The following is a 43,699-nucleotide window of genomic DNA, read 5'->3' as shown; positions in this document are numbered from 1 at the left end:
GCGCGGGGAGGGCGAGTGGAGAGTTGCTCCGGTGGCGGCGAGCTCGCCCCTCCCCCCCCCGCCCCCCTCCGCATGTTCCACAGAGAGGTGAAATGACCGCAGGCGACATGCTTGGCCGTCTCGATGACGATGATTTCCCCGCCTACACGATGGGCCGGGCTGCCGACATGCTCGGCACCACCCAGAATTTCCTTCGCGCGATCGGCGAGCACCGCCTGATCACCCCGCTGCGCTCCACCGGCGGTCACCGGCGTTACTCCCGCTACCAGCTGCGCATCGCGGCCCGCGCCCGTGAGCTCGTCGACCAGGGCATGCCGGTCGAGGCCGCGTGCCGGATCGTCATCCTCGAAGACCAACTCGTAGAAGCGCAGCGCATCAACGCCGAGTACCGGCGCGTCTCCGGACTGGCGAACCCACCGGCCGCGGCCTGAGGAGGCAGAGCCGATGCACCGTCCGGACAGAGCGGGCCGCGGGAGCCGGGCGTGATCCCGCTCCCTCGCCAGTCCCTCCTCACCGTTGTCGCCGGTCACGGCCTGGTCCGCCTCGCCGGGGAACTCGACGTGGCGACCGCGCCGGCCGTACGCGACGCGGTCCGCCAATCCCTCGACAGCCACCCGGCCCTGCTGCGCATCGACATCAGCGGCGTGTCCTTCTGCGACTGCTCCGGCCTGAGGGCCCTGTTGTGGGCGAAGGCCGAAGCGGCCCGAGCGGAAGCCGGCTTCCACCTCAGCGGCCCGCTCCAGCCTGTCGTCGCCCGGGTCCTGGACGCCACCGCCACCACCGCGCACCTCGGCCTCACACCGCGACCGGCCGAGCGGAGCCCCAGGCGGCGGGAGCAACGCCGGCGGGCCGCGGCCTCCGGGACCGCACGCCATTTCGGAAACGGGGTGGCCGCACAGGTGGTTGCGCGTTGAACGGAGTATGGCCAGGCCGCTGGGACCCCCGGCCCTCGACGGTCAGCGGGAATGCGGGAATGCGGGAAGGAAGTTCCTTCGCGGGGCGCACCCCCGGGGGCGGTGTGGTGTCCGGCCGCAGCGCGGAGCGGCGAACGGGCCGTTCTGGTAGCCGGGCGGTCAGCCTGCCGCGGCTTCACTTGTCGCGGTCCGCGGGCCGCGACGACGTTGTCGGCTGATGCGTGCGGGCTTCCACCAGTTGGCGGGACCGAGAAGTGCCATGACTGCGGGGACGAGGATTCCGCGGACGAGGATCGCGTCGACGATCGCCGCGGAGGCGATGCCCGCGCCCATGAGCTTGAGGATGGTGACGTGGGAGGTCGTGATGGCTGCGGTGGAGATGGCAAGGGCCGCCGCGGCCGAGGTCATCAGCCGGCCGGTGCGGGAGATGCCCGTGACGATGGCCGCCCGGTTGTCCAGGCTGCGGTCGAACTCCTCCCTGATCCTGCCGAGGAGGAAGATCTCGTAGTCGATGGAAAGGCCGAACGCCACGGCCAGTGTGAACAGCAGCAGACTCGCGTCGAGGGAACCGGCGAGCGTGAACCCGCCCAGCGTGTCCGCCCCGTGTCCGTACTGAAAGATCCACACAATTGATCCGAGAACGGCAGCCAAGCTGACGACGGCCACTACGAGCGCCTTCAGGGGGGCCATTGCACTGCGGGTGAACACGGTGAGCGCGGCCAGCAGGAACAGGCACATCGCCACCACCACCCAGGGCAGCGCGCCGCGCACCGCGTCTGTGGTGTCGGTGATCTGCGCAGCCCGACCTCCTACCAGGACCGGGCCCGGAGCGGGAGTCTTCCGCAACTCATCGACCAAGCGCGCCGCCTGGGGCGTGTCGGGTCCCACCGTTGCTGCCACCAGCACCACCGCCGGGCGCTGTTTCGGCGCCGCCTGCCCAGGGCCCGCCGCAGAGGTGGGCACAACGCGCACCGCACCCACATGCGGCAGCCGGGTCACGGCGGCCGTGTAATTCCCGAGGCCCGCGTCCGGACGTTCCAGCACCACCACCTGGACTTGCTCCGGGGGTACCTCGAAGCGCCCGCGCACGGCCTCGGCGGCAGCGGCGGCCGAGGCCGTCGAGGGCAGCGTCCGTTCGTCGATCGCGCCCAAGCGCAGACCCATGGCCGGCCACGTCATCATGATCAGCACCGCCAGCGCCCCTGCGCCCGCCACAACGGGCCGGGCGGTGACACGGCGGGCGAGGTCGCGCCAGAACCGGCTGGCCCCCTCAATGGGAGCCCGGCGCAGCCGGCGCAGCGGGTCGGCGCCGTCGACGCGATCACCCAACAGGGTCAACGCGGCCGGCAGGACCGTCAACGCGGCCAGCGCCGCCAGTAGCGTCACCGCCACACCCGCAAGGGCCAGTGCGCGCAGCAGCGGAACGGGGATGGCGGCCACCGCCACCAGGCATGAAGAGATCACTACAGCCGAACAGAACACGCAGCGCCCGGAGGTGTCGAGTGCCACTTCCAGTGCCCGGGTGCGCGGCATGCCTTTCGAGTGTTCTTCGCGGTAGCGGGCGAGAACGAACAAGGTGAAGTCGATCGACAGACCGAAGCCGATAGCCGCGGCCGCGTTGACCGCGAATGCGGAGACATCCGTCACGTGGGCCAGCAGACCCAGCAGCGGCGCACTGCAGACGACGGCCAGGACTGCGACTGCGAGGGGCAGCGCGGCCGCAGCCCATGAACCGTAGGTCAGCAAGAGGAGGAGCAGGATGAGGGGCGCGGCCCAGAGTTCTGCCTTCAGCAGATCGGCCCCGCCCTGCTGGTCGATCTCGGCCGTCGCCCATGAGGCTCCGCTCGCGTCCACCCGCATCCCCGGCGCCGCCGCTCGCGCCTTGGGCACCAGGCGCAATGCGGCTTCCTTGCGGTCCGCGTCGCTGCCCGACAGCGAGACCGTCACCAATCCGGAGCGTCCGTCACGTGAAAGCAGCCATGGATCTCCCGAGGCAGCCGAGTGCACCGTGCGCACAGCCGGATCGTCCGCCAGCGCGCGGGCGACGACCCCGGATGCAACCGCCGGGCGAGTGCCACCGTCGCGCATCGTCAGAGCGAGCACCAGATCCGGGGTGCCGACACCCAGCAGCTCAACCTGCGTCTGAGCCCTGGCCGACTCGGTGCCTGTGGCGATGGTTCCTCCAGCACCGAAAGCACCGGACACCGCTGGAAGGCTCAGGATCGCCGCGACCAGCGCAACCGCCGCGCACGCCACCACCCACCACGACCGGGACGCCCACCACGCCACCCTTCCTGTCCCGTTCGTCCCGTTCCCGCTGCGTACCGGCATGCCCTCCCTAACGACCGACCCGCACAACGGTGATGTTGTTCCTGGCCGAAAGGCTCGCCAGGAGCCGAACCGAGCCGTCTTCCCCTGCGCGCTCCGGGCGTGTCAAGGATGGGCTCAGTGGTGAAGGGTGAGATTTTCGTCCCCGGTGTCGGGCAGTCGGGTCGGCCTTGCAGCGGGTGCGGCGTCCAGAGTCGAGCGGCGCCGCTGGCACAGGCGGTCCAGGACGTGCACCCCCGGTTCCGCGCCACGGAGCAGGGAGGGTCCGGAGCCGACGAAGCGCGAGCAGACGCCCATGTGGGCGTGGTGAACGTCCGTCAGGACCTCGACCAGTCGACGGTGGGCGGGCCGCAAGGTGGAGGGCCTCGTCGGTGCGGCCAGGCCCCACTCGCGCAGGCTCTGCACCAGGACGCGGTGATCCGCCGACCATAGTCCGGAGAACCCCTGGGGAGCCTGTGGCGGGGCCATCGAGGGCCGGACGGTGTCGTGGTAGTCCTGTGCGCCGAAGGACGCGGTGATGCGCAGGGCGGACGCACTGGCGCGCAGGAAGTGAGCGGCGCTTTCCAGGCCGTGGGCGGAATCTGCTGGTGAGGGGGCGCGAAGCGCATGCCGCAGGGCGACGACGGTGGCCTGGGTGAGGGCGAAGAAGAGCTGGTGTCCCTGGATCCATCGTTGGCGTACGGTGGCCTGCCTCCCGGGTCCGGAGCGGTCCGTTCGCGGGATCAGTCCGGCCGCGTGCGCGGCGAGATCGAGGTCGGGCTCCGTTACGGATCCGTCTGGGTGCAGGGAGAGGGCCCGTACGGTGGCGAGGGCGTCGTCGAGGGCGTTGACCAAGAGGGGCGCAGGGGCGCAGGGGCAACGCGCGACCGCGAAGTATTCGTCGAACGCGGCTTCGCGTCGGTCGCGTTGGGGGAGCCGGCGGTGCCCGGGGGTGTGGTGACGGTCGGCTCGGGTCGCGGCCTCGCGCAGGGTCTCCAGGCCGTGGGGCAGGTGCTGAGGCGGGGCGAGCCACACCACGGATTCGCTTGTCATCTGGGCCATTTCACTAGTTTTTATGCGATACGTTACCGGGCATGTCAGTGACTCATGGTGATGATTCGTTTCGCAGCGCGATCGGCGAGGTCGCCGCGATCCTGGAGGACTACTGGGAAGATCTGCGTGAGGAACGCCTGCCGGTGACGCCGGACCTTCACCCAGGGGACGTGCGCGCGATGCTGCCCGACTGCGTTCCGGTGCACGGCGAGCCGATCCGGGATGTCCTGGCCGATGTACAGCGTGTGGTGATGCCCGGGCTCGTGCACTGGCAGCACCCTTCCTTCCTCGGCTACTACCCGACCCAGACGAGCCCCGCGTCTGTGGTCGGCGAGCTGTTGGCCTCAGGCCTGGCGGTTCAGCACATGATGTGGTCGACGGGGCCGGCCGCCACCGAACTTGAGGAAGCCGTCCTGGACCATCTGGCGGTCGCGTTGGGCCTTCCGGAGCGGTTCCTCAGCACCAGCGAGGGCGGCGGAGTCCTGCAGGACTCCGCGTCCTCGGCGGTGCTCGTGGCTGTTGTGGCCGCTCTGTACCGGGCCTCCGGCGGGCGTTGGCGCGAGCACGGCACCGAGGGGCGCTACCGCCTGTACTGCACCGACCAGGCGAACTCCTGCGTCCCCAAGGCCTCGCGCATCGCCGGCCTGGGGGAACCGACCCTGATCGCCACCACGGCGGGTACCTGCGAGATGGACCCGAGCGCCCTGCGCGAGCAATTGGCAGCCGATCGCGCCGCAGGCACCGTTCCCGCGGTCGTGATCGCCTCGGTCGGCACCACGGGCACCTGCGCCATCGACCCGGTCGGCGCGATCGCCGCGGTGTGCCGCGAGTTCGGGGTCTGGCTGCACGTGGACGCCGCGTACGCCGGGTCGGCCGCCGTCTGCCCGGAGAACCGCTGGATCAACGAGGGCGTCGAGCACGCCGACTCCTACGCTGTGAACTGTCACAAGTGGCTGCTCACGGGACCGCCCTGCGACGCCATGTGGGTGGCCGACCGGCACAGCCTCACCGCCGCCATGGACATCCGCCCCGACTTCCTGCGCAACCAGGCCAGCGACGCAGGCGGCGTCACCGACTTCCGGGACTGGCAGGTGCCGCTCATGCACCCCTTCCGCGCCCTGAAACTGTGGTTCGTTCTGCGCACCCACGGCGTCGAGGGCCTGCGCGCGCACATCCGCGAACAGCTCTCCCACGCCGCGCTGTTCGCCGACCTGGTCCGCGACAGCCCTGACTTCGAACTGGTCTCGCATTCCCTCGGGCTGGTGTGCTTCCGCCTCGTCGGCGACAACGCCCGCACACAGCGCCTGCGCACCGATCTCGACGCCACCCACCAGATCCTGGTGACGCCCACGACCGTCAACGGACGCTACGTCCTGCGCGCGGCCCTGGGCTCGCGCCTGGTGTCCCAGACGTCCGTGCGCAACGCCTGGGCACTGGTGCAAGAGATCGCCGCCGCGATCCCCGGCGAACAGCCCGCACCATCCCCCACACCGCCGACGGCCTCAGTAGGCGCCCCCGACGTCCTGGATCGGTGACTTCCGGCTGCACCGGAGCCCCGCCGGAACTCGCCCGCTGGGCATGCGCGCCCTGCGCGTACCCCGTACATCATCGCCATGCGAAACGACCCTCAGCGGAGAACACCGTGCACGACCATGACGACGCGACCACGGCGGGCGAGCGTTGGTTCGCCTACGGTGCGGCGCACCCGCACACGAGTATGGAGATCGGCGGAGTGGCCGTGATCACCGGCCGCACGCCATCCACCGTCGAACTGCACGCGCTGATCGAATTGGTGCGCGCGGCCCATCCGCCGTTGAGCGCGCGGGCCCGCCCGCCAGGCGCGAACACGGGCGGTCCCACTGCACCCGCCGAACACCTTCGGGAGCTGACGCTGCCCGAGCACGGCGGTGACACCGCGCTGCACGCGGCGATCGAGCGCCTGTGCGCCCGGCCGCTCACGGACGTCACCTGGGGCATGACCCTGCTTCACGGGCACCGTGACAACGAGTACGCCCTACTCCTTCGCGCTCACCACGGCCTCCTGGACGGCATGTCGCTGATCGGAATCACACTCGCCGCGCTGGGCGAACCGGGCATGTCCCCCCGCCCCACAGCCCCCAGGCCCTCGCCCTCTTGGACGGCTGGCCGCGTGCGTGCCCTGATGCGAGCGGCCGCCGACCTCATGTTGTCCGCGCACGCCATCGGCCTCGGCCCCGCAGGGGTCCAGGCCCCGACCGGACCACCTCGACGCCTGTGGGCCCACACCCCCCTGCCTCGCATGAAGGCCATTGCCCGGGAAGGCGGTGTCAGTCTCAACGACGTCTACCTGGCAGCCCTCGCCGGCGCCCTGCGGCCCTGGCTGCCTGACCGGACCACAGGCACCGTACGGGTGACGGTCCCCCTCAACACCCGGCGCGGCGACATGAACGCCGCGCTGGGCAACTTCCACCGCGGTGTTCCCGTCATCCTGCCCTGCCACCTGCCCACCGCCGCCGAGCGCCTGACCGCCACGCGCCTGGCCACGAGGAACATCCGGATCAGCCACCGCGATCCCGACGCCGATGTTCTGTTCGACTTCCTGCCCACGCGCTGGCACGGCAGAGCCCTGGCACGAATCCTGCACCCGCGGCGCACCACCATGGTGGTCACCCATGTCCCCGGCCCCGCCCGGCCCCTTCGACTCGGCGATCGCAGCACCCGCGCCTTGTTGCCGCTGATGTTCCTGCCCGCAGGACACCACCTGTCGGTGTGCCTGGGTGAATACGCCGGAGCCGCGCATCTGGCCGTCGTCGCCGACCCCAGCCTGCCCGACATCGACGAACTCCCCGCCCGCTGGCTCGCCGAGCTCGAAGCGCTTGAAGGTGCTTTCAGACAGCCCCGCCCTGCCACAGCCTCCATGCCCAGCACCGTCTCGGATCCGGCAACGGACACAGCGGAACGCGTCGTGACAAGCAGTGCCGAACGAGACGCGTAACGGGAGCAGTACGGGTACCCGGGCGCGCTCGGCACCCGGCCTGCATCCGAGTCGCATCAGACCGGGCACCTCACGCTCGGCCGGCAGATCGTGTTCCTCAACAGCGAAGCCGCCCCGGTGTCGGTCGCGGATCGGGACAAGGGGGAGGAGACGTTCTGAGCCCGCACCATCGGCGGCCTGAACGAGACGGGTGACGGGTGCTCGACCTGATGCGGGCCTGCACCGCATGCGGCCGCGCCGGAGTCGTCGAGCTCTCCCACACCTGCGGACGGGCCAACTGGACCACGCCGGAGGTGTGCGACCCGCCGCCCGTGGTGCGACGTCGATGCGGTGGCCCGCTTGGCGATTCGCGACTTACGTCTCTGCCGAAAGCGTCGCGGATCTGCAGCCCTGTTCAGTGAACCGGGCCTGGCTGGACGGGGCTGAGGATTCGAAGATGCGGGCGAACCGTGCGGCCTGGGCAGCGGAGTGCTCCAGTACGGCCGCGAGGTCCTCCCGTGCCTGTTCACCGTCCGGGCGCAGGCCACTGGCGTCGAAGATGCCCAGGAAGCGCACGAGGGGCTGCAAGACCTCTTCGTAGTGGGTGACAGGACTGTAGATACCGGATCGGGCCATCGACTGGGCCAGCCGTGCGTAGCCGGGGGCGCTGTGGCCGGGCGCACGGAGGGAGGCGGCGACATCTGCCACAGCCCGTACGGTGCGGTCCGGATGCAGGTCCATGGCTGCCGACAGCACCCTGCGGTAGAAGAGCATGTGCCGGTTCTCGTCCTTGGCGATGCGGTTGAGCATTGCCTCGCAGGCCGCGTCGCCGCATTGCAGCTTGATGTTGCGGTAGGAGACGCGGGTGCCGAGTTCCTGGAGGGTCACATAGACCAGGGAAGCGACGACGTCGTCGCCGTAATCCATGCCCCAGCCGTTCTGGACGTGGGCGGTTCGGTCGTTCTCCAGGGCGACGGGATCAACCGCGCGAGTGACCATGAGGTAGTCGCGAATGGCGATACTGTGGCGGCCTTCTTCGACTGTCCAACGATTGACCCAGGTTCCCCAGGCGCCGTCCCGGGTGAAGAGCTCGGCGATCACCCGGTGGTAACTCGGCAGGTTGTCCTCGCTGAGGAGGTTGTGCACCAGACCATCCCGCGCTGCCTTGTGGAGAGTGCCCTGTTCCGGATCCCACGGTGTCCCGCCCAACACACCGTCGAAATCGGTGCCCCGACTCCAGGGGGTGTACTCATGGGGATACCAGTCGTCCGCGCTCTCCAAGTGGGCGTCCACCGCCTTCGCCACCACCGGCTCGAGCTCACGCAGCAGGCTGATGTCACGACGAGGTGCCTGACAGCGGTCCATGGCTACTCCAAAGGGATTCGGCCTGCGGAGCGCCTCTTGTCCGGCCTCCGACAGGGGTGTCACGCGATGCCCGTCCTCCCCGCGCAGCGGCACCTGCGGGTGCTGCTCCTGGACCTTCACCCGTTCGATGCCGGCAACCTCCGGTGTCTCGGGGCCCAATGCCAGGACCGTCACCGCCGGGTCGGGTCCAGCTCGACGGCGAACCCCGGCTCCACGCCGGCGATGAGGCGGGGGCCGCCGTGGACGGCCTGGGGAAGCACGGCCGGACGAGAGCAGCCCGGCGGTGTGGCCCGGATGGCCGAGAAAGCTACGTTCTGCTGAGCACCAGGACCGCGTTCTGCCCGCCGAAACCGAAGGCGCAGCTGACGGCCGTGTTGGTGGTGACCGGACGAGGCGCCCCGGTCACGATGTCCAGCATGTGCTCGCCGTCCTGCTGCTGGAAGTTCGCGATGGGCGGGACCGTTCCGTGGCGTAACGCGAGAACCGTGTACGCCGCCTGGATGGCGCCCGCCGCCCCCAGGGAGTGTCCGATCACCCCCTTGGACGCCGTGACTGGAGGCGTGGCGTCGCCGAAGACGCGCGCCAGGGCTGCGGCTTCCGCCCTGTCGCCAAGCCGGGTGGAAGTGCCGTGCGCCTGTACGTGTCCCACCTCGTGAGGGCTGCACCCCGCGTCCTTGAGGGCGGCCACGATGGCGCGGACGGCGCCGTCACCCCGTGGATGCGGGGCGACGGGATGATAGGCATCGGAACCCGCACCGTACCCGCGCAGCAGGGCCAGTACCTCGGCCTGCCGGGCGCGGGCGTCGGCGGCCCGTTCCAATACGAGGACGGCCGCGCCCTCACCGAGGACGAACCCGTCCCGAGCCACGTCGAACGGCCTGCTGACCAGCTCGGGTTCGTCGCGGCGCGGCGACAGCGCGCGCATCCGGGTGAAGCAGGTGGCCGTCATACGGGAACGGCCCGATTCACTGCCGCCCGCCAGCACAATGTCGCAGGTTCCCGACCGCAGCAGATCGCGTGCCACCCCGATCGCGGTCGCCCCCGACGCGCAGGCGCTCGCGGTGGTGAAGTTGGGGCCCTGGGCGCCGAGGTCCATGGCGACCTCACCGGCGGCCATGCTCGGCACGCTGCGCGGCAGCGCGAGCGGCGAGACGCGCACCGGCCGGTCCGCGCCGAGATGGCCGAACTCGGTGATGTATGTGCTCAGGCAGTTCGATCCGACGCCGAGCACGACCCCGACCCGTTCGCCGAGTCCGACGTCCGTGGGCAGACCGGCGTCGATGACTGCCCGGCGGGCGGCGAGGAGAGCGAACTGGATGAACCGTCCCACCCGCCGGGCCAGCGGCGGGCCGAGCCCCGGCGCGGCGTCGAGTCCGGTCACCTGGCAGGAGAAGTCAACAGGTAGACCGGCGAGTTCGGGGTCCCGGGCGGCCAGCGACCGGCCCCGGCACAGAGCCGCCCAGTTCTCCTCAGGCGTGTGCCCAGCCGGGGTGACGAGCCCGAGTCCGGTGATGGCGACGTCAGCGGACATCGGCGAAGGCACGGGCGGCGTCGGCGAGAGTGGCGGACGGGGCCAGGTCCATAGCCTCTTCGGAGGGCACGATCCCAAATCGCTCCTCCGCCGCCACGACCAGTTCCATCAGGGCCAGGGAGTCCATGCCGAGACTCTCGAAGGTGAGGTCCGGCGTGAGGTGCCGGGCCTGTGCCTCGCCGCCCAACTGCTCGTTGACGAGGGCTGCAAGTTGCTCGGGAAGGGCGTTGGATGCGGCGTGGGTCATGTCTGGTTCCTCCTGCGAAAGTTTTCTACTGTGCGAGGTCCGCTGCACTCACCTCCGGTCTTCGTTCCGATGAACGACTCGTGGCCTCCAAGCGCTCGAACAGTTCCCGAGCTCGGGCCGCCCGTACGGTGAGCTGCTCCACATGCGCACCCAAGCGTTCCTGCGCCTGCTCGCCGACCGTGTCGAGGCCGGCTAGAGAGGTGACCTTCAGCGCCCGTACAAGGGGGGCCACCACGTGATCGAGGTGGACGTCCAGGTTGTAGATGCCGGATGCCGCGATGCGCGCCGCGCGTCTCCGGAAGCCAGGGATCGTCGCACCGGGCATCTCGAAGTGTTCGAGGACATCGGCCAAGGCGGCGAGTGCTGCGCCGGGGTACAGGGCGAGCGCGTCGGCGAACAGGTCCCGGTAGAAGAGCATGTGCAGGTTCTCATCAGCCGCGATCCGCGCCATCAGCTGCTCCCCGGCCCGGTCCCCACAGGCTGCCCCGGCGTTCCGGTGGGCCTGCCGAGTCGCCAGTTCCTGGACGGTGACGTAGGCCAGCGCGTGCAGAGGCGTGGTCGCACCGGAGCGGTAACCGGTGCCGACGTGCCGCATCCGTAGATTTTCAAGGGCGACGGGGTCCACGACGCGGCGGGCGTGGACGTACGCGCGCAGGACCGAGGCGTGCCGGTCCTCCTCGGCCGTCCACCGGTGTACCCAGGTGCCCCAGGCACCGTCCCGTCCGAACCGGGTGGCGATCTCGAAGTGGTAGCTGGGCAGGTTGTCCTCGGTCAGCAGATTGACCACCAGCACGTCCCGTACGGCCTGAGGCAGTGCTGTCTGCTCCGGTGACCAGGCCGTGCCGTCCAGTGGGCCGTCGTAGTCGTGTGCCGCACTCCACGGCACGTACTGGTGAGGGAACCAGTCACGGGCGGCGGCCAGGTGCCGTTCGAGGAGTCGCTCCACCACCGGCTCCAACTCCCGCAGGACGCGCTCCGCCTCGGCATCAGCCTCGGTCATCCACCCGTGCCCTTCTTCCTCTGCGGGGACATGCCTGTCCGCAGACTGCAAACGCATACGGCGCTCACCAGAAACGATCACTCACCCGTTTGGTGTACTGGCGCCGACACCCTCCGCGCGACGTGCCACGAGACACGCCCCGAGAAGCAGTAGTCGAGAACGAGGACGACCGATGCAGCCCGGCTGACTTCGAGGGCCTGCCGCAGCGCTGTGAACGACAGCGCCTGATGCCCCGCCATGCCGGGCGTCAGCCGATCGGTCCCACTGGCCGCCAGATGGAGCTCCCCGCCCGGGCCCAGCAGACGATGCCCGACGAAATGACCAGCAGGACGGTGTCCGCCCGCTGTCCCTCCTCCGCGACTGCCTCTGCCATGGACCGCGCGTCGGGTGGATCGAGCAGCAGGCGCAACCGGTCCAGGTGGACCCCGCACCGTTCGGTGAACACCGTCCGCAGGTCCTCGAACGTGCGCGCCACCGAGGGCACGGAGGGCAGGTGCGGAGTGGACGTGGCGATGAGCAGGACGCGTACACCGGGTCCGGACAGGCTGGTCACCGGAGATCACGCCGACCGGTTCCGCCTGCCTCGCCACCGTTCCCGCCCTCGGCGGTCTCCGTGATCGCCTCGACCTCGCCCTCCGCGCCTTCCTTGGTCAAAGCGTCCGCCATGTCGGCAACCTGCCGGCGCAGCGTTTCGGCGTCCAGCCCGGAGACGTGCCGGGCAGTCAGCTCCAGCGAGCGACGCCCCGGAAGCGTCAGTTTGACCCGCACGTCGCCACGTCGCGTCCGCAGCCAGGCGAGGACCGCCACGGAGAACGCGGTCACGGCGCCGCCAGGGACCAAGGCCACGACCAGCGTCTCAAGCACCGGCCCCAGCTTGCCGGGCGGCGGAGGCGCCTACTCGGCCGTAACCCGGCCCCGCAGTCGATCACAGACAGCGGTTAAGTTACCGACGGAACAGAGGAACTGGTAAGCTATTCACTGCTGTTCGCGTTCGCATTACGGTGTTCGCCGGGCGGGCGGCGACGTCGCCGCAAGCGCCCGCCCGACGGGATGTGCCGTGAAGGTCTGGTGGACTGTCCTGCTCCACGAGATCGGGGGCCTTCGTTTGCCGACACGTCCATGTGCCGCAGCTGGATGCCTTGGGTCACGTTTGCTTGCAGGCAGAAGGTCCGGTGATGTCCCGGAGGAACCGCTGAAGGGCTTCTCGCAGGGCGTCGGGCTGTTCCAAGTGGAGGTCGTGCCCCGTTCCCCGGACGCTCAGGGCCACGGTCCCCGGGCGCTGCTGAAGCATCTTTGCGGATTCCTCCGGCGTGATGATGCCGGATTGGCCGAGTACGACCAGAGTCGGGCAGGTGACGTCGGCCCACTCGCCCCAGTAGGTCCGTTGGGCGTTCTCGGACAGAGAGTCGACCATCACGTGACGGTCGAAGCGGGGGTACCATCCGCTGTCGCGTTGCTCCAGTCCGGCGGCCCAGCCCTCGCCGACCGGGCCGCCGCCGAGGAACTCCACGGCCGCCTCTCTCGACGGGAAGGGCGTCGGCCACGAGTCGAACCATGAGCCGATCTCGGCGACGGCCTCCGGGCTCGATCCGCCGGGACCGGCTTCGACCAGAACGAGCGCACGGACGAGATCGGGGTGCGCGGCGGCGGTGAGCATGGCCGTGTGGCCGCCGAGGGACTGGCCCACGAGTACGGGCCGCCGGAGTTCCAGCTGATCAAGGACGGCGACGACGTCTGCGACGTATGCGGCGCGTGAGCGGTCATGGGGGTAACGCTCGCTGGTCCCGTGGCCGCGCTGGTCGACGGCGATGACCCGGTACCGATCACTCAGGTTCCGGGCCGTGGCGTCCCATTCGCCCGCGTGGCCGGCGAGTCCGTGGAGCATGACCACCGCTGGCCCTTTGCCGCCCCAGTCACGGCAGGAGAGCCGGACCCGGTCGCGCAGTACGGTGCGCTCTGTCCATTCCATCAGTTGGCCCTTCGGGTGATCAGCAGGTCGGGTGCCTTGGCGTGCCCCTGGTACAGGCGCGGCGCATCGAGGCGGCTCAGAAGCGGAACATCTCGGCGAACCGGCGGAGCAGTGCCGGATCGCCTTCCACGCGCACGCTGCCGTCGGCGAGCACCTCGTCCGCTGATCTGCCTCCGCTCATCAGGTCACGGATCGCATGGCCGGTGAGCCGCTCCATGACCAGGTCGGGGGCTGGATGCTGCCCGATGCCGACGGCCAGTGCCCCATCCGTGATCTGCAGCTGGAGAGTGAAATCGCCCATGCGGATCTCATAGCCGATGGTGGCTCCTTCGGCGGCATCCGGCCGGTATGTGGTGCGCAAGGACATGGCCAACGACTCGGCGGTGATGACCTCGCCGGGGCGGGGCTGGCTCATCGTCCGTGCGCCCCAGCGCCCCAGCGCGATGAGGGCCGGTTCGAGGTCACGTCCGTAGTCGGTGAGCTCGTAGACGACTGCGCGATGGGGGTGCGGCAGCGCGCGACGGGTGGCCAAGCCGCCCTCCTCAAGCTGTTTGAGGCGGCTCGACAGGATGTTGGTGGGGATGGCCGGAAGGCCGTTGCGCAGGTCGGTGTAGCGGAGAGGTCCGGTCAGCAGGTTGCGGACGATCAGCATGGTCCACCGCTCGCCGACCATCTCCAAGGCGCGAGCAAGCCCGCAGAACTGGCCGTACTCACGAGTCACCATGATGCAGATCCTAACTCAAAACCCCATTGGAAGAGTGTACTTGCAAAAGACAAGTCTACTTCTTGTCCAACCAAGGCCGCGCGGACGCCGACCGCAGCCACATCTCCCCGCGCGGACTCGTCCGGACGCTTCTGACCGGGCCCGAAAACCTCGAGACCGAACACATCGCGACCCTCTGGACCGGCTGACCGCCGCCTGCCCCGAGATGACCCACCTGGCCACCACCATCCGGGCTTTCGCCCCCCTCCTGAAGCCCCGGACCGAGAACGCCGACGCAGTTGCTCACTGGATCAGCCAGGTTCGCACCACCGACCTGCCACACCTGCACGCCTTCTCCCGCGGCCTCGAGCGAGACCGTGACGACGCCGTGCTCGCCGCGGTCACGGCGCCGAGGTGAAGTCCGGCCCCGCGCCGTAGGGCGGGTGCGGTGAGCCGGTCGGGGGTGAGCCGTCGCGGCGGGCGGTGTGAATGGAGGTGTGGCGGGGGTGAAGTGCGGGTGTGTGCTTGGTCGTGGCGGAGGAGCGGGTGGGCGCGCCAGCCGGCTGGCAGGGCTTCGGGAGGACTGGCTGCGAGCCTGTCGCTGGCCAGTTCTGCTTCCCAGCTGGCGGCCACTTGGCGGGGAGCTATCTGGCCGCGATTGTCGCAGTGGGTGATCGGCATGGCGGAGCCCCGGTGGCAATGCACGCCGAGCGTCAAGGGCAGGGTGAGCCACCCACAGGGCAGTGGCGGCGTGAGTGATGCCTCCTGCTTGCTATTCCTAGGGCCTCTAGTTTAAAACTAGGGTTACTAGGGCAATGGGGAGGGTGCATGGCGCGGGCAGGGCTGACGGCGGAGCGGGTGACGATCGCGGGCGCCGAGTTGGCGGACGAGGTCGGACTCGACCAGGTGACGATGTCGCAGTTGGCGCGGCGGCTTGGCGTGAAGGACGCAAGCCTCTACACGCACGTCCGCGGTCTTGAAGATCTGCGCGGACGAATCGCACTGCTGGCAGCGGACGAGAAGACCATCCGTATCGCGGAGGCGACCTCCGGGCGGGCGGGCAAGGACGCGCTGGTCGCGTTCGCCAACGCCTGGCGGGAATACGCCCGCGAGCATCCCGGCCGCTACACGGCGACGCAGACCCCGATCCAGATCGACCCTGAGCTGGCGGCAAAGGCTCCCGGACCGCGGCGCGCAGTCGAGCTGACCTACGCCATGTTGCGCGGCTACGGGCTGGCCGAACCCGACCTGACCGACGCGGTCCGGTTGCTGCGCAGCACGTTCCACGGATTCGTCGCCTTGGAGGCCACGGGAGGGTTCGCACACGAGCGTTCACCGCAGCGCTCCTGGATCCGCGCCCTCGACGCCCTGCACGCCCTCCTGGAGCACTGGCCCCCGTCCCGAGAAGGAGACTCCTCATGAACGCCCCGACCATCGGCAGCCTGCGCGTGAACGGTGCGAACCTGCACTACGAAGTGCGTGGCCAGGGCCCGCTCCTGCTGCTGATCCCCGGAGGGGCTGGCGGCGCAGCATCATTTGACGGCATCGCCGACGACCTGGCCGCCGAATACACCGTCGCGGCCTACGACCCGCGCGGCATGTCCCGAAGCAAGCTGGACGACCCCGAGGCCGAGCAGCACGTGGCCGAGCACGCCGACGACGCGTTGCGGATCATGGACCTGCTGTCGCCCGGCGAGCCAGCCCGTGTGTTCGGCTCCAGCTCGGGCGCCATCACCGCCCTGCACCTGCTTACCGCCCACCCCGAACGCATCGAGCGTCTCGTGGCGCACGAACCGCCGCTGGTGGAGGTCCTGCCGGACGCCCTCGAACATCGCGCGCTCATCGCGCGCGTGCAGGAGACCTTCCGCTCCGAGGGGCTCCTGCCGGCGATGGCCGTGTTCGCCGCCGGTATGAAGACGGACGGCGACACCACTCAGCCGATGGACGAACTCAAGCTGCCACCGCAGGCAGCGGCCCGGGCCGAGCGGACGATGGCCAACCTGCCCTACTTCGTCGGGCGCATCGTGCCAAGCTTCATGTCCTACGCTCCGGACATCCACCGGCTGGAGGCACTGGCCGACCGATTCGTGCTCGCCTGCGGCCAGGACTCACGCGGCGAGCTGCCCTACCGTCCGGCCGCCTTCCTGGCCGAGCGCCTCGACAGGGAACTCCTGCACTTCCCTGGCGGGCACACCGGTCTGACGACGCACCCTGCCGAGTTCGGCGAGCTCCTCCTCCGGAAGGCATTCCGAGCCCAACCCCGAACCAGCGCCGGTTGACGCCCCCCGAAGGTGGTACGGAAGTCACATTCGCAACTGGCCGTACGCGGGGAGATCCTCTCGGGCGCCGTCAAAGCCGGGGTGACCTGTCTGGGTCTGGTTGGGCACTGCTGACGACCGCCCCTGACGACGGGGCAGCTAGCGCAGGGAGGGTGGGAGACCCCGCACCCCTTTGAGCGTGGCGCCGCCGAGCTCGGCGCCTGTGAGGTCGGCGCCCGTGAGGTTCGCACCTGTCAGGTCGGTCTTGGAGAGGTTGGCCTTGGTGAGGTGGGCTCTTGTGAGGTCGGCGTTGGTGAGGTCCGCCTCGGTCAGGTCCGCCCCGGCCAGGTCTAATCCCGAGAGGTTGGCCCTGCCGAGTTTGATGCCGCGCAGGGTGGCACACGTGGGCGTGGCCTTCGGTTCCTGGGTGCTGTCGACGGGACTCACGAAGAATTCGCCGCAGAACGTCGCCTTCCTGAGATCCGCCCCCTCACTGTTAACGCGGGTCAGATCCGCACTCATGAAGTCTGTCCCCGTCAGGTCCGCGCACCCGGTGCGCACGGCACAGAGGACGGCGCCGGTGAGGTCCGCGTCCCAGAATCCTGTGTCGCGCAGTTGTGCCTCGTCGAGAGCCGCCCCGGTGAGGCTCGCGAAGGAAAGATCTGCTCGGCTGAGGTTCACCTTGTCCAGGCTGGCTTCGGAGAGATCTGCGCCGGTCAGGTTGACATCGCTCAGATCCGCCCCTGTGAGAACCGTTCCCTGCAGGTGGATGGTTGCCTCCTTGTAGGGAAGTGAGGGTTTCCAGCTCCGCAGATCGGTGTGGCTCAGGTCCAGTTCCACCACCCCTTTGTCGCCTTCCGGGCGGCGCCGCACCAGCACGTTCATGGCCGCGCTGATATCGGCCATCGGTGCGGGCGTAGGCACGGGAGCGTGTCGGCGGACGTAGGCGGAGAGCACCGACACGACGGTGGCCTGGTCGCGCGGCGAGTCGTTCATGATCCGTTGCAGCGCGTAGATGCCGCCCAGCCGCACATCCACGGAGCTCGATCCCAGGTTGCCGATGGCCACGTTGAAGCGGTTGGTGATCTGTCCCTCCTCGGCGATCCGCAGCTCCTTTCCGCTCTGGCTTACCTGGAGCCAGGTGAAGAGCAGCGCGGCCACGGCAGCCAGCCCCGGCAGGCTCAGGATCAGCAGGGAAAGGCGGGAGGACGGGCCGCCGCCGGATCCCGGACCTGCGGCGTGACGGCGCCGGTTCCGCAGGCGGCGCCGCGCGGCACGCCGATGGGCGTGTCGGCGGAGTCGGGCGAAGACAGAGGTCCCGGTCATCTGATCATTGGCACACGCCGAGGCGGAATGGCCACGCCCGCCACACCGCGCCTCCCCCCACCTGGGCGAGAGGCTGAGGGCGTCTTGGCTGCGTAGGTGAGATCGGGGTTCTGGAACACATTCCGTGAGAGCGGGGGAACGAGTCTCTTCTGATCGGCAGACTGGAGCAATGCGGATAGAGAACGTCGTCGGGATCCAGGCAGTCCGGTTCGCCGTGACGGCCGGTGCAATCGTCGTCGCTCCGGTTCTGTTGGTCGCTGGGACTCCGTTGCGGCGCCGCCTGTTGCGCCGCTACTACCGCGGGGACGGTCCGGGGCTCGTGAGTAAGGAAGACGGCTGGGCGAGCCCGGGGTACTTCGTCGTGACCAATGCGGTTGTTCGAGCGCTCTGCCGGCCGTCGGAATACGTACACCGACGGCTTTGTCCTGCCTGAGAAGGAGGGTCATCGTGAACCGTTCCGGGTTGGGCAGCAATGCCGCTTAGATAGCTGGTTTCCCGAGTTGAGGAGGGGTGGTCTGGGATGTCGGTTGTTGGCGTCGTCGGGGTATTTGATGCGGTGCGGCAGCCCACCCCGACAAGGCTTTCCCAAGATCCGCTGAGCACGGGCGTTCCGTATCCTTAGTGAGGCGGCCGAACGCGCCGACCCGCTCCGACCGCCATGCGCTACATCAGCACTGCCTGCCGGAGCGCACTTCGAAACTGCCCAGGTAGCGGGCCCGCTCCGAGCCCAACCCCGCAGCCGAAAGCCCGTGGCGACGAAGCAGCGGGTCCGGCATCATCCCCATCCCCCTGATCTTCGCTGGGGATCCAGGCCTTCAGGCCGGGCGGGAATGCGGTCCTTGGCTCGGAGGCGCGATGCGCCAGAGTGCTCTGCGCCTGCGTGGTGACGGTCAGGTCGGCCGTTTCTGGTTCTCGATGTACTCCCTGACGGTGGCGAGTGGTGCGCCGCCGCAGGACCCTGCGAAGTAGGAGGGTGCCCAGAAAACCGACCCCGTTCCGATGAGGTTGATTCGGTCGGTGTATTCCGCGCGCAGGTAGCGGGAGCTGACGCCCTTCAAGCTGTTGACCAGCTTGGAGACAGCGATCTTCGGCGGGTAGTGCACCAGAAGGTGGACGTGGTCGCCTTCCCCGTTGAACTCCCGTAGCTCTGCTCCGAAGCTGACGCACACGTCCCGCATGATCTCTTCGCAACGCGTCAGCATGGCGTCATCGAAGATGCCGCGTCGCAACTTGGTGACGAACACCAAGTGGACGTGCAGGTTGTGGACGACGTGGTTTCCCCTGCGGATGTCGGGATCTGGTGCCCAGCGTGGTGACATACGCCAAGCGTAGTATGATCGCGTTGACTCGTCGAAGGGGGGGTGGGCCGGATGATCCGTGCGTACAAGTTCCTCATGCGACCCACCACGGGTCAGGCGATCGCACTCGGCGAGATGCTGCGCGATCACTGCTCGCTCTACAACGGCGCATTGCAAGAACGCCGCGACGCCTACCGTCACGCCTCGAGAACGAGCATCAAGTACGGGACGCAGTCCGCGCAGCTCAAGGACATCCGGGCCTTCGACCTCGAGCGTCACGGCCGGTGGTCGTTCTCCAGCCAGCAGGCCACCTTGCGCCGTCTCGACAAGGCGTTCGCCGCGTTCTTCCGCCGCGTCAAGTCCGGCCACACGCCGGGATACCCGCGCTTTCGCGGGGTGAACTGGTTCGACACCGTCGACTTCCCCAAGGACGGAGACGGCTGCCGGTGGGACTCCCTCCCACACCGCGCGACCCGCGTCCGCTTCCAGGGCGTGGGACATGTCAAGGTCCACCAGCACCGGCCGGTGGCCGGCAAGGTCAAGACCGTGTCGCTCAAGCGCGAGGGCAAGCGCTGGTACGTGGTTTTGACCACCGACCAGCCCCAGCCCGAGCCACTGCCCGCGACGGGCTCCGCCGTCGGGATCGACGTCGGGATCGCCAACTTCCTGGCCGACTCCAACGGCGAGTTCGTCCCCAACCCGCGCCACGGCCAGGTCAACGCCCAAGCTCTGGCGAAGGCGCAGCGGGCACTCGCCGTCTTCCCCCGCGTCCGCCGCGACAAGCGGAGCAAGAAGCATCGCGCCGCCGTCGGGAAAGTCGCCGAGCTGCACGCAAAGGTACGGCGCCAGCGGCTCGACCACGCGCACAAGACCGCACTCCAGCTCGTCCGCGTCCACGACGCGATAGCGCACGAGAAGCTGTCGATCGCCAACATGGTGCGGGCCCCCAAGCCGAAGCCCGACCCCGACAACGCGGACAGCTTCCTGTCCAACGGGGCCACCGCCAAGGCCGGACTGAACAAGTCGATCCACGATGCGGGTTGGGGGGTGTTCCTCGCGATCCTCACCAGCAAGGCTGAAAGCGCCGGCCGGAAAATCGTCGCGGTAGACCCCCGCAACACCTCCCGCGCATGTCCCCCATGCGGGCACACCGCGAAGGCAAACCGTCCCACACAGGAGAAGTTCCACTGCGTCTCATGCGGCCACACCGCGCACGCAGACACCGTGGGCGCGATCAACGTCTTGAACCGGGCCGGGCTGGCCCGCTGCAACGCCAACACGGCGTAACAGGAAACCCCGTCATCTATGGCGGGGAGGAGTCACCTCCCAGCCATTCGGGCTCGGCTTGCCGGTGAAGATCTTGTCCTGCTCCTCCTTGAGCCGCCGCAGCGTCTTCTGATTGTCGTCCCGTTCCGGAACTTTGGGGGACGGGTCGGCGTACGCGGGTGTGACGAGCAGAGCGGATCCGGGCATCGCTCCGAGACCCGCGACGGCGAGGAGACCGCCTGCCCGCCCCAGGGCCGCACGACGTGACACGTCCAGCTGGTTCAACGCTCATTTCCCTTCATCGGGGGCTTCTTCTTGAACTGAGTACGTTTGGCCGCGGCAAGGGCGCCCGTGGCCACGGCACCGATCATCGTGACGGCGACGACCGGATTGACGTAGCCCGGTACGCCCGCGGAGTAGCTTCCGCCTTTGTCGATGTGGCACAGGAGGCGCAGGGGGACAAAATCCCCCTCGAACGCGTCCACGCGCGCCGCCTTCTGCGATCCGCCCGCTTCCAGACAGGCCGCGAACTGGCGGGTCTCGTCCAGGAACAGGAGGTGCAGGCACCCCCATAGGTAGAAAGTGAGGGTTCCGCACGCGCAGAGCAGGGCCACGTCCCGCCACGGGCCCCAGACCGTGGCCGCCAGGCCGCCCCGCCGGGTGGTCGCGGCGATGAGGTACACACCGCAGGCGGCCAGGGCGACGAAGCAGAACAGGATGACGAAGAGCAGGGCGACGGGGTCATGCCCCGAGGTCGAGCCCGAGGCCGCCTTGAGCATCATTGAGCCTCACAGTCCGCGCATGAAGAGGTCGTACTTCTCGAACAGCTGGTAGAGGGGCATCCGCGTCTGGGCATGCGCCTCGGCCATGTCTCCCCACCCCTGGTACCGGCGCAAGATCTCGAAAGTCTCCTCCTGGGTGTAGTTGAGCTGCGGGGTCCGAAGCACCTTTTCCCCGCCCGGAAGGTTGCTACCGCCGGGCTTGCCGCCGGCTCCCCAGATGTGGATGAGGGGGACGGTGGTGTGACTGTGCGGGTTCTCCTGGTTCAGCTTGTGCCACATCTTCCATATGCCCGCGGCGACGGAGGAATTGAGTACCTCTTCTGTCGTGTAGCCCGCGTCGATGCAATAGTTCCAGGCCCTGATGCCGACTTCACCGCTGATCTGGGCGATGCCGGTACTGGAGTCCCGCACAGGCACGACGCCGCTCGCATCGGTACCGCCCAGCTGCGAACCCTTCTCCAGCACCAGCACATCGCCGAACCCCGCCCGGCGCAGCCGGATGGTGGCGCCGAGACCCGAAAACCCCGCCCCGACCACCACCACACGCACATCCCGCCCGTCCCCGCCGGCCGGTGTCGGAATCACCACACGCCTACCGTCATGCCGGTCGGAGCCTGCCGATGATCACCGCTCGTGAACACGCACCGCGGCCACCCAAAACTTTTCCACTGATGCCATGGCCCCCACGATCCCCGACCCGCTCCCGTCGGGGGTGCACGCGGGAGGCGAGAGGGCCGGGTGAAGACACGTCCCAGCCTGGGCATCTGACATCGTTGTGAGGCGACCTCGGGTTCCCTCGAACGGAGCGGGATCCGGTTGCCTGGCTCCCCACTCGTCGCCGCCCCCAAAGATCCCGATCACCACAACCGGCCTGCGGAACCTGCCCGAGCACGGCCCTGCGGACCGGTGTTCCTGTGACCAGTACGACGAGGCTCGACCCGTGTACGCCGCCTCCGTCTCTGACGGTATCCAGCACCGGAGCGCGACCGATCACGGCAATCCGGTACCCGCCCGACAGTCGGGCGCAGAGGCCTTGTCGCGCTCAAAGCGTGGACAGCGGAGCGCCTTCCCGGACCGGCTCCGCGACGATGCGGAGTTGCCCATCCGGGCAGCGGTTCCCTCACTCTTCCGGATGCACGGCCCGCACCCGCGGAAGCCCCCGGCCAAGAACCCCCGGCCTTCGCGCCCCGGTGCCCTGGTCCGACTTCTGCTACGGCTGCAGCCCCGACCACCTGGCAGGTTTCTCTCCCCAGGTGGCTGCGGGCACGATCCACCACCCCGTCGCCGTACTCAGCGAGGTCACCGCCACCAGCACCACCGACAGCAACATCTCAGTCCGTATCGCGACACGCATCCCCACCAGGCTGACGGCCGGGAACGGCGGGGCACGGTCCCGCGGGGGCAGAATGCCGCAACACCTCCAGGACCTCCGAGGCGATGGCGCTCTCGTTCTGCTCGAACGCGGCGCCGGTCAGCTGGTTCGGCTCGGCGGGCAGCCCCGTGAGCACGGGCGTGTGCAGGTGGCCGCCGGGCAGGCGGGGGCTCAGTTCCGTCCGGAGCCGGTTGGAGCGGTAGGCGACCTCGTTGGAGAGGTAGCCGCCGCCTCCGCCCGCAACGGCGCGGGAGCCGGAGGTCGGCCCGTCGGCGCGGTCCACGGGGCTGTCTTGACCCGCGGGGATCTCACTGACCTCGGTGTTCAGCAGCACCGGGTACGGGCTCTGGACGGCGGTCATGGCGTCGGTGGGGAGGGTGGTCCGCAGGAACTCCGCTCCCGGGCCGAGGCCCGGCGCCGTGACGGGGTGTGCGTACGTGCCCCCCGAGAGCGCGTCGGCGTTGTCCGGGTACGGGTCGGCCGAGCGGGCGCGTCCGGCCCAAGCCTCCAGTGTGAAGATTCCAGGGTAGCCCTGGCTGATGCTGGTGATCATGTCGGCGGCACGCGGACCCGCCGCGAGACGGGGACCGTACGCGCGCTCCACGATCCCGGCGTCGAAGTCGGCGTAGCGCACGGGGAGGACCACGGCCCGGATCTCCACGGGGGTGCCGTCGGCGAGCGTGAGGCGGCGTCCGTTGAGCTGGAGTACCGCTGAGCCGGAGGGATTGGCCCGGCGCAGTTCGGTGTCCAGGCCGAAGGGGTCGAATCCGCTGACGAACAGGCGCCGCACGCCTGGGGTGCCGCGGAATTCGTTGGTGATCAGACCCCGCGACGCGTCCTCGAAACGGGTGCGCAGGGCAGAGCGGTCGACCGGGAACCCCGGCTTCCAGTCGGCCAGTTGGACAGTCATCCGCAGTCGGGTCCAGTACAGCGGGCGGTCGTCTCCGGCCGCCAGGTCCCCGCCGGGGCGGCGCCCTTGCGCCCGGTTCACGGCGGCCTGCCACAGCGCCTCACCCCAGGCGTCGAGGAGCCGGCCCGCCTCGGCGGCGTCGCGCGCGGAGCAGAGCGCGACCGGGAAGCGGCGTACGAACTCGCCGAACGCGGCACGCTCCGCGAATGCGGCGGTCCGCGGATCGGCGAGGCGCGCCTGCTCGGGGTCACGGGCGGCGGAGGGGTTAGCCGAAGGCTCGGCGGCGGGACCGGTGGCGGGCGAGGCAGCCTCGGCTCCGCAGGGGGGTGGGGCGGCGGCGTGGGCGCCCGCGGGAGGCAGGACCGTGGTGACGCCGAGCAGGGCGGCGATGAGGGCCGCACGGCGGAAGGTCAGCATGCCATGTGACATTACGCAGAGGGAGAGAGGAGGGGCAGGTGATTTCGAGGCAAGCACGGAACACGACAAGTCAAAGCTCGGTACGGAGCTGCGCCCGGCCGGACGGGCACGGCCCCGCCCGGTCCTGGCCGACCTGGACGAGGACGGTGCTACCTGCCGGACTCGATCCGCAGGCCCAGGCCCCCCGGGTCTCCGCAGGAAGACGAAGGACGACAGGCGGCAAGGCGCGCCCGAGGGGACACATCTGCTGGACGGCGCCGCTCATTAGAACTCAGGCGTTCGGGCTTCCTTGGCGAGCGAACCTCGTGTGTGAGGTGACCGTCGATCGCACGGCCGGGGGGACGCGGTGTCACCGGCTCCGGAGGCAGGTGCTTGCCCGCAGTGAGGTGGAGAAGGCTTCGGCGGTTGATGCGGGGGCTGCGGGTCGCAGCCCCGAGCGACCGCGATCGCGGCCGCTGCCCTGCCTGCCACCACCGCGCACGCGGCCGAGGAACGCGCGACCGTGCCGCAGGTGTTGCCGATCGGGGACGCGGTCTCCGCGCTCCCGCTCGCGGTCGAGGACCGGACCGGCAACCGACTGGACCGCATACCTTGAAGCCCGCACAACCGAACCGTGACGAGGTCGATTGGGCTACAGATCGTACTGCGACGAGCTTGTGCTCGCACAGTTGCTGGTGCTGAAGTCGTACCAGTGCATGGGGGGTTTCCCGAAGCTGGACGAGATCCCGCACACGGTGGTCGATTTCGCGCGCCGCGCGATGAACCCGCCGGAGGGCACCGTACTACCTGGTCACCCTGTCACTTCCGCGGCAACGCCCTGCTGCTGCCGGGTCCGCATGCCCCAGCGGGCAAGAGAGGGGCCAGCAGCGCCCAGTGCCGCGAAGAACAACGCCAGCAGCAGCCAGCCCGTCGTGCCGAGGCCGAGCACCACGGTGGTGAGAATCGCGGGGGCAAGAGCCTGGCCCGCGTTGAAGCCGAGGCCGAGGACACCTTGGTACTGGCCCTGGGCATGGTCGGGGGCCAGACCGAAGCCCAGGGCGAAGCCCGCCGAGGACTCCCATACCTCTCCCAGGCTGTGGACGAAGATCGCGGCCAGGACCAGCCCCGCTGCCGCCCAGACCGGGGTGTACGCCGCGAACGCAATCATCGGGCAGCTGACGAGGAAGAGCAGCCCCGCGGTGCGAAACGCCCGGCCGCCGTCGTGCATGGTCTCGATACGCGAGCCGATCCTGGTCTGCATCAGCACACAGAAGAGGGAGTTGACGGCGAACAGCGCGGCCACCGTCCAGCGCGGCGCTTCGGTGTGTGCGGAGATCCAGATCGGCAGGAGCAGCGAGACCACCGGGTACTGCAGTCCCATGGCCCCGTAGAGGGCGGTGAACGCCAGGAAGGGACGATCCGTGAAGGCGAGCCAGCGCCGCTGCTGCGGCGGCGCTGGCAGTACCGGATAGCGGGGCAGCAGGAGCAGCAGCACCGCGCACAAGGCGAAGCTCGCCGCGTTGCCGAGGATCAGCGTGACATAGGCGCCGCGGGTGTCCGCGGCCAGCGCCAGTCCCGCACCCACCGTTCCCAGGACGACGCCCAGGTTGACGAAGGTGCGCAGCTTGGCACGGAACAGGGCCGGGCGATCGCCCCCGACCCGGACCACCAGAGCGCCCCAGGCCGCTCCACCCGCCGCCGCGGCGATCTGGTCGACCGTCGCGATGATCGTGAGTGCGGCCCAGCTATCGACGAGGACGAGGGCCGCCATCGACATCGCCTGGATCGTAAGGGCCAGCATCATGATCGTGCGCGCCCCGCGCCGGTCGGCGAGATGCCCTCCGGGTATCCCCGCGCACAGGCCGATCACTCCGGCGATGGTGAGCGCGGCGCCGACCTGCACCGCGGGCAGGCCTACGACCAAGGTGAAATAGAGCGCCGACGCCGCGTTGAACAGACCGTTGCCGACCCGGTTGGTGAAACTGGCGGCGATCAGCACGCGCTCCGGCGTGCTGTCCCCTGCCATGCGGCGTATTCGGCCTGCCAGGCCACCCTTGATCATGGACGGCAGGCTAGCAGCGGTCACAACCCCGCCCCAGTTGCACCAAGATCCCGTGCCCTCCTTGCGACACGGGATCCGCCGTAACGCGGCGATGGGAGGCATCAGGCGCAGCGGGGCTCTCTCAGTGCGTTCCGCGAGCCCCTCAAATGGAATACAGCACGGTATGAATGACGCTCCCCACCAGCAGGGTCCTCGAGCTGATTGCGGCGTGACGTGAGGTCTCCGCGAACGACCTCGGCCAGGAGGCCAGCCTGGTTGCGGTGACGGCCCGTTCAAAACGTCAGAAGGCCGATCAGGATCCGGCGGAATGGCTGCCGCCGTCCGCGGTCGCCGCTGTGCCGGTACGGCGCCGAGCGGACCGCGACCAAGCTCCGCTGGGGCCTCGCGGTCGACGAGCCGGAGCGCGACCGCCTGCTGGAGATCGCGGCCGGCTGCGGCGGCACTGACGTGGAGTTCACCCCGGCACCGTAAAGCTGCCCGGGCCGGGCTCGGGGTGGGGGAGTTCGAGCTGGCTGGCCCCGTGACCGCAGGAGTCAGGAGGCCAATAGTGCTTGGGCGATTGCTTTGTGCTCGGGCTGGAGTGTGACCGCGCCGTCCTCGATGTCCCAGAGGCAGTTCTGCAGGACGCGGCCGAGTGTCCATCCGGTGGCCCGCTCCCGGTCCAGACCGACGACTTCTGTCATGAGGTGGAAGCGATGCCGTATGGCCCCGGGCATGTTGGCGGTGCCGATGATGTCGTCCCACCGGTTTCGCAAGGCGGGCAGCAGCTCGAAGCCGGGGTCGCCAGCAAGGGGTTTAGGGTCGATGGCGAGCCAGGGAGCACGACCCGAGACATGCGAGGACGGAAGAGGGGCGAGAACGTTGTCATAGTGCAGATCCCAGTGCAGCAGCCGGTCGCCGGGCTCGTCGAGTATTTCCCTCATCGCAGCCGCGCACGTAGCCAGCAGTCGTCGCTCAGAGGGGTCCGCAAGAGAGCGGGAGTATGTGGGGACCCGGTCGAGCATGGCTCGGGCGATGTCGGACAGGAGCCGCAAGCCGGCGGGGGCCGGAACGGCGGCCAGTTGCTTCAGCAGCTCCGAAAGGTGTTGGAGAGCCGCAGTGCCGTCGGGCACCGTCGCGAGGGATCGGGCGGCATCGAGACGTTCCAGAAGCATGGCCCCGGAGTCGGGGTCGGTGTTCAGTAGTCCGACCGCGTGGTGGGCGCCCCAGACGCGCAGGGCGAGCGGCTCGGCTCGCGTTTCCTCGTCAACGGGCTGGAGCTTGAGTACCGCGGGCGAGCTGTCTGCCTGGAGTACCGGCAGTACGAGTGCGACAGCCCCGTGCACGGGCGGCCCATCCAGTCGCAGACTCCAGCGGTCCAAGAACTCCTCGGCCAGGGTCGGCAGGGCAGCGGTCCATGCCCGCCAGGCATCACTGTTCTGCGAGACGGCCAGGGCCGCTGGAACTTCGACCTGGGACTGAGACCGGCTGGAGGCCACGACGCTCCCGAATAGCAACGGTGCTGGGGTGCCGGCGTGCCTGACCGTCTTCGTCATCGAGTCCTTCGGGCCGCCGTCATACGATCGTATGGTGTCCTCCGTTGATGGGCGTCGTGGGAGTTCCAGTGGACGGCATCAGTCGTCTGCACTGGGTGTGTGAGGCGTTTGTGCTGGTGATGGGGTTGGCGGAGTTGTGGGAGCTGTCGTTTTGGTCGTGAAGGCCGCTGTCGTTTCCCGGTGAAGGTTTGTCGTTGTGCGTGTAGCCGCGGGGCGTGGGGGAGGAGGGCGCTGTGGTGGGGTCTTCTTGAGGTGGGTACAGCAAGTCGCCTGTCCTCCGGGCGCCGTGCGGTCGCCGTGCACGGCGGAGGCGCCCGCTGGGCGATCGGGGGTTCCTTCGCCATGCTGCTCGTTGGCCTTGTCGTGATTCTCCCCGTTCGACGATGGCTTCCAGGGTCGCGATCTGCTGGTCGATCCGGTAGGCGCGGAACGGGTCGGATGGCCTGAGCCGGTCGAGGCGGCGGACGGCTTCGGCGATCCGGGTGGGGGTGGGCATCGTCGCCCATGCCGAGACCGGTTGCTCGGCGAGGTCCGTGGCTGTGGAGCGTTTCGTCTGTGTCGATGCGGGTCACCGTGCCCCAGTGCTCGGCTGTGATGGGCTGGTGGGTGAGGTACCAGGCTGCCGGGTCGCCGCCGGCCTGGTCCACGGCGGTGCGGTTGTCGCACAGCTCGCGCCACAGCGGCCGGTAGAGGAGGGACGGGACCGGGGCGACGGATATCCGGACGAGGGTTCGGTCCGGGTCGCGTGGGCCGCTGTCGTGTCCGTGGCTGTCCGTGAGCCACACACGGCTGGCCTGCCCGTCCAGGTGGCGTGCCGCCTGGGACGTGGTGTCGATGCAGCCGGACGTGCGGATCTCCTCCCAGAACTCGGCGCTGGTGTAGTGGAAGGGGCTCCGTCAGCGGCAGTCGAGGGCGGTGCGCAGAGCGGCGAGGTTGTCGCGCATGAGACTGAGGTAGTCCTCGCCGCTGCCCGGCACAAGACCTTCCACCGGGTCGAGGACCGCCGTCTTGAGGCCGAGGTCCGTCGCCAGGGTCTCGGCCATCTTCGGGGTGGCGAGGGTTTCGAAGAAGACCGTGGTGATCTCCTTGTCCTTGATGGCCTGCTGGATCTGCCGGATGCGGGCGGGGGATGGCTCGGCCTGCGGGCTGACACCACTGATCGCGATCTGGTTGAGCTCGTACCTCGAGGCGAGATAGCCGAAGGCCGCGTGCGAGGTGACGACATCCTTGCGCGCGCAGGAAGCCAGCCCGGCCCGGAACTCTTCGTCCAGTGTGGTGAGTTGCTCGCAGAGGCGCCGGGCACGTTCGCGGTGCTCTTCGGCGTGCTCGGGCTGGGCCCTGGCCAGTTCCTCGCCTATGGCCTCGGTGACCTTGGCGACCCGGAGCGGGTCCAGCCAGAAGTGCGGGTCGGGGACCTTGCCGTAGTCCTTGCTGTCGGTATGCCGCAGGCCTGCCACGGCTCCGGCTTCCAGGGTTCGCTTCGGTTCGGTGGTCGCCACCGCCTTGTCCACGACGGGGGCCATCGTCTCGGCGTAGACGACCAAGTCGGCCGAGCCGAGCATGCTCGTCTGCTGCGGAGACAGGTCGAGGTCGTGGGCCTCGACGCCCGGTGAGGTCAGGTCGGTGACCCGAACGGCGTCCCCGCCGACCCGCTCGGTGATGAACGTCAACGGGTAGAAACCGGTGACCACATTCAGCCTGGGGGACTGGGCGCTGCCGCCTGCGCCGCAGGCGGTCAGCGAAGCCGCCGACGCGAGCACGGCCACCAGGGCTCCGAGCACGTATCTCATCCGGGTCCTCTTCATGATCCGTTCCTCAGTTCCCGTCAGCCTTCGTCGAGTTCGCTGTCCAGACCGCCCACCACGATGCTGCCAGGGGTGAAGTCGAGGGTCATGGTGCGCTTCTTGGCGAGGGGACCGCTCTCTCCGAGGTCCACTTCCACCAACTGATTGCTCCCCGGGTCGGTGACGTAGGCGCGGTTCTCACCGATCGCGATCGCGGGCTTGGGTGCCTTCTTGCCCTCGGGCCGGGGCTGCTTGTCGAGGACGTTCAGGCTGTGCAACTCCTTGGGATTCCTCGGGTCGAGGGTGTGCACCTGACCGTCGTCGGTGACGATCACGCCGCGGTTCCAGAATGGGTCCCACGCCATGGCCGACAGGCTGGCCGGCAACTTCACCTCCGTGGTGCCACCGGCGGCGGGGTCGATCACCAGCAGTGCCCGCTTGCCCCAGTCGCCGATGACCGCCGAGCCGTCCTCGGCGCCGATGAAGGTCCCGGCCCGCTGCGCCTCGTCGTCCTTCGCCGGGTACGGCAGCTTGGTGTCCTTCCAGACGCCGCTCTCCCGCGACAGTTTGACCAGCCCGTCCGAGCAGCCGAACAACGCGGCGTCCTTGCCGAGCGGGATCTCGCCGTGCAGCTTCGGGCACCCGGTGAACGTCTGCTTCCTGGCGCCGTCGGAGCCCAGTACCTGGAGGCCGCCCGGCAGACTCTGGGTCGTGTCCTCGTCGGCAAAGGTGAGCAGGGTGTCTTCGCCCATGGGGACGGCCACGCCGTGGTGGGGTGCGCCCGACGCGAGGGTGCGCTCCACCGCGAGCGGCTTGCCGACGGCCTTCTTGCCGACCGGGATCAGGTCCACCTCACCCGTGCCGTCGTAGAACACGGCCAGTGTGCCGTCCTTGGCGACCGCATGGGAGGGCTTCTTGCCCTCGCCCTTGCCTTCCAGCACGCGCGGGGCCTCGTGGGCCGTGTCGTCGTGGTCGCCGTGCGATATCCAGCGCACGCCGTTGTCGATCAGCTGGACCGTGCCGGCCTCGCCCTGCGTGGCCACCAGCAGTGGATCGCCGCCCGCGGAGGCGAGCTTGGCCTTGCCCGCCAGGTCGAAGGCGCCGACCTGCTTGCCGCTGTTGATGTCGACAACGACCGTCTTGCCGGAGTCGGCGTCCGAGATCGTCGCGCGCGGGCGTGACTGACCGCAGCCCGACTTCGACTCCGCGGGCCAGCCGGCGGCAGCCGGCGCAGCCGGGGTGGGGGAAGCAGCCGCGTCGCCGGTTGCGGTACTGCTGCCGCCGGCGCACGCAGTGCAGACGATGGCGGTGCAAACGGCGGTGGCCGCGAGAGGTCGGGTGCGCATGGTGAAACCGTCCGGAGTAGTCAGAAATGAAAATCATTGCCAACAGTACGGGACTCCGAGGCGTTCGGCCCCGTGTCGGGACGTCGGGAGACCCTCGGGCAGGTCGAACCGCAGTCTGCTGCGCGGAAGATGAGCAGGGTGAAATCGTCTCGGTGCGCCTCCCTCGATGGGGGGCGGGTCGACAGGGACGGCTCGCTCGAGTGAGGGCTCGCCTCCTGGGGGGCGGGTACACGCGACCAGCTCCGCCGTAAAGCTCGGAGGGCTGTCCGACCTCCGGATGATCGAATCGGGAGCAAAGTATGACATTGCGAGCATTCGGGGGCGGGCAGACTGGCTTCAGTGGAGGTGCCCGCCGGGCGAACTCCGAAGATCCCCACCACGAGGAAATGCGATGAACCCGCAGCTTGCACACGAGATGACACTTGCCGCTACGAGCGAGAGGGCGATCAGCGTGGCAGCCGTGGGTGTGCTCGCGGTCGTTGCCATCGCCTACGTGGCGTTCTTCGTAGCGGCTGTGGTCAGCATCGCCAGGTCCGGCCTCGCTGGAGGGCTGAAGCTGGGCTGGGTCGTTTTCGCTGTCGTGGCCCCCTTCCTCGGAAGCCTGCTCTGGTTCCTCGTCGGCCGCCGCGACGCCCAGCGTCAGCATCAGTCGGGCGTCGCCTGATCCCGAGGGCGCCCACGCGGCGCACGGGCCCTTCATTGCAGCGAATGACGCCTCAGGGTGAGCCGGGCAGTCGCCCCGTGGCGGAAAGCGCATCAGCGGCGAGTTTCAACGGCCCGATCCGATGCTCAACCCGGTTCCCGTAGGGGCCGGCAGGGCGGTGAACGCGGAGATCTCGTTGGTTTTGTCCGGCACTCGTAGTTGGCTGACGACACGGCCGGCGGCCGTGACGGCGGACAGCAGGTGGGCGGCGGGCGTGGCATCGGTGCGCGAGCCGCGCGCGCTCTTGCCGTCCATCGCGACCGTCTGCGTGCCGGCCGGGTCGCAGACGAGAAGGTCGGCGAGCCCGCCGGGGCACATCAGGACCAGCACCTTACGCAGGGTGGAGGGCGGGGCCGGCGGGCGCACATGCCGAGCGGCCCCTTCGCATGGAACCCCAGGCGGGCGAGGGTGCCTTGGGGTGCGTGGCGGGCCCACTGCCCGATGGTCAGTTGGGAGCGGGCGCCGGCCAGGACCGCGCAGGCAGCGGTCAGCAGCACCGAGGCAAGAGTATGCCGCCCACCGCGCCGGTGACGCGGATCGGGCAGAGCACTCAACCGGGCGGCACTGTCCGAAGCCTCACGCTGCTGACGCGAGGGCGGCTTGATCAGGCAGGCGACGGCAGACTGGCGGCACATCGAAACTCCGGTGGTCGGGCGACTTGGTAGGTCCCCTTGATTACCGGAGCTTCGTTGCGTGAGGGGGCAGGGCGCTGCTGCCATGGTGAAGGGTCGTCACATCACCCTGACTGGGCAGTCCTTGGGCCGCCAGGACCATGAATCAGCCCTGCCCCTTCGGGTAATCCCACGCCCGGCCCCCAAGTCGAATAAGTCGGAAGCCCGTCCGTAGGGGGACTTTCGTCCCTTGCTGCCTTACGCCCCGTCAGTAACGTTTGATTCGAGAGATCATTAATGCTGTGAACAGGTCCTGCGGGTGCATCTCAGCGCCTGCTGGCGGCCCTGGGGAGTGATAGGTAGAAGTGGCAATTTTGCCCAGTCCGAGGGGGCGGGGGCGGTAGAGGCGCAAATCGAGGACCAGATGATCCCAGCGCAACGGCCTCCGGGTGCTGCCCGATAAGGCCCCATGGGCTGCCGGGGATTGCGACATGGCGCAGCACCTTTCCCCTTGTGCGAATCGCCCTGGGCCGAGCGCGCACCAGGCGAGGACTGCCGAGAGTCGGGTCCGTGACCCTGCACCTGTTCCGGGACATGGAGTCATCAACGGGCGGCTGTGACCCTCGCCATTCGAAATCACTCTTGTAAACGACAGGAGAAGTTATATGCGTACTATTCCCCGTGCTAGCGGGACGGCCGACCGTAAGAGCACCCGGCTCCACCACGGAACGGGTGTTGCGAAGTGACGACCTCCGCACCCGTTTTCGACGAGATCCACGCCCCCGCACAGTGTCATTGCGCGGGGTGCGTACATGAGGCCCGCGCCGCCCGCCGGTCAGGTCTTCATGGCCTCAACGCCGCCAAATCTGCCGTCGTGGTCACTCTGGTGGGCGGCGCCACACTCGTGAGTGGGGCCGGCACATCGTTCGCGGCACAGTGGGCACAGTCGGCACCGGGCGACGCCGCACCACAGCGGTCTGCCCCCTCCTTTACGGCCGATACCGTTGCGGCAACGGGAAGCGGGCAGGGCGCGCCAGGGCCGCTGTTCGGAGCGCCGTCCCGTCGGGCCTCGCAGGACATGCGGCTGTCCCGGGAACAGATCATCGCCCGGGCCCAGGCCTGGGTGAACGCCAAGGTGCCGTACGACATGAACCGCTATTGGTCAGACGGTTACCGCATGGACTGTTCAGGGTTCGTTTCCAGTGCGTGGGGCCTGCGTGACAATCAATGGACCGGCAGTCTGGCCTCATACGGCACGCGCATATCCAAGGGGGAACTCCGGCCCGGTGACATGCTGCTGTTCCACAACTCGGCCAATCCGGTGGCCGGTTCGCACGTGGTCATCTTCGGCGGCTGGGCCAACTCGGCGAAGACCCAGTACATCGCCTACGACCAGACCCGACCGCACACACTCAAGCGTACGACGCCTTACGCCTACTGGAACAACTCCTCGCGCTACGTGGCGTACCGGTACAAGAACCTGAGCTCAGAGGGTGGTGAGAGCGGCGCCGCCTTCCCCGGCGCCGGCTATTTCGGTCCGGGAGCCAACAACAAGCATGTAGCGGAACTGGGCCGGATGCTGGTCAAGCGTGGCGGCGGCTCATTCTACACCTCTGGTCCCGGTCCTCGCTGGTCGGAAGCGGACCGCAAAGCCACCCAGGCGTTCCAACGGGCTCAGGGCTGGACCGGCAGTGACGCGGACGGCATCCCCGGCAAGGCGACCTGGGACTATCTCGTCAACGGCAAGGGCAAGAACATCGGCACTGGTGGCGGCGAGAGCGGCACCGCCTTCCCCGGCGCGGGCCACTTCCGTCCGGGCGCCGTCAACGCCCACGTCAAGAAACTAGGCGTGCAGTTGGTGAAGAAGGGCTTCGCAAAGCACTACACCCAGGGTCCCGGGGAACGGTGGACCGAGAGCGACCGGCGCAACGTCGAAGCATTCCAACGCGCCCAAGGCTGGACAGGATCCTCAGCGGACGGCTACCCGGGGCCGGAGACCTGGCGCCGACTCTTCGCATAGCCCCGTCTTCGGCAGAGGAGGAGATGGGCGCGAGCCGGGACCCCGCACCGGGGCCCGGCTCTCGCCCATCTCCTCCCACGGTCACGTCCGCAGAATCCGCCTCGGCCCTGTCCCGGCGCACCGAGGGGGGGAGCAAGGAGGAGATCGCGCAGGGTACGACTCAGCTTGATGCGCCGTCGCCCCGTGGCACCACAGCTACAGGACAACCGGCTTTCATGACGACCGCCTTGGCGACCGAGTTCGATGGCCAGGCGGCGGTGCGAAACCATCGCCGAGGCCGCCCGACCACGACCAGGCCCGCGGCGTTCGACCTCGTAGCCAGCCGGGTACCCGCGGCGCCCGCGACCACTACCGGTTCAACGTCCACATCCCGGTAGTCATTGCGGCTGAAGGCGTCGAGTCGATGGCCTTGGGCCTCCTCTGCAGCAGCGGCCCGCCGTGACGTGGACACCGAAAGCACCTCCAGCGCCGTACCGCGTCCGCGCGCCTCCAGGAAAGCGAATTCGATCGCCGCGTGGGGGGTGAGCTCGGGGTGGAGCCCCAGGACCACCCGTTCCTGACCATGGCGGTCCGGACGCAGAGCGGTGCGCGGGCCAGGAGGCACCACGACCACCGGGCAGGCCGCCTCCGCCACACACGCGAGGCTGGTCGAGCCGAGCAGTAGGCTCGCGAGTCCTCCACGCCGACGCGAGCCGAGCACCAATACCTGGGCGTGCTTCCCGAGCGCTACCAGCGTGTGCGCCACAGCGCCGGCCGGGGACGCGTACCGCACGTGGGGCAGTCCCTCACGCTCCCTGAGAATGTCCTGCACCTCGGCCAGGACGGTGTCCTGGTGGCCCGGGGCCCCAACGGGAAGCGGGCGCAGGGTATTGAGGGGCGCGTAGTCGGGCCGGACATGGACCACGAGCAGGTCGGTGCCCCGTCGCTGGGCTGTCGCCGCCGCCCAATCCAACGCGGGGATGCTGTGTGGGGCGCTGTCCACGGCGACGACGACGGGCCGCGGCGGCGCGGGCTTCGCGTTGTCCGCGGACTTCACGGCCGCGACGGGTTCGTGCGCTGTATCAACGTCATGCTCTTCATCCTGAGCGATCCCCGAACGGTGCGGGCAGGGACGAAAGCCCCGGGCTCCTGGGAGGAAGGACTCTTTCCTGGGCTGTCACGCCGATGGACGTCCGTCCGCGTCCCGGCCGCCGAGCACGGCGTCACCCGCCACGCCCCATGCCGTCGGCCGCCGCAGCCCATGCGAACACCCGGTACGAGCACGACGCCCTGGTGGCGGCCATCCGGGAGCCTCATACCGACCCACGGGTGCGCTCCCGCGCCCGGGCGATGAGTCACATCAACAACTGCTACTACGCCTGGACCCTCACCTGTCCGCGTGACAGCGTCCTCAACGGCAGCACCGAACGCTGCCCGGGTCACCTCTGTCCTGCGCTCGATCTCGATCCCACCGGGGCATGTGTCCGCTGGGGCCACCCTCCCATCGCGCCGCGCTGGGCACGGCCGCTCGACTCATCGGATCGGTCGGCAAGATCGTCAACCGCATCCAGAAGTTGAGCCAGAACCACGTCGCACCTACGCAGCCCGGTCCGGGGGTGTCGGTGAGGGCCGGGGAAGGACGGTAAGTGGCTACTCTTCGAGATGGAAGAAGGGTCTGAGCCGATGACGGGAATGCCATCCACCGTGCAGATGGTCACCTTCGCGGCCTGGTGGGACGGCACACTTCACTCGGGCCGCTCGGCTGGTCGCCGGACTGGAAAAGGAACGGCCCTGTCTCACATCCGGTGGTGACGGAGGGTGGTGAAGCTCGTTGAGGTCAGTGCAATGAATGTCAACGAGTCTGCGCGGACGGCCGCGGTTTCGTGAAGCTGGTTCGCCCTGCGCGCCCGCCCTTGGCTGCAGGGGATGCCGTCTTGGATCATCGGTGCGCCTATCCGAGTGCCTTCCGGATCTCCCGCGAGCCAGCGGCGCACGGTGGGGGTAGGTCGTTTCGTACAAGGCGATTTTGGGATCCGTGAGGAGAGCAGCCATGTACGCAGTGGTTCGACGGTATGAAGGGGTGACTGATCCTGCCGAGGCAGGGCGCCGAGTGGAAGAGGGGTTCGTACCTCTCCTTCGCAAAGTGCCTGGATTCGTGGCCTACTACTGGGTTGACGCGGGGGGTGGAGTGATGCTCTCTACCAGCGTCTTTGAAGACCAGGCCGGGGCCGAAGAGTCGGTCCAGAGGGCCGCTGACTTCGTACGGGACAACCTCGCGCCGCTGCTACCTGAACCTCCCCAAGTCACGGCCGGCCAGGTTGTGGCTGCTGGGTAACGGCCACCGGAGCGGTGCTGTATCCACGCCCCCTCACTCGAACTGCATATCACCAGTTCAGATGGCTGCTGCGCAGATTTCATGGCTCCCGACAACAACCCGGTGCTGCGCTCGGACGGCTCGGAGGCCTTGGACAACAACGGCGTCGATTTCAAGGCCGACCGTCGCTATGGCGCCTGCCAGCATCCTCGGGCGGCCGAAGAGCCTTGGAGCCAACTGGATATCCCGCTGATCAACGCTATGGCGGAGAGGGGAAAGGCGCCGGTCCACGCCTGCTCAGACGCTGCCGACTCGCAGACAGGGGGGCAGGCATCGCATGCCCCGGCACGCCTCCCAACGTCGTCAGCGAGAATCCCCAGGACTGACCAACGCTCCTGGAGGCGGAGTGATGCCCCTCCCTCGTCACCCGCGTCGCGCGGCCGTCACTCACCCGCGTGCCGGAGGTTTCCTGCTCTGCTGTGACAGCGCAGCAGCCGTGCAGTCCTGCGATGGCTGCGTGGCGAGGGTCCTGGCTGCTGAGCCGGGGACCTCACCATGCGGCCCCCAGGGGCGTTTCAAAGTCCCCGCAAGCGCTTGAGTCCGCAGGTCGCGGCTGTGCAAGGGGTCGGGACTGGCCCGTCACGAACGCAACGAAGCTCCGGTTGAACGGGGTGACCTCCAAGTCGCCTCGAACCACCGGAGCTTCGATGTGCCGCAAGTCTGCCACCGTCTGCCTGATCAAGTCGCCGGTCCTGGACAACGTGGCGGGACTGTCGCTGGTGGAGCGGCTGCGGCTGCTGCCCGATCCGCGTCGGCGCCGAGGAGTACGTCACCCGTTCGTGGCCGTGCTGCTGGTTGCCGCCTCCGCCGTCGTCGGCGGCGCGCAGTCGTTCGCGGCCATCGGCCAGTGGGCCGCGAACGCCCCGCAGCACGCCCTGGCCCGGCTGGGCGCCCGCGTCGTTGGGGCACTCGGCGTACGGGTCACGCCGAGTGTCGCGACAATCCGCCGGGTCGTCGGCATGGCCTGCCCCGGCGGCCTGGCCGATCTGACCGGCGCTGATCCCGCCGGCTCGGAATCACTGGCCATCGACGGCAAGGCCGCCCGCGGCTCCCGGCACGGCACCTCGCCCGCCGCCCACCTCCTGGCCGCGATGACCGACGACGGCCGGACCGTCACTCAACTGCGCGTCCCCGACAAGACGAATGAGATCACCTGCTTCGCGGCACTGCTGAAGCCCTTCGACCTGACCGGGGTCACCATCACCGCGGACGCGCTCCACACCCAGCGCGGCCACGTCCGCTTCCTCGTCGAGGAGAAGAAGGCCCACTACCTGTTCGTGGTCAAGGCCAACCAGCCCGAACTGCACCGTCGGCTGAAGTCGTTGCCATGGAAGGACGTCACGTCGCGCCGTTACGACCGCGAGAGGGGCCACGGGCGCCGGGAGACCCGGGCGACCAGGGCACTCACCGTCACCGGCCTCGGTCTGGACTTTCCCTACGCCGCCCAGGCCGTGCGCATCCTGCGCCACCGAACCGACCTGACGACCGGCAAGGTCAGCCGCGAGACCGTTTACGCGGTCACGGACCTGACCTCACATCAGGCATCGCCGCAGCGGCTCGGCCAGCTCGCCCGCTCGCAGTGGACCATCGAGAACCGGCTTCACTTCGTCCGCGACACCACCTTCCGCGAGGACGCCTCGAAGATCCGAACCGGCCACGGCCCCGAGAACATGGCAACCCTGCGCAACCTGGCGATCAACACCGTCCGCACAGCCGGTCACCAGAACGTCGCCGCCGGCCTCCGACACGCCTCCTACGAACCGTTCACCCGCCCACTCGACCTCCCGGGCATCACCTGACCAGCACACTCACAAGATCATCAGACTTTGCAATGCCCCTGATGCGGCCCCCTGGCGCCCCCGTACCCGGTGATCGTCGAATAGGGGCATGTCTTAGTTGTTCCTTTTCTTCCGGCCTCGGACGGCGCCCCGAACTTGATCGCTCAGGAGGGGGTTCGGCGGACGTAGGGCCGGCCTTGGCGTGATCCTTCGTGCTGACCAGAGCGCGAGTTTCACCACGTCGCGAGACGTTCCAAGGCCGCCAGGGGAGAGTCTGCTGCATCACGATGTCAGGCAGGAGCCGTTCGCGGAAGCGTCACGCTTCCGGGGAGAATTCTACGAGTGCCTGACCGCCCGGCGCGATGAGTGGCCCGGCGTCAGCGGGCGCCGCTGGAATGCGAGCCGCCGGAGCACGCCCCACCAGACCGCGAAACCGAGACCACCTACAGCCGCCCACGCCAGCACGCTCACGGCATGGTGCTCGACGAAGCCCCGCACCGCCAGTGGGGCGCCCTCGCCGAGAAGGGCTCACCGGCAAGGGCGCGCCTGATCAGGAAGTGGGGCGCAGCGAGCGCAGCCGGTCGGCGACGTCGTAGACGTTCAGGCGCAGGGCGCGGATGTCGTTGATGAGGTCGCGCCAGGGTTCGAAGGTGTCGTCCACGGTCTTGACGGAGGCCCTGATGTAGGCGACGGCGACGCCGTAACCGAGTCGCACCTGTCGTCCGATCCTCTCCCCGAGGGCCGCAGCGTGAGCTACTCAAAGCTCCTTGGTGGCGTTCAGGCGGGTGATGTCGGCGGCGTACGCGGCAGTGCGGGCTGCCGCGGTGCCGGTGGCATACAGACCGGTGCCGAGAGCTGCCAAGGGGAGGGAGAGGAGCATGCCGGCGGGTAGCGGGGCCCAGTCCCGCTCGGCGTCGCGGTCTTCCCCCGCGTCCGCACGGTACGACACCGCAGAACGCCTGTTGTCCTGGTGGAAAGCGCGGGACTCGCACTCGATCCGCTCGGAGTTCGCGCCCTCGTCGACGCTGAAGGGGAATACGAGCAGGTAGCCGAGCCAGATTCAGATGAGCGCGGCCGCGGCCATGAGTCCCCGGCCCCAGCCCTGTTCACGCAACCCCCGCACCCGAAACTCTCTGTCGTACACCTGTGCCAATGAATTCGTGGTGCCTGATCGTAGGGCAGGGGGTGTTCGACCGCTGCGTAGTTCAAGGCGCTGCGGTGCGGGCGCCGACTCGCCGTCTTGCTGCGCGGACCCGGACGTCCCCTGATTCGTAGCCGTCGCACCCTCGGCGGAATGGCAGCGCTACGCCGTGCGGCGGTCCCTGCGGGGGGCGCGCGGGCGCGGGATGATCTTGAAGCCCTGAGCGCCGGGCCCGTCCCGTATTTCAGCGGGACACCTACACTGTTCTGCCAGCGGCAGAACAGCGGCCGGACGGGCTCGACGATCACTACAGTCCATTCTCATGACGCCGATTACGACGCGTACGGTCGAGTATCCGGCCGACGGTTTGAGGATGATCGGGCACCTCGCGCTCCCGGCCGGTGTCGACCGCCGGCCCGCGGTGCTGCTCGGACCAGAGGGCATGGGGCTCAGCGACGTCGAACGCCGCCGGGCCGATGCTCTCGCCGAACTGGGATATGTAGCGCTGGCCTTCGACCTTCACGGCGGGCGCTATTTGGGCGACCCCGAGGAGATGCTGGCCCGTTGCATGCCACTGCTCGCTGATCCCGACCGGATGCGGCGCATCGGCCATGCGGCACTCGACGTGTTGCGCACCGAGCCCCGGACGGACCCCGACCGGATCGCCACCGTCGGCTACGGCACGGGAGGTGCCATCGCACTGGAACTCGGGCGCGACGGCGCCAACCTGCGCGCGATCGGGACAGTCAACGCAACTACCACGGGCCGACCGGGCGAGGCGGCGCGCATTCGCTGCCCGGTGTGGGCCGGGGTCGGATCGGAAGACCCGATCATGCCTCCCGCGCAACGAAACGCGTTCACCGCTGAGATGCAGGCCGCGGGCGTCGACTGGCGCCTCGCGGTCTACGGCGGCGCCTTGCACGCCTTCCACCACCCGCCGGTCGACCACCCCGTGGTCCCCGGCGTCGGCTACCACCCACAGCACGCGCAGCGAGCCTGGCGCGACGTCGTCGACCTGCTCGCCGAGTGCCTGCCTGTGACGGAGGACCTGGGGGCATGACCCAGGCGGTCGGCTTCGTGTTCGTCGCCGACGCAGCCTCGATCGTCAGTCGAGGCCTTCGATGATGCGGAAGTCGCGCTCGACGCCGTCAGCAAGTGCGGCCAGCGCCTCTGGAGTTCGGTGCGGCCTTCCCAGCGGACGGCAAGTCGTTTGAACTGGTGGGGCAGGGCGAAGGTCTGCTCGACGACGTAGCGGAGCTTGCCCATGCCCTTGATGTTCGGGCAGCCCTTGCGGGGAGATCACGGGCAGGATCCGGCGTTTGCGCAGCTCTTCCCGGTTCGGGTTGGAGTCGTAGCCCTTGTCGCCGAGCAGGGCTTCGGGGCGCTGGCGGGGCCGGCCGGGCCTGCCCGCGATTGGGTGGGATGCCGTCGTCGAGCGCGAGGGTCTGGGTGACGTCGTTGACGTTGGCCGCTGTGGTGATGACTTTGAAGCGGGGGCGCCGCGTCCGTCGCAGATCAGGTGGTGTTTGCTGCCCGTCTTCCGCCGGTCGAGCGGCGACGGGCCGGTGTCGGGGCCCCCTCTTTCGCGCGGATGTGGGAGCCGTCCACGCATGCCTTGGACCAGTCGAGTTGGCCGGCCGCTTGAGCTCGGCGAGCAGGATCTGGTGCAGCTGGTCGAAGACCCTGGCCTGCTGCCAGCGGTCCAGGCGGCGCCAGCACGTCTGTCCGGAGCCGAACCTGGACTCCAGCGGCAGGAGTTGCCAGGCGATGTCGTTGAAGAGCACGTACAGGATCCCCTGCACACACAGCCAGTCCGCCACCGCCCGCGGCCCCGGCGACCGCTCGGGCCAAGGCGGCAGCAGCCGCTCGATCAGCGCCCACAAGTCGTCGTTCACGATCCACGGCCGAGTACTCACACCCTTCCGAACGGTCGAATCGTCACACCGGTCACGGCCGACCAGGCCACTTCAGCAAGATCCTGTTACGAGCTCGTAGGGCGGCGGTCTCCCATCCGGCCTTCGAGTGGGAGACCGCCGAAAGCGAACGGCAGCGATGATGAACCGGGCTGGGTGTACGAGCTCCAGTTTCCAGAACGGAGTTGACCTTCGTCGCGCCAGGGGAACTGGCTAGCGTGGTCCGTGTACACGCCAGGCAGCAGCGATGGTTGATTCCAGTGCCCACTCTGCGGTGCCGGGCGTCTCGGTCAGAGCTGCCAGGTTGCGCAGGGTGGCAAGAGCGCCGGCGGCGTCGGAGTGTTCTGTGGTGAGGAGGTCGATGAGGTCGTCTTCGGACAGGGGCTCGTCGAGTTCGGCCAGGTCGTGCAGGATGCCCTGCAGCGCCGGATCGGTCAGGGCGGCCGCTTCCAGGAGCTGTCTGGCTCCGGCGGGCGTGGCTAGGGTGTCGTGCAGGGTTTGGCAGATGTCGGGGGCGCTGTGCTTCGCGGCGGCCAGGTCGGCAGCTTGTTTGAGCAGAATCGGCCAACCGCCGGTCGTGGTGTAGAGGCGGCGGCGGTTTTCGGGGGCGTTGAAGGCGGTCAGGACGTCGTTGGGGGTGACCCAGCTGCGGATGCCGTCGGCGGTGGCGCGTTGCAGGGGGACGAGGATGTCCTCTTCCGCATGGTGAGACAGGACTTCGAGGTGTTCGCGGTTCCCGGCGTCGATGAGGGCGATGACGCAGCGGGTGACGCCCGAGGCGGGTTGGCGGGTGATGGCGTCGCGCAGGGCGGTCTCGACGGCGTCGGGCTTGAAGTCTCGCATGTCACTGATGATCAGCCGGTGTGGGCTGCGGGCCTTGCCTGCGCTCAGGGCCTGGCGGTAGGCGTGGGGTGTGGCTGGCTGGATCAGGGGCGCCAGGTCGCTGGGGGTGCGTTGCTGCTGGTCGGCCAGCGCGGTGGTGACGTCGTCGAGGCAGGTGGCATTGGTGCCCAGCACGATGCGCAGCGCATTGTTGCGGCGTACCAGTCCTGCGATCTGCTGTTCCGTCAGGGGACTGATGCGGGCGCCGGGGAGGGGGCGGCGGGCCTGGCTGATGGACAGGCGGGTGGGGATGTCGCTGGGGTCGTGGGCGTGGAGTTCTTCCTCGATGGCGTCGGGGGTACCCAATAGGCGCAGGACGTTGGAGGAGCGCAGGCGCCAGCCGTCACGTTCGTTGGCCAGTATGCCCAGGCCTACCATCTCCTCCAGCAGGACACGGAATTCGTCGACCGTGTGGTAGCTCTCGGGCCAGCATTCGGCGCACTCCTGGCGCAGGGTGCGGGTGCTCATGTTGTGTTCGACGCCGTGGGTGTGGGCGTTGCGCGCGATGAGCAGTGCAATGACCTTGTATCGGGGGTCGAGGTTGAGGTTGAGGCGCACGGTGTCGCGGATGCGACGTCGCAGGTCCGGGGAGCCGATGACGCGTTCGAGGATGTCGTTGTCGATGGTCCAGGGCGGTCCGTCGGGCGTGCGGCTGGCCAGTGCTTCGCTGACGAGGGCCTCACCGGCGACCTGTAGGAGCTTGGGGTGGTAGTTGCAGTAGGCCAGAAGGCGGTGGATCAGGCTGTCGTGCGCGAAGTTGATCCCCAGGACTTCGGCGGGCTCCTGCAGGAGGCGGTAGGCCGGACCTGGTGAGAGGGGGCCGATGCTCCGTGCCCTGCCGAAATGCGCCTCGGCGAGCGGCTGGTTGGGTAGGCCCGCGAAGCGCTGGACTTGGTGCAGGCCGGCGAAGACCGGCTTGAAGCGGCGTTCGGTAGCGCTCATAAGGTCCCGCAAGCGCGTTGTTTGCTGGAAGCCGAGGTCCGCTTCGGCGTCGAAGAAGGAGTCGCATTCGTCGAGCAGGAGTAGCAACCGCCGGGTTCGGTCTTGATCGAGCCAGGCGGCGATGGCGTCTCGGACCCGCCGATGTGCGGTGGGGGCGCGTCGACCGGGGGCCAGGCCGATCCCTGCCCGACCCAGCTCAGTGAAGATCATGTCCCAGATCTCCTCCGTGCCAGAGGCCAGACTGCTGGGTAGCGGTAGGTACAGGGCGATATGACCTTCGGTGAGGGCGTGGCGGCGGCCGGCGGCTCGCAGGAGGGCCGACTTTCCCAGCCTGCGCCCGCCGTACAGGAGACTGACACCGTGCTGGTCGGTGACGGCGGACAGCTCCTCGCCGCGACCGTAGAACATCTCCTCTGGCACGGCTTCGTTGGCGTCGGGGGTGTAGGGATTGATGGAGCTGAACGGGGCCAGGATGCGCTCGGTCAAAGTGAACTGGCCGCTGCCGCGGGAGGCCAAATAGGCCAGGGCAGCAGCATCCAACACCAGCACCGGCTTGGCGGGATGTTCGGCGCACGCGGCGGCCAGGGCCCGGCGTTGGGGCGGAGACAGGGTGCCGATGAACGCGATCACAACGGGGATGGAACTGAGATCTTGCTGGACCCAGGCCAGGAGCTTGGCAGCATCGGTGACCTCGGACGTCATCAATAGCCGCAGTCGGCCGTCTGCCTGTGTACCGAAGGCGGGTAGGCGAACCTTGCCGATCAGCGTCACGTCCCGCAGATCAACCCACCGGCGCAGGTTTGAGGCTACTGGCAGGCCGGGATCGGCCTCGCGCTCGTACTCGATACCGGCCAGGCGCAGGGCCGGGCTCAGTACGTAGGTGTTAGGGTCTGTTGCGAAAGTGGATCTTGATCGGTGATGATCTTGGTGTGGCGCGTGGAGATCTGACGGATGCACAGTGGGCAAGGCTGGAGCCGTT

Annotated in this window: 38 protein-coding genes and 2 pseudogenes; 13 read left to right on the top strand and 27 right to left on the bottom strand. The window is 68.8% G+C overall.

Annotation, left to right across the window (positions count from 1 at the left end):
* The first annotated feature begins 92 nt into the window (after positions 1-92).
* Both ACWF9Z_RS18730 and ACWF9Z_RS18725 read left to right on the top strand, forming a co-directional pair.
* Positions 93-431 carry a MerR family transcriptional regulator gene (locus ACWF9Z_RS18730; RefSeq protein ID WP_356652478.1) on the top strand — a complete coding sequence of 113 codons (339 nt, stop codon included), beginning with the start codon at positions 93-95 and terminating at the stop codon, positions 429-431.
* Positions 432-482: 51 nt separating this feature from the next.
* Positions 483-914 carry an STAS domain-containing protein gene (locus ACWF9Z_RS18725; RefSeq protein WP_453603420.1) on the top strand — a complete coding sequence of 144 codons (432 nt, stop codon included), beginning with the start codon at positions 483-485 and terminating at the stop codon, positions 912-914.
* A gap of 159 nt (positions 915-1,073) precedes the next feature.
* Here ACWF9Z_RS18725 and ACWF9Z_RS18720 read toward each other — a convergent pair whose 3' ends face one another.
* Positions 1,074-3,245, bottom strand: a complete 2,172-nt coding sequence (locus ACWF9Z_RS18720) for an MMPL family transporter (protein WP_453603418.1) — start codon at positions 3,243-3,245, stop codon at positions 1,074-1,076.
* A 114-nt stretch (positions 3,246-3,359) separates the two neighbouring features.
* Positions 3,360-4,274 carry a hypothetical protein gene (locus ACWF9Z_RS18715; RefSeq protein WP_453603417.1) on the bottom strand — a complete coding sequence of 305 codons (915 nt, stop codon included), beginning with the start codon at positions 4,272-4,274 and terminating at the stop codon, positions 3,360-3,362.
* Positions 4,275-4,315: 41 nt separating this feature from the next.
* On the opposite strand from ACWF9Z_RS18715, the gene ACWF9Z_RS18710 reads away from it, so the two are divergent.
* Together ACWF9Z_RS18710 and ACWF9Z_RS18705 are read left to right on the top strand one after the other, a co-directional pair.
* Positions 4,316-5,809, top strand: coding sequence for a pyridoxal-dependent decarboxylase (locus ACWF9Z_RS18710; protein ID WP_453603416.1), 1,494 nt, complete (start codon positions 4,316-4,318; stop codon positions 5,807-5,809).
* A 107-nt stretch (positions 5,810-5,916) separates the two neighbouring features.
* Positions 5,917-7,248, top strand: a complete 1,332-nt coding sequence (locus ACWF9Z_RS18705; RefSeq protein ID WP_453603414.1) for a wax ester/triacylglycerol synthase domain-containing protein — start codon at positions 5,917-5,919, stop codon at positions 7,246-7,248.
* A gap of 354 nt (positions 7,249-7,602) precedes the next feature.
* Here the strand turns inward: ACWF9Z_RS18705 and ACWF9Z_RS18700 are convergent, their stop codons facing one another.
* From ACWF9Z_RS18700 to ACWF9Z_RS18665, 8 genes are all read right to left on the bottom strand, one after another.
* Positions 7,603-8,766 carry an acyl-ACP desaturase gene (locus tag ACWF9Z_RS18700; protein ID WP_453603412.1) on the bottom strand — a complete coding sequence of 388 codons (1,164 nt, stop codon included), beginning with the start codon at positions 8,764-8,766 and terminating at the stop codon, positions 7,603-7,605.
* Between the two features lie 133 nt (positions 8,767-8,899).
* Positions 8,900-10,123, bottom strand: a complete 1,224-nt coding sequence (locus ACWF9Z_RS18695) for a beta-ketoacyl-[acyl-carrier-protein] synthase family protein (protein ID WP_453603410.1) — start codon at positions 10,121-10,123, stop codon at positions 8,900-8,902.
* Entirely contained in the window at positions 10,113-10,370 is a 258-nt protein-coding gene (locus ACWF9Z_RS18690) for a phosphopantetheine-binding protein (RefSeq protein WP_453603408.1), read from the bottom strand. The genes ACWF9Z_RS18695 and ACWF9Z_RS18690 overlap by 11 nt, the downstream gene beginning before the upstream one ends.
* 25 nt (positions 10,371-10,395) lie before the next feature.
* Positions 10,396-11,370 carry an acyl-ACP desaturase gene (locus tag ACWF9Z_RS18685; protein ID WP_453603406.1) on the bottom strand — a complete coding sequence of 325 codons (975 nt, stop codon included), beginning with the start codon at positions 11,368-11,370 and terminating at the stop codon, positions 10,396-10,398.
* Between the two features lie 247 nt (positions 11,371-11,617).
* Entirely contained in the window at positions 11,618-11,923 is a 306-nt protein-coding gene (locus ACWF9Z_RS18680; protein WP_453603404.1) for a hypothetical protein, read from the bottom strand.
* Positions 11,920-12,234, bottom strand: coding sequence for an effector-associated constant component EACC1 (locus ACWF9Z_RS18675; RefSeq protein WP_453603403.1), 315 nt, complete (start codon positions 12,232-12,234; stop codon positions 11,920-11,922). The genes ACWF9Z_RS18680 and ACWF9Z_RS18675 overlap by 4 nt, the downstream gene beginning before the upstream one ends.
* Positions 12,235-12,514: 280 nt before the next feature.
* Positions 12,515-13,339: an alpha/beta fold hydrolase gene (locus ACWF9Z_RS18670; protein WP_453603401.1), complete on the bottom strand. Its 825-nt coding sequence runs from the start codon at positions 13,337-13,339 to the stop codon at positions 12,515-12,517.
* Between the two features lie 76 nt (positions 13,340-13,415).
* Entirely contained in the window at positions 13,416-14,063 is a 648-nt protein-coding gene (locus ACWF9Z_RS18665; protein WP_453603400.1) for a winged helix-turn-helix transcriptional regulator, read from the bottom strand.
* Between the two features lie 65 nt (positions 14,064-14,128).
* Here ACWF9Z_RS18665 and ACWF9Z_RS18660 point away from each other — a divergent pair.
* From ACWF9Z_RS18660 to ACWF9Z_RS18650, 3 genes and pseudogenes are all read left to right on the top strand, one after another.
* Positions 14,129-14,454, top strand: a pseudogene (locus ACWF9Z_RS18660) (ISL3 family transposase); the annotation flags it as partial.
* Positions 14,455-14,870: 416 nt separating this feature from the next.
* Entirely contained in the window at positions 14,871-15,464 is a 594-nt protein-coding gene (locus tag ACWF9Z_RS18655; protein WP_453603398.1) for a TetR/AcrR family transcriptional regulator, read from the top strand.
* Positions 15,461-16,321: an alpha/beta fold hydrolase gene (locus ACWF9Z_RS18650; protein WP_453603397.1), complete on the top strand. Its 861-nt coding sequence runs from the start codon at positions 15,461-15,463 to the stop codon at positions 16,319-16,321. The genes ACWF9Z_RS18655 and ACWF9Z_RS18650 overlap by 4 nt, the downstream gene beginning before the upstream one ends.
* Positions 16,322-16,459: 138 nt before the next feature.
* On the opposite strand, the gene ACWF9Z_RS18645 is transcribed toward ACWF9Z_RS18650, so the two are convergent.
* Positions 16,460-17,626, bottom strand: a complete 1,167-nt coding sequence (locus ACWF9Z_RS18645; RefSeq protein WP_453603396.1) for a pentapeptide repeat-containing protein — start codon at positions 17,624-17,626, stop codon at positions 16,460-16,462.
* Between the two features lie 890 nt (positions 17,627-18,516).
* Positions 18,517-18,945 carry an IS200/IS605 family transposase gene (gene tnpA / locus ACWF9Z_RS18640; protein WP_453603394.1) on the bottom strand — a complete coding sequence of 143 codons (429 nt, stop codon included), beginning with the start codon at positions 18,943-18,945 and terminating at the stop codon, positions 18,517-18,519.
* 51 nt (positions 18,946-18,996) lie between these two features.
* On the opposite strand from tnpA, the gene ACWF9Z_RS18635 reads away from it, so the two are divergent.
* Entirely contained in the window at positions 18,997-20,211 is a 1,215-nt protein-coding gene (locus ACWF9Z_RS18635; protein WP_453603392.1) for an RNA-guided endonuclease InsQ/TnpB family protein, read from the top strand.
* Positions 20,212-20,223: 12 nt separating this feature from the next.
* On the opposite strand, the gene ACWF9Z_RS18630 is transcribed toward ACWF9Z_RS18635, so the two are convergent.
* The 5 genes from ACWF9Z_RS18630 to ACWF9Z_RS18610 all read right to left on the bottom strand — a co-directional run bounded on the left by ACWF9Z_RS18630 (position 20,224) and on the right by ACWF9Z_RS18610 (position 25,676).
* Positions 20,224-20,475, bottom strand: coding sequence for a hypothetical protein (locus tag ACWF9Z_RS18630; RefSeq protein WP_453603391.1), 252 nt, complete (start codon positions 20,473-20,475; stop codon positions 20,224-20,226).
* On the bottom strand, positions 20,472-20,972 hold the full coding sequence (locus ACWF9Z_RS18625) for a hypothetical protein (RefSeq protein WP_453603389.1): 501 nt from the start codon (positions 20,970-20,972) through the stop codon (positions 20,472-20,474). Before ACWF9Z_RS18625 ends, ACWF9Z_RS18630 begins: the two co-directional genes overlap by 4 nt.
* 6 nt (positions 20,973-20,978) lie before the next feature.
* The gene (locus ACWF9Z_RS18620; protein WP_453603388.1) at positions 20,979-21,560 is read right to left on the bottom strand and encodes an NAD(P)-binding protein; all 582 of its coding nucleotides are present in this window, start codon (positions 21,558-21,560) and stop codon (positions 20,979-20,981) included.
* A gap of 743 nt (positions 21,561-22,303) precedes the next feature.
* Positions 22,304-23,671 carry a pyroglutamyl peptidase gene (locus ACWF9Z_RS18615; protein WP_453603386.1) on the bottom strand — a complete coding sequence of 456 codons (1,368 nt, stop codon included), beginning with the start codon at positions 23,669-23,671 and terminating at the stop codon, positions 22,304-22,306.
* Between the two features lie 790 nt (positions 23,672-24,461).
* On the bottom strand, positions 24,462-25,676 hold the full coding sequence (locus ACWF9Z_RS18610; protein ID WP_453603385.1) for an MFS transporter: 1,215 nt from the start codon (positions 25,674-25,676) through the stop codon (positions 24,462-24,464).
* A 248-nt stretch (positions 25,677-25,924) separates the two neighbouring features.
* Here ACWF9Z_RS18610 and ACWF9Z_RS18605 point away from each other — a divergent pair.
* A pseudogene (locus ACWF9Z_RS18605) lies at positions 25,925-26,183 on the top strand (HNH endonuclease); the annotation flags it as partial.
* A gap of 62 nt (positions 26,184-26,245) precedes the next feature.
* Here ACWF9Z_RS18605 and ACWF9Z_RS18600 read toward each other — a convergent pair.
* The 3 genes from ACWF9Z_RS18600 to ACWF9Z_RS18590 all read right to left on the bottom strand — a co-directional run bounded on the left by ACWF9Z_RS18600 (position 26,246) and on the right by ACWF9Z_RS18590 (position 30,377).
* Complete coding sequence (locus ACWF9Z_RS18600) at positions 26,246-27,247, bottom strand: aminoglycoside phosphotransferase family protein (RefSeq protein ID WP_453603384.1); 1,002 nt, start codon at positions 27,245-27,247, stop codon at positions 26,246-26,248.
* 896 nt (positions 27,248-28,143) lie between these two features.
* On the bottom strand, positions 28,144-29,052 hold the full coding sequence (locus ACWF9Z_RS18595) for a metal ABC transporter substrate-binding protein (RefSeq protein ID WP_453603382.1): 909 nt from the start codon (positions 29,050-29,052) through the stop codon (positions 28,144-28,146).
* Between the two features lie 20 nt (positions 29,053-29,072).
* The gene (locus ACWF9Z_RS18590; protein WP_453603380.1) at positions 29,073-30,377 is read right to left on the bottom strand and encodes a hypothetical protein; all 1,305 of its coding nucleotides are present in this window, start codon (positions 30,375-30,377) and stop codon (positions 29,073-29,075) included.
* Between the two features lie 391 nt (positions 30,378-30,768).
* Between ACWF9Z_RS18590 and ACWF9Z_RS18585 the strand changes: the two genes are divergently transcribed.
* Complete coding sequence (locus ACWF9Z_RS18585; RefSeq protein ID WP_356652446.1) at positions 30,769-31,041, top strand: PLD nuclease N-terminal domain-containing protein; 273 nt, start codon at positions 30,769-30,771, stop codon at positions 31,039-31,041.
* A gap of 105 nt (positions 31,042-31,146) precedes the next feature.
* On the opposite strand, the gene ACWF9Z_RS18580 is transcribed toward ACWF9Z_RS18585, so the two are convergent.
* Both ACWF9Z_RS18580 and ACWF9Z_RS18575 read right to left on the bottom strand, forming a co-directional pair.
* A complete protein-coding gene (locus tag ACWF9Z_RS18580; RefSeq protein ID WP_453603379.1) occupies positions 31,147-31,410 on the bottom strand; it encodes a hypothetical protein in 264 nt (87 codons plus the stop codon).
* A complete protein-coding gene (locus ACWF9Z_RS18575; RefSeq protein ID WP_453603377.1) occupies positions 31,398-31,715 on the bottom strand; it encodes a transposase family protein in 318 nt (105 codons plus the stop codon). Before ACWF9Z_RS18575 ends, ACWF9Z_RS18580 begins: the two co-directional genes overlap by 13 nt.
* A 718-nt stretch (positions 31,716-32,433) precedes the next feature.
* On the opposite strand from ACWF9Z_RS18575, the gene ACWF9Z_RS18570 reads away from it, so the two are divergent.
* Positions 32,434-33,711, top strand: coding sequence for a peptidoglycan-binding protein (locus ACWF9Z_RS18570; RefSeq protein ID WP_453603376.1), 1,278 nt, complete (start codon positions 32,434-32,436; stop codon positions 33,709-33,711).
* 160 nt (positions 33,712-33,871) lie between these two features.
* On the opposite strand, the gene ACWF9Z_RS18565 is transcribed toward ACWF9Z_RS18570, so the two are convergent.
* Positions 33,872-34,747 (bottom strand): universal stress protein, encoded by an 876-nt coding sequence (locus tag ACWF9Z_RS18565; RefSeq protein WP_453603374.1) that lies wholly within the window; start codon positions 34,745-34,747, stop codon positions 33,872-33,874.
* A gap of 1,964 nt (positions 34,748-36,711) precedes the next feature.
* Here ACWF9Z_RS18565 and ACWF9Z_RS18560 point away from each other — a divergent pair.
* Complete coding sequence (locus ACWF9Z_RS18560; protein WP_453603373.1) at positions 36,712-37,863, top strand: ISAs1 family transposase; 1,152 nt, start codon at positions 36,712-36,714, stop codon at positions 37,861-37,863.
* Between the two features lie 529 nt (positions 37,864-38,392).
* Here the strand turns inward: ACWF9Z_RS18560 and ACWF9Z_RS18555 are convergent.
* Together ACWF9Z_RS18555 and ACWF9Z_RS18550 are read right to left on the bottom strand one after the other, a co-directional pair.
* Positions 38,393-38,557: a hypothetical protein gene (locus ACWF9Z_RS18555; protein ID WP_453603372.1), complete on the bottom strand. Its 165-nt coding sequence runs from the start codon at positions 38,555-38,557 to the stop codon at positions 38,393-38,395.
* A gap of 42 nt (positions 38,558-38,599) precedes the next feature.
* Complete coding sequence (locus tag ACWF9Z_RS18550; RefSeq protein WP_453603370.1) at positions 38,600-38,791, bottom strand: hypothetical protein; 192 nt, start codon at positions 38,789-38,791, stop codon at positions 38,600-38,602.
* A 514-nt stretch (positions 38,792-39,305) separates the two neighbouring features.
* Between ACWF9Z_RS18550 and ACWF9Z_RS18545 the strand changes: the two genes are divergently transcribed.
* Complete coding sequence (locus ACWF9Z_RS18545; protein WP_453603368.1) at positions 39,306-40,043, top strand: dienelactone hydrolase family protein; 738 nt, start codon at positions 39,306-39,308, stop codon at positions 40,041-40,043.
* An 88-nt stretch (positions 40,044-40,131) separates the two neighbouring features.
* On the opposite strand, the gene ACWF9Z_RS18540 is transcribed toward ACWF9Z_RS18545, so the two are convergent.
* Positions 40,132-40,878, bottom strand: coding sequence for a transposase (locus ACWF9Z_RS18540; protein WP_453603366.1), 747 nt, complete (start codon positions 40,876-40,878; stop codon positions 40,132-40,134).
* 231 nt (positions 40,879-41,109) lie between these two features.
* A complete protein-coding gene (locus ACWF9Z_RS18535) occupies positions 41,110-43,491 on the bottom strand; it encodes a hypothetical protein (RefSeq protein ID WP_453603364.1) in 2,382 nt (793 codons plus the stop codon).
* Positions 43,492-43,699: the final 208 nt, after the last annotated feature.

This window comes from Streptomyces sp. NPDC054961 (assembly GCF_053609145.1).
This window is presented reverse-complemented; position numbering and strand designations above follow the sequence as displayed.

Bases quoted from the DNA above. Each gene is read 5' to 3' on its own strand.
- ACWF9Z_RS18635 (WP_453603392.1), top strand. From the start codon at position 18,997: ATGATCCGTGCGTACAAGTTCCTCATGCGACCCACCACGGGTCAGGCG.
- ACWF9Z_RS18625 (WP_453603389.1), bottom strand. From the start codon at position 20,972: ATGATGCTCAAGGCGGCCTCGGGCTCGACCTCGGGGCATGACCCCGTC.
- ACWF9Z_RS18655 (WP_453603398.1), top strand. From the start codon at position 14,871: ATGGCGCGGGCAGGGCTGACGGCGGAGCGGGTGACGATCGCGGGCGCC.
- ACWF9Z_RS18645 (WP_453603396.1), bottom strand. From the start codon at position 17,626: ATGACCGGGACCTCTGTCTTCGCCCGACTCCGCCGACACGCCCATCGG.
- ACWF9Z_RS18575 (WP_453603377.1), bottom strand. From the start codon at position 31,715: ATGTGCCGCCAGTCTGCCGTCGCCTGCCTGATCAAGCCGCCCTCGCGT.
- ACWF9Z_RS18715 (WP_453603417.1), bottom strand. From the start codon at position 4,274: ATGACAAGCGAATCCGTGGTGTGGCTCGCCCCGCCTCAGCACCTGCCC.
- ACWF9Z_RS18720 (WP_453603418.1), bottom strand. From the start codon at position 3,245: ATGCCGGTACGCAGCGGGAACGGGACGAACGGGACAGGAAGGGTGGCG.
- ACWF9Z_RS18695 (WP_453603410.1), bottom strand. From the start codon at position 10,123: ATGTCCGCTGACGTCGCCATCACCGGACTCGGGCTCGTCACCCCGGCT.
- ACWF9Z_RS18730 (WP_356652478.1), top strand. From the start codon at position 93: ATGACCGCAGGCGACATGCTTGGCCGTCTCGATGACGATGATTTCCCC.
- tnpA (WP_453603394.1), bottom strand. From the start codon at position 18,945: ATGTCACCACGCTGGGCACCAGATCCCGACATCCGCAGGGGAAACCAC.
- ACWF9Z_RS18590 (WP_453603380.1), bottom strand. From the start codon at position 30,377: ATGCGCACCCGACCTCTCGCGGCCACCGCCGTTTGCACCGCCATCGTC.
- ACWF9Z_RS18615 (WP_453603386.1), bottom strand. From the start codon at position 23,671: ATGCTGACCTTCCGCCGTGCGGCCCTCATCGCCGCCCTGCTCGGCGTC.
- ACWF9Z_RS18710 (WP_453603416.1), top strand. From the start codon at position 4,316: ATGTCAGTGACTCATGGTGATGATTCGTTTCGCAGCGCGATCGGCGAG.
- ACWF9Z_RS18600 (WP_453603384.1), bottom strand. From the start codon at position 27,247: ATGACGAAGACGGTCAGGCACGCCGGCACCCCAGCACCGTTGCTATTC.
- ACWF9Z_RS18595 (WP_453603382.1), bottom strand. From the start codon at position 29,052: ATGAAGAGGACCCGGATGAGATACGTGCTCGGAGCCCTGGTGGCCGTG.
- ACWF9Z_RS18690 (WP_453603408.1), bottom strand. From the start codon at position 10,370: ATGACCCACGCCGCATCCAACGCCCTTCCCGAGCAACTTGCAGCCCTC.
- ACWF9Z_RS18585 (WP_356652446.1), top strand. From the start codon at position 30,769: ATGAACCCGCAGCTTGCACACGAGATGACACTTGCCGCTACGAGCGAG.
- ACWF9Z_RS18670 (WP_453603401.1), bottom strand. From the start codon at position 13,339: ATGGAATGGACAGAGCGCACCGTACTGCGCGACCGGGTCCGGCTCTCC.
- ACWF9Z_RS18545 (WP_453603368.1), top strand. From the start codon at position 39,306: ATGACGCCGATTACGACGCGTACGGTCGAGTATCCGGCCGACGGTTTG.
- ACWF9Z_RS18610 (WP_453603385.1), bottom strand. From the start codon at position 25,676: ATGGCAGGGGACAGCACGCCGGAGCGCGTGCTGATCGCCGCCAGTTTC.
- ACWF9Z_RS18685 (WP_453603406.1), bottom strand. From the start codon at position 11,370: ATGACCGAGGCTGATGCCGAGGCGGAGCGCGTCCTGCGGGAGTTGGAG.
- ACWF9Z_RS18665 (WP_453603400.1), bottom strand. From the start codon at position 14,063: ATGGTGACTCGTGAGTACGGCCAGTTCTGCGGGCTTGCTCGCGCCTTG.
- ACWF9Z_RS18560 (WP_453603373.1), top strand. From the start codon at position 36,712: ATGTGCCGCAAGTCTGCCACCGTCTGCCTGATCAAGTCGCCGGTCCTG.
- ACWF9Z_RS18650 (WP_453603397.1), top strand. From the start codon at position 15,461: ATGAACGCCCCGACCATCGGCAGCCTGCGCGTGAACGGTGCGAACCTG.